Source organism: Chromobacterium phragmitis, assembly GCF_003325475.1.
Lineage (GTDB): Bacteria > Pseudomonadota > Gammaproteobacteria > Burkholderiales > Chromobacteriaceae > Chromobacterium > Chromobacterium phragmitis.
In genome coordinates, this window is the sequence record NZ_CP029495.1 from 1,123,562 (window position 1) to 1,178,423 (window position 54,862).

Annotated in this window: 61 protein-coding genes and 1 tRNA gene (2 of these 62 cut by a window edge); 41 read left to right on the top strand and 21 right to left on the bottom strand. The window is 63.8% G+C overall.

The annotated features are described in order from the left end of the window. Both DK842_RS05500 and DK842_RS05505 read left to right on the top strand, forming a co-directional pair. Window positions 1-3,092, top strand: the 3' portion of a protein-coding gene (locus DK842_RS05500) for a DUF2339 domain-containing protein (protein WP_114060488.1). The gene continues 490 nt to the left of window position 1, outside the view; 3,092 of the gene's 3,582 nt are visible here — the last part of the coding sequence; its start codon lies off the left edge, out of view; it ends in the stop codon at window positions 3,090-3,092. Then, window positions 3,089-4,306, top strand: coding sequence for a DUF3999 family protein (locus DK842_RS05505; RefSeq protein WP_114060491.1), 1,218 nt, complete (start codon window positions 3,089-3,091; stop codon window positions 4,304-4,306). The genes DK842_RS05500 and DK842_RS05505 overlap by 4 nt, the downstream gene beginning before the upstream one ends. Window positions 4,307-4,377: 71 nt before the next feature. Here DK842_RS05505 and DK842_RS05510 read toward each other — a convergent pair whose 3' ends face one another. The 3 genes from DK842_RS05510 to DK842_RS05520 all read right to left on the bottom strand — a co-directional run bounded on the left by DK842_RS05510 (window position 4,378) and on the right by DK842_RS05520 (window position 7,145). Next, on the bottom strand, window positions 4,378-4,776 hold the full coding sequence (locus tag DK842_RS05510; RefSeq protein WP_114060494.1) for a DUF2628 domain-containing protein: 399 nt from the start codon (window positions 4,774-4,776) through the stop codon (window positions 4,378-4,380). Between the two features lie 121 nt (window positions 4,777-4,897). Next, the gene (locus DK842_RS05515; protein WP_114060496.1) at window positions 4,898-5,086 is read right to left on the bottom strand and encodes a YbdD/YjiX family protein; all 189 of its coding nucleotides are present in this window, start codon (window positions 5,084-5,086) and stop codon (window positions 4,898-4,900) included. Next, the gene (locus DK842_RS05520; protein WP_114060499.1) at window positions 5,079-7,145 is read right to left on the bottom strand and encodes a carbon starvation CstA family protein; all 2,067 of its coding nucleotides are present in this window, start codon (window positions 7,143-7,145) and stop codon (window positions 5,079-5,081) included. The genes DK842_RS05515 and DK842_RS05520 overlap by 8 nt, the downstream gene beginning before the upstream one ends. A gap of 178 nt (window positions 7,146-7,323) precedes the next feature. On the opposite strand from DK842_RS05520, the gene DK842_RS05525 reads away from it, so the two are divergent. From DK842_RS05525 to hemF, 5 genes are all read left to right on the top strand, one after another. Continuing rightward, window positions 7,324-8,034 carry a winged helix-turn-helix domain-containing protein gene (locus DK842_RS05525; protein ID WP_114060501.1) on the top strand — a complete coding sequence of 237 codons (711 nt, stop codon included), beginning with the start codon at window positions 7,324-7,326 and terminating at the stop codon, window positions 8,032-8,034. A 3-nt stretch (window positions 8,035-8,037) separates the two neighbouring features. Then, window positions 8,038-9,390 carry an ATP-binding protein gene (locus DK842_RS05530; protein WP_114060504.1) on the top strand — a complete coding sequence of 451 codons (1,353 nt, stop codon included), beginning with the start codon at window positions 8,038-8,040 and terminating at the stop codon, window positions 9,388-9,390. A gap of 96 nt (window positions 9,391-9,486) precedes the next feature. After that, window positions 9,487-10,305: an alpha/beta hydrolase gene (locus tag DK842_RS05535; protein ID WP_114060506.1), complete on the top strand. Its 819-nt coding sequence runs from the start codon at window positions 9,487-9,489 to the stop codon at window positions 10,303-10,305. A 208-nt stretch (window positions 10,306-10,513) separates the two neighbouring features. After that, window positions 10,514-11,161 (top strand): outer membrane protein, encoded by a 648-nt coding sequence (locus DK842_RS05540; protein WP_114060508.1) that lies wholly within the window; start codon window positions 10,514-10,516, stop codon window positions 11,159-11,161. Between the two features lie 115 nt (window positions 11,162-11,276). After that, window positions 11,277-12,185 carry an oxygen-dependent coproporphyrinogen oxidase gene (hemF, locus tag DK842_RS05545; protein ID WP_114060511.1) on the top strand — a complete coding sequence of 303 codons (909 nt, stop codon included), beginning with the start codon at window positions 11,277-11,279 and terminating at the stop codon, window positions 12,183-12,185. Here the strand turns inward: hemF and DK842_RS05550 are convergent, their stop codons facing one another. The 5 genes from DK842_RS05550 to DK842_RS05575 all read right to left on the bottom strand — a co-directional run bounded on the left by DK842_RS05550 (window position 12,186) and on the right by DK842_RS05575 (window position 16,898). Beyond that, a complete protein-coding gene (locus tag DK842_RS05550; protein ID WP_114060513.1) occupies window positions 12,186-12,521 on the bottom strand; it encodes a hypothetical protein in 336 nt (111 codons plus the stop codon). It abuts the gene before it with no gap. A 21-nt stretch (window positions 12,522-12,542) separates the two neighbouring features. Beyond that, a complete protein-coding gene (locus DK842_RS22890) occupies window positions 12,543-14,696 on the bottom strand; it encodes a DUF5916 domain-containing protein (protein ID WP_145963971.1) in 2,154 nt (717 codons plus the stop codon). 26 nt (window positions 14,697-14,722) lie between these two features. Continuing rightward, a complete protein-coding gene (locus DK842_RS05565) occupies window positions 14,723-15,574 on the bottom strand; it encodes a hypothetical protein (protein WP_145963972.1) in 852 nt (283 codons plus the stop codon). A 25-nt stretch (window positions 15,575-15,599) separates the two neighbouring features. Further along, window positions 15,600-16,598 (bottom strand): hypothetical protein, encoded by a 999-nt coding sequence (locus DK842_RS05570; protein ID WP_145963973.1) that lies wholly within the window; start codon window positions 16,596-16,598, stop codon window positions 15,600-15,602. Window positions 16,599-16,670: 72 nt separating this feature from the next. Next, window positions 16,671-16,898: a hypothetical protein gene (locus DK842_RS05575; RefSeq protein ID WP_114060527.1), complete on the bottom strand. Its 228-nt coding sequence runs from the start codon at window positions 16,896-16,898 to the stop codon at window positions 16,671-16,673. 342 nt (window positions 16,899-17,240) lie between these two features. Here DK842_RS05575 and DK842_RS05580 point away from each other — a divergent pair, with 342 nt between their 5' ends. From DK842_RS05580 to DK842_RS05610, 7 genes are all read left to right on the top strand, one after another. Continuing rightward, window positions 17,241-18,902, top strand: coding sequence for a glycosyltransferase family 39 protein (locus DK842_RS05580; protein WP_114060530.1), 1,662 nt, complete (start codon window positions 17,241-17,243; stop codon window positions 18,900-18,902). Between the two features lie 34 nt (window positions 18,903-18,936). Beyond that, window positions 18,937-19,308, top strand: coding sequence for an SMR family transporter (locus DK842_RS05585; RefSeq protein ID WP_114060532.1), 372 nt, complete (start codon window positions 18,937-18,939; stop codon window positions 19,306-19,308). Between the two features lie 14 nt (window positions 19,309-19,322). Next, window positions 19,323-20,447, top strand: coding sequence for a DegT/DnrJ/EryC1/StrS family aminotransferase (locus DK842_RS05590; RefSeq protein WP_114060535.1), 1,125 nt, complete (start codon window positions 19,323-19,325; stop codon window positions 20,445-20,447). 5 nt (window positions 20,448-20,452) lie between these two features. Then, window positions 20,453-21,403 (top strand): glycosyltransferase, encoded by a 951-nt coding sequence (locus DK842_RS05595; protein ID WP_114060538.1) that lies wholly within the window; start codon window positions 20,453-20,455, stop codon window positions 21,401-21,403. Beyond that, entirely contained in the window at window positions 21,400-22,317 is a 918-nt protein-coding gene (locus DK842_RS05600) for a formyltransferase (RefSeq protein ID WP_114060540.1), read from the top strand. The genes DK842_RS05595 and DK842_RS05600 overlap by 4 nt, the downstream gene beginning before the upstream one ends. Before the next feature lie 49 nt (window positions 22,318-22,366). After that, entirely contained in the window at window positions 22,367-23,410 is a 1,044-nt protein-coding gene (locus tag DK842_RS05605) for a bifunctional UDP-4-keto-pentose/UDP-xylose synthase (RefSeq protein WP_114060543.1), read from the top strand. A gap of 122 nt (window positions 23,411-23,532) precedes the next feature. Further along, entirely contained in the window at window positions 23,533-24,432 is a 900-nt protein-coding gene (locus DK842_RS05610) for a 4-deoxy-4-formamido-L-arabinose-phosphoundecaprenol deformylase (RefSeq protein WP_114060546.1), read from the top strand. Window positions 24,433-24,497: 65 nt separating this feature from the next. On the opposite strand, the gene DK842_RS05615 is transcribed toward DK842_RS05610, so the two are convergent. Next, a complete protein-coding gene (locus tag DK842_RS05615) occupies window positions 24,498-24,851 on the bottom strand; it encodes a DUF805 domain-containing protein (RefSeq protein WP_114060549.1) in 354 nt (117 codons plus the stop codon). 152 nt (window positions 24,852-25,003) lie between these two features. On the opposite strand from DK842_RS05615, the gene DK842_RS05620 reads away from it, so the two are divergent. The 3 genes from DK842_RS05620 to DK842_RS05630 all read left to right on the top strand — a co-directional run bounded on the left by DK842_RS05620 (window position 25,004) and on the right by DK842_RS05630 (window position 26,795). After that, window positions 25,004-25,249: a DUF6868 family protein gene (locus DK842_RS05620; RefSeq protein ID WP_114063631.1), complete on the top strand. Its 246-nt coding sequence runs from the start codon at window positions 25,004-25,006 to the stop codon at window positions 25,247-25,249. Between the two features lie 339 nt (window positions 25,250-25,588). Then, window positions 25,589-26,317, top strand: coding sequence for a hypothetical protein (locus tag DK842_RS05625; protein ID WP_145963974.1), 729 nt, complete (start codon window positions 25,589-25,591; stop codon window positions 26,315-26,317). A 19-nt stretch (window positions 26,318-26,336) separates the two neighbouring features. Next, window positions 26,337-26,795: a hypothetical protein gene (locus DK842_RS05630; RefSeq protein ID WP_114060554.1), complete on the top strand. Its 459-nt coding sequence runs from the start codon at window positions 26,337-26,339 to the stop codon at window positions 26,793-26,795. 72 nt (window positions 26,796-26,867) lie between these two features. On the opposite strand, the gene DK842_RS05635 is transcribed toward DK842_RS05630, so the two are convergent. After that, a complete protein-coding gene (locus DK842_RS05635; RefSeq protein WP_114063632.1) occupies window positions 26,868-27,881 on the bottom strand; it encodes a nucleoid-associated protein in 1,014 nt (337 codons plus the stop codon). A 28-nt stretch (window positions 27,882-27,909) separates the two neighbouring features. Then, the gene (locus DK842_RS05640; protein WP_114060557.1) at window positions 27,910-28,812 is read right to left on the bottom strand and encodes a LysR family transcriptional regulator; all 903 of its coding nucleotides are present in this window, start codon (window positions 28,810-28,812) and stop codon (window positions 27,910-27,912) included. A gap of 113 nt (window positions 28,813-28,925) precedes the next feature. Here DK842_RS05640 and DK842_RS05645 point away from each other — a divergent pair, with 113 nt between their 5' ends. Further along, window positions 28,926-30,065, top strand: a complete 1,140-nt coding sequence (locus tag DK842_RS05645; RefSeq protein ID WP_114063633.1) for an S-(hydroxymethyl)glutathione dehydrogenase/class III alcohol dehydrogenase — start codon at window positions 28,926-28,928, stop codon at window positions 30,063-30,065. A gap of 5 nt (window positions 30,066-30,070) precedes the next feature. Further along, on the top strand, window positions 30,071-30,901 hold the full coding sequence (gene fghA / locus DK842_RS05650; protein WP_408608693.1) for an S-formylglutathione hydrolase: 831 nt from the start codon (window positions 30,071-30,073) through the stop codon (window positions 30,899-30,901). Between the two features lie 57 nt (window positions 30,902-30,958). Here fghA and DK842_RS05655 read toward each other — a convergent pair. Next, a tRNA-Tyr gene (locus DK842_RS05655) sits at window positions 30,959-31,044 on the bottom strand. A gap of 202 nt (window positions 31,045-31,246) precedes the next feature. On the opposite strand from DK842_RS05655, the gene DK842_RS05660 reads away from it, so the two are divergent. From DK842_RS05660 to DK842_RS23820, 16 genes are all read left to right on the top strand, one after another. Further along, a complete protein-coding gene (locus DK842_RS05660; protein WP_198414639.1) occupies window positions 31,247-31,996 on the top strand; it encodes a Crp/Fnr family transcriptional regulator in 750 nt (249 codons plus the stop codon). A gap of 97 nt (window positions 31,997-32,093) precedes the next feature. Beyond that, on the top strand, window positions 32,094-32,633 hold the full coding sequence (locus DK842_RS05665) for an RNA polymerase sigma factor (RefSeq protein WP_114060563.1): 540 nt from the start codon (window positions 32,094-32,096) through the stop codon (window positions 32,631-32,633). A gap of 90 nt (window positions 32,634-32,723) precedes the next feature. Beyond that, a complete protein-coding gene (locus tag DK842_RS05670; RefSeq protein ID WP_114060565.1) occupies window positions 32,724-32,954 on the top strand; it encodes a RebB family R body protein in 231 nt (76 codons plus the stop codon). 27 nt (window positions 32,955-32,981) lie between these two features. Continuing rightward, the gene (locus DK842_RS05675) at window positions 32,982-33,596 is read left to right on the top strand and encodes a hypothetical protein (RefSeq protein WP_198414640.1); all 615 of its coding nucleotides are present in this window, start codon (window positions 32,982-32,984) and stop codon (window positions 33,594-33,596) included. A gap of 235 nt (window positions 33,597-33,831) precedes the next feature. After that, the gene (locus tag DK842_RS22895) at window positions 33,832-34,941 is read left to right on the top strand and encodes a hypothetical protein (RefSeq protein WP_145963975.1); all 1,110 of its coding nucleotides are present in this window, start codon (window positions 33,832-33,834) and stop codon (window positions 34,939-34,941) included. Between the two features lie 126 nt (window positions 34,942-35,067). Continuing rightward, window positions 35,068-35,463 (top strand): hypothetical protein, encoded by a 396-nt coding sequence (locus DK842_RS05690; protein ID WP_114060572.1) that lies wholly within the window; start codon window positions 35,068-35,070, stop codon window positions 35,461-35,463. Between the two features lie 213 nt (window positions 35,464-35,676). After that, entirely contained in the window at window positions 35,677-36,333 is a 657-nt protein-coding gene (locus tag DK842_RS05695; RefSeq protein ID WP_114060575.1) for a hypothetical protein, read from the top strand. A gap of 18 nt (window positions 36,334-36,351) precedes the next feature. Further along, window positions 36,352-36,675 (top strand): RebB family R body protein, encoded by a 324-nt coding sequence (locus DK842_RS05700; protein WP_114060577.1) that lies wholly within the window; start codon window positions 36,352-36,354, stop codon window positions 36,673-36,675. Window positions 36,676-36,701: 26 nt separating this feature from the next. Beyond that, window positions 36,702-37,031 (top strand): RebB family R body protein, encoded by a 330-nt coding sequence (locus DK842_RS05705; protein ID WP_114060580.1) that lies wholly within the window; start codon window positions 36,702-36,704, stop codon window positions 37,029-37,031. Between the two features lie 34 nt (window positions 37,032-37,065). Next, the gene (locus tag DK842_RS05710) at window positions 37,066-37,401 is read left to right on the top strand and encodes a RebB family R body protein (protein ID WP_114060582.1); all 336 of its coding nucleotides are present in this window, start codon (window positions 37,066-37,068) and stop codon (window positions 37,399-37,401) included. Between the two features lie 162 nt (window positions 37,402-37,563). Continuing rightward, window positions 37,564-37,971, top strand: a complete 408-nt coding sequence (locus DK842_RS05715; protein ID WP_114060585.1) for a hypothetical protein — start codon at window positions 37,564-37,566, stop codon at window positions 37,969-37,971. Between the two features lie 29 nt (window positions 37,972-38,000). Next, complete coding sequence (locus tag DK842_RS05720; RefSeq protein WP_114060587.1) at window positions 38,001-39,086, top strand: extracellular catalytic domain type 2 short-chain-length polyhydroxyalkanoate depolymerase; 1,086 nt, start codon at window positions 38,001-38,003, stop codon at window positions 39,084-39,086. Between the two features lie 14 nt (window positions 39,087-39,100). Beyond that, window positions 39,101-39,628, top strand: a complete 528-nt coding sequence (locus tag DK842_RS05725) for a hypothetical protein (RefSeq protein WP_114060590.1) — start codon at window positions 39,101-39,103, stop codon at window positions 39,626-39,628. 180 nt (window positions 39,629-39,808) lie between these two features. After that, the gene (locus DK842_RS05730; RefSeq protein WP_114060593.1) at window positions 39,809-40,246 is read left to right on the top strand and encodes a lysozyme; all 438 of its coding nucleotides are present in this window, start codon (window positions 39,809-39,811) and stop codon (window positions 40,244-40,246) included. Between the two features lie 156 nt (window positions 40,247-40,402). Next, complete coding sequence (locus DK842_RS24050; protein ID WP_269779785.1) at window positions 40,403-40,525, top strand: hypothetical protein; 123 nt, start codon at window positions 40,403-40,405, stop codon at window positions 40,523-40,525. Beyond that, the gene (locus tag DK842_RS23820; protein ID WP_232538602.1) at window positions 40,518-40,841 is read left to right on the top strand and encodes a hypothetical protein; all 324 of its coding nucleotides are present in this window, start codon (window positions 40,518-40,520) and stop codon (window positions 40,839-40,841) included. Before DK842_RS24050 ends, DK842_RS23820 begins: the two co-directional genes overlap by 8 nt. Here the strand turns inward: DK842_RS23820 and DK842_RS05740 are convergent, their stop codons facing one another. After that, window positions 40,842-41,102, bottom strand: a complete 261-nt coding sequence (locus DK842_RS05740) for a type 2 periplasmic-binding domain-containing protein (protein WP_145963976.1) — start codon at window positions 41,100-41,102, stop codon at window positions 40,842-40,844. A 65-nt stretch (window positions 41,103-41,167) separates the two neighbouring features. Further along, entirely contained in the window at window positions 41,168-41,338 is a 171-nt protein-coding gene (locus tag DK842_RS23345; RefSeq protein ID WP_168191823.1) for a hypothetical protein, read from the bottom strand. A gap of 43 nt (window positions 41,339-41,381) precedes the next feature. Between DK842_RS23345 and DK842_RS05745 the strand changes: the two genes are divergently transcribed. After that, window positions 41,382-42,341, top strand: a complete 960-nt coding sequence (locus tag DK842_RS05745) for a LysR family transcriptional regulator (protein ID WP_114060600.1) — start codon at window positions 41,382-41,384, stop codon at window positions 42,339-42,341. Here the strand turns inward: DK842_RS05745 and DK842_RS05750 are convergent. Further along, entirely contained in the window at window positions 42,311-43,219 is a 909-nt protein-coding gene (locus DK842_RS05750; protein WP_232538603.1) for a LysR family transcriptional regulator, read from the bottom strand. The two genes, DK842_RS05745 and DK842_RS05750, sit on opposite strands and share 31 nt — an antisense overlap. A 135-nt stretch (window positions 43,220-43,354) precedes the next feature. Here DK842_RS05750 and DK842_RS05755 point away from each other — a divergent pair, with 135 nt between their 5' ends. Then, complete coding sequence (locus DK842_RS05755) at window positions 43,355-43,993, top strand: NAD(P)-dependent oxidoreductase (RefSeq protein ID WP_114060602.1); 639 nt, start codon at window positions 43,355-43,357, stop codon at window positions 43,991-43,993. Window positions 43,994-44,055: 62 nt separating this feature from the next. On the opposite strand, the gene DK842_RS05760 is transcribed toward DK842_RS05755, so the two are convergent. From DK842_RS05760 to DK842_RS05770, 3 genes are all read right to left on the bottom strand, one after another. Next, a complete protein-coding gene (locus DK842_RS05760; RefSeq protein ID WP_168194818.1) occupies window positions 44,056-45,990 on the bottom strand; it encodes a methyl-accepting chemotaxis protein in 1,935 nt (644 codons plus the stop codon). 226 nt (window positions 45,991-46,216) lie between these two features. Further along, window positions 46,217-46,726: a DinB family protein gene (locus tag DK842_RS05765; protein ID WP_232538604.1), complete on the bottom strand. Its 510-nt coding sequence runs from the start codon at window positions 46,724-46,726 to the stop codon at window positions 46,217-46,219. A 72-nt stretch (window positions 46,727-46,798) separates the two neighbouring features. Next, window positions 46,799-47,401 (bottom strand): TetR/AcrR family transcriptional regulator, encoded by a 603-nt coding sequence (locus DK842_RS05770; protein WP_168194819.1) that lies wholly within the window; start codon window positions 47,399-47,401, stop codon window positions 46,799-46,801. Between the two features lie 114 nt (window positions 47,402-47,515). Between DK842_RS05770 and DK842_RS05775 the strand changes: the two genes are divergently transcribed. The 4 genes from DK842_RS05775 to DK842_RS05790 all read left to right on the top strand — a co-directional run bounded on the left by DK842_RS05775 (window position 47,516) and on the right by DK842_RS05790 (window position 53,676). After that, window positions 47,516-48,961: an efflux transporter outer membrane subunit gene (locus DK842_RS05775; RefSeq protein ID WP_114060606.1), complete on the top strand. Its 1,446-nt coding sequence runs from the start codon at window positions 47,516-47,518 to the stop codon at window positions 48,959-48,961. 180 nt (window positions 48,962-49,141) lie between these two features. Then, complete coding sequence (locus tag DK842_RS05780) at window positions 49,142-50,284, top strand: HlyD family secretion protein (protein WP_198414641.1); 1,143 nt, start codon at window positions 49,142-49,144, stop codon at window positions 50,282-50,284. 7 nt (window positions 50,285-50,291) lie between these two features. Further along, on the top strand, window positions 50,292-51,836 hold the full coding sequence (locus DK842_RS05785) for a DHA2 family efflux MFS transporter permease subunit (RefSeq protein ID WP_114060607.1): 1,545 nt from the start codon (window positions 50,292-50,294) through the stop codon (window positions 51,834-51,836). 205 nt (window positions 51,837-52,041) lie between these two features. Next, on the top strand, window positions 52,042-53,676 hold the full coding sequence (locus tag DK842_RS05790) for a hypothetical protein (RefSeq protein WP_114060608.1): 1,635 nt from the start codon (window positions 52,042-52,044) through the stop codon (window positions 53,674-53,676). Window positions 53,677-53,737: 61 nt separating this feature from the next. Here the strand turns inward: DK842_RS05790 and DK842_RS05795 are convergent, their stop codons facing one another. From DK842_RS05795 to dkgB, 3 genes are all read right to left on the bottom strand, one after another. After that, window positions 53,738-54,370, bottom strand: coding sequence for a hypothetical protein (locus DK842_RS05795; protein WP_145963977.1), 633 nt, complete (start codon window positions 54,368-54,370; stop codon window positions 53,738-53,740). Further along, on the bottom strand, window positions 54,363-54,704 hold the full coding sequence (locus DK842_RS05800; protein ID WP_114060613.1) for an FKBP-type peptidyl-prolyl cis-trans isomerase: 342 nt from the start codon (window positions 54,702-54,704) through the stop codon (window positions 54,363-54,365). The genes DK842_RS05795 and DK842_RS05800 overlap by 8 nt, the downstream gene beginning before the upstream one ends. Window positions 54,705-54,772: 68 nt before the next feature. Continuing rightward, window positions 54,773-54,862, bottom strand: partial view of a 2,5-didehydrogluconate reductase DkgB gene (dkgB, locus tag DK842_RS05805; RefSeq protein ID WP_114060616.1) — the end only. The gene runs 714 nt beyond the window's last position; the window shows 90 of its 804 coding nt (coding positions 715-804); its start codon lies off the right edge, out of view; the stop codon is at window positions 54,773-54,775.

Sequence of the window (54,862 nt, forward strand, 5' to 3'; positions counted from 1 at the left end):
TGGATCGCGGCTGGCGCTACGCGCGCGACTGGCTGCTGGGCGGCAACGCCGTGGTGCGCGTCGGCATGCTGCTGCTGTTCTTCGGCTTCGCCTTCCTATTGAAATACGCGGCAGACAACAGCTTGCTGCCGATAGAGCTGCGCCTGGCCGGCGTGGCGCTGGGAGGCTGCGCGCTGCTGGCCGCTGGCTGGAAGCTGCGGCTGAAACGCCGCGGCTACGCCCTGATCCTGCAGGGCGGCGGCGTGGGCACGCTGTACATCACCGCTTTCGTCACGCTGAAATTCTTCCAGTTGCTGCCGCCGGGCCTGACACTCGCCTTCCTGATCCTGCTCGGCGTGGCCAGCGCCTTGCTGGCCGTGCGCCAGGATGCGCCGTCGCTGGCCGGGATGGGCATCACCGGCGGCTTTCTCGCGCCCATCCTCACCGCCACCGGCGGCGGCAGCCACATCGTGCTGTTCGGCTATTACGCGCTGCTCAACGCCGGCATTTTCGGCATCGCCTGGCGCAAATCCTGGCGCAGCCTGAACCTGCTGGGTTTCGCCTTCACCTTCGTCATCGCCACCGCCTGGGGCGCCTTGCAATACCGGCCGGAGCTGCTGGCCACCACCTTGCCCTTCCTCGCGCTGTTCTTCGCCTTCTACCTGGGCATTTCGCTCCTGTACGCGCTGCGCCAGAGACTGGCCTTGCGCCATTACGTGGACGGCACCCTGGTTTTCGGCACCCCGCTGGCGGCGTCGGGCCTGGCCGCAGGCCTGCTGCGCCATGCTCCGTTGGGCATGGCTTGGTGCGCGGTGGCGCTGGCTTCGGTCTACCTGCTGCTGACCATCTGGCTGCGGCGGCGGCATCGCGCCGCGCTGCCGCTGCTGGCCGACGCCTTTCTCGCTCTGGGCGTGATTTTCGCCACCTTGGCGGTGCCGCTCGCCTTCGATGGCCGCACCACCACCGCCTTGTGGGCGGTGGAAGGCGCGGGCCTGCTCTGGATCAGCCTGCGCCAGCAGCGCCTCCTGGGACGTTGGTTCGCATTGGGCCTGCAACTATGCGCCGGCATCGCCTGCCTGGCGAACCTGGAGCATGCGGCCGGCGCGCTGCCGGCGCTGAACAGCGCCTTCATCGCCTGCCTGCTGCTCGCGCTGTCAGGCTTGTTCAGCGGCTGGCAGCTGCATCGCCGGGCGGAATCCGATGAGGCTCTGCCGGCCTTGCTGGCCATCTGGGGCGGCTTGTGGTGGCTGGGAGGCGGCGTCCGCGAGCTCGGCCTGTTCCTGCCGGATCGAGACTTCATCGACGGCGTGATGCTGTTCCTCAGCCTCAGCCTGGCGCTATGCGGCCTGCTGCGCCGCAAGCTGGACTGGAAACTGCTGGCCTATCCAGCCCTGTCCCTGCCCGCCTTGACCATGGGCTGGAGCCTGCTCGGCTGGCTGTTGCACGCCCATCCGCTGTCCGGGCTGGGCGCAGTCGCGGTCCCGGCCTCGCTGGCGATTTCGCTATGGTTGTTGCGCCGCCATGAAGAGGATGCCGATAACGCCAGCTGGCTGCACGCCTGCTGGCTCTGGGCCTTCGCCGCGCTGCTGACGCGCGAGGCCGGCTGGTGGCTATGGCAATGGCTGCCGGCAGGCGTCTGGCGCGCCACGGCCCTCCCCGCGGCCGCCAGCGCGCTGCTCCTGCTGCTGAGCGGGCCGCTGCAAAAACTGGAATGGCCGATCCGCCGCCACGCGGCTGCCTATCTCGGCTACGGCCCCGCCCCATTGTTCCCGGCGCTGGCCGGCTGGATGCTGTGGTCGCTGCTGTCCGACGGCAATCCCTCGCCCTTGCCCTGGCTGCCGCTGCTCAATCCGCTGGACCTCGCCATCGGCTTCAGCCTGCTCGCCCTGTGCGCCTGGCTGCGGCGCCTGAACCGGCCCACCACAACTGCGGCCTGGTTGTTGTGCCCGGCGATCTTGCTGGCGGTCAGCGCAGACGTGCTGCGCGCTTTCCATCACTGGGGCGGCATGCCGTATTCGCTGAAAGTGTTGTGGAGCGACGCCGACAGCCGCGTCGTTTTGGCGCTGTGCTGGTGCGCGCTGGCGCTTGCCGCGCCGCTGCTGGCCGCCAGGCGCGAAGGCAGCCGCGTCGTATCCGTGTGGAGCGCCGCCGTCGGCGCAACCTTGCTGCTGTGGATGCTGCTGGCCAACCTGGAAGCAGGCGCGCCGCTGCTGCTGCCCTGGCTGCCCTTGCTCAATCCGCTGGAACTGGCGCAACTGGCGGTGTTGGCTTGCGTGGGGATCAACTGGCGCCGCGCGGGCTTTCCCCGTCCGGCCTCCTGGCCATGGCTGGACTACGCGATTGCCGCCTGGCTGATCGGCTTCGGCTGCGCCATCGTGATGCGCGCCTTCCACCATTGGCAGGGCATGGCGTACCGGCTGGACGCGGTACTGGCCTCGCCGCTGCCGCTCGCCACGCTGATGCTGTGCTGGGCGCTGCTGGCGTTGATCGCGCCGCGCTTGGCGGCCAATCGGCCCGGCGCGTCCCGCGTGGTGGCCTGCCTGCTGCGCGCGATCAGCCCCGTCCTGTTGCTGTGGAGCGTCCTGGCCAATCTGGAAGGCGCCCGCTTGCTGCCGCTGCCCCACATACCGCTGCTCAATCCGCTGGAGCTCGCCCAACTGGCTGTTTTCGCCGCCTGCTGGCGGAACTGGAAGCGGGGGCCGCTGCGCTTCGCCCCGCTGGCGCCCTGGCTACGCTGGCTGGCCGGCGGCTGGCTGTTCCTGTTCGGCAACGCGGTCGCCTTGCGCAGCCTGCATCACTGGCTGGACATCCCCTACCGCTTCGACGCGCTGCTGCATTCCACCCTTGCCCAGGCGACGCTGTCGCTGGGCTGGACCCTGGCGGCGCTGGGCCTGATGGTGGCCGCCACCCGCCGCGGCCTGCGTCTGCCTTGGCTATGCGGCGGAGCCTTGCTGGCGCTGGTGGTGGCCAAGTTATTCCTGGTGGATCTGGCCTCGGTAGGCAGCATCGCCCGCATCATCAGCTTCATCGGCGTGGGCCTGTTGTTCCTGTTGATAGGCTACCTGTCGCCGCTGCCTCCCCGCGCGCCGGAGCCGGAAAAGGAGCCGGCATGAGACGGATCGCGTCAGCCTTGCTCGCGCTGTCGGCGCTGCCGGTTCTGGCCTCGCCGACGGCGGCCGAGTTCGCCCGCCGCCAACCCATCGTTCTGGGCGCCGGGCCAGCTGCGCTGCATCGTCTGGATCTTCCCGCCGATGTATACCGTTTCAGCGCACGACGCGATGTGTCCGACCTCCAGGTCTTCAACGCCGCGGGCGAAGCCGTTCCCTGGGCGATCTCGCCCGCGCATGGCCAACCCCGGCCCGCCCGAGACTACCCGCTGCCCGCATTTCCGCTTCCCTCGCTGGCCAAGGCCAACCGCTCAGCCGGCATCGTGCTGGACAGCCGGGGGCTGCCGGCATCGAATCGAGCCTACCTGGCCTTGGAACTGGAACAGAGCGCCTACCGCGGCAGAGTCGCTTTGTCGGCCAGCGATGACGGGGAGCGCTGGCAGCCGCTGGAGAGCCGCGAACTCTTGCAGCTGTCCGGCAGCGCGCTGCGCCTTGACCTGCATGGCGATGGCAGCCGTTACCTGCGGCTGGACTGGCTGGACAAGCCCTTCAAGCTGCGCCGGGCATCGCTGCATGTCGGCCCCGGCGCCGCGGAGCCGCTGCTGCAAAGCGGCGACTGGATTGCCGCCAAACCGGGCGCCGCGGGAGAGTATCTATTCGACCTGGGCATGCGCGCGCCGCTGCGGCGGCTGGAGTTGGCATTGCCCAACCCCAACACCAGCGCCCGCGGCGTCTGGTACAAGCGGGAGCGGCCGGACCAGCCCTGGCAAAACGCGTTCAGCAGCGAACTGACCCAATTGGGGCAAGCTTCAACCTTGCTGCTGGAGAACTTGGACGGCGATTCGGACCGCTATTGGCGCTTGGTGGTCGACACCCGGCAAGGCGGCCTCGGCGCCGGGCTACCGCGGCTGCGCGCGTCCTGGCCGCGGCAACAGCTGACGTTCGCCGCCCGCGGCCAGCCGCCGTTCATGCTGGCTTACGGTCATCCCAGCTTCTTCATCACAGACCAGGCGAACACGCTGCTGAACAGCCCCGAGCCCGCGCAGCCCGCCGCGCTGGGGCCTGCCTTGGCCGGCGGCGTAAGACCGGCGCCCCCGGCGCAGGCTCCGATGCCGAAAAAATCGCCATGGCTGTGGGGGAGCCTGCTGCTGGCGGTCGGTTTGCTGGGCTGGATCAGCTATCGGCTGATCAAAGAGCCTGCGCCGTCGGACACTCAATAAAAAATCGCCCGGCAACTGTCGGGCGATTGTCATGCGGCGGCTAACGGCATTCGGCCGCGCGCGCGCGATGCTTAGGCGCTTTTTTTCAGCGCGGCAAACGGATTCCACCCATTCTGGCCGCGTACCTGCTTCAGGTAATAGAGGTAGTTGACCGACATCGCGGCCAACACCGAAACCGCCATGCCCAGTCCACGGCTGACAACCTCCGGCAACCCCAAGATCGCGACGAGGGTGCCAAGCAGGATAGCAATGCCCAGCAAGGACAGCATCGCTCGCCACAGTCCCAGCACCAGGAAATGGATGGGCCAGAACAGCAGGGAAACAAAGTTGAGATGAACCGTCAACCGGCGCCCCAAAGGCAAGGCCTTCAACGCCTGCTGATGCTCGGACCGGCCCGGGCCGCCGTGCTGGTCGAAGAAGGAAAAACGCTCCTGCCACTTCGGCTTGTAATTTTCGTAGGAATTTGACATCTGGAAAATCCATATTTAAAACGGCAAGCATACTAACACGATCAATGCCAATTCGATAACGCGTCACGACAAAATAGAACGCCCGGTTACCCCGGGCGTTCTGGCAATCAACTGCGAACCATCAGCACGGACACTTCTTCACCCCCTTGCCGCCGTAACGCTGTTCCTGGCAATAGCGGAAAAATTCCTCGCGGCTCATCACCTGGGCCTCGGCATCGAAACGGCGGCGGCGACTGACATAGACGTCGTAGTCGCGCTGCCCCACCATCAGCCGGGCGGCCGCCACCGCAGCTCTCCATAACTCAACCATTGGCGCCCTCCTGCCGATATACCGCCGGCACTTCCTTGGCCGTCACCCATTTCACCGCCAGCGACTTGCGGATCACATGGATGCCGAACACCAGCATCGCCAACACCACCGCCATGAACAGCGCGGTCAGCGTGGCGTCCACATAATCATTGAAGATGATTTGATGCATCTGCGCCATATTCTTGGCCGGGGCCAGCAGCTCTCCCTTGGCCGCTGCGGCGGAGAACTTGTCGGCATGGGCGAGGAAGCTGATTTTAGGGCTGGCGTGGAACAGTTTTTGCCAACCGGCGGTCAACGTCACCACCAGCAGCCAGGCGGTCGGCAACGCGGTCACCCACACGTAGCGGGTCTTTTGCATCTTCACCAGCACCACTGTGGCCAGCGTCAGCGCGATGCCGGCCAGCATCTGGTTGGCGATGCCGAACAGCGGCCACAAGGTATTGATGCCGCCCAGCGGATCCACCACGCCCTGATACAGGAAATACCCCCAGGCGGATACCGCGAGACCGGTGGCCACCAGGTTGGCGGTCCAGGACTCGGTATTGGCCATCGGCTTGATGAATACGCCCAGCAGGTCCTGGATCATGAAGCGCAGCACGCGGGTGCCGGCATCCACGGTGGTGAGAATGAACAGCGCCTCGAACAGGATGGCGAAGTGGTACCAGAACGCCATCATGGTCTTGCCGCCGATCACGCCGGACAGGATGTGGGCCATGCCTACCGCCAGGGTCGGCGCGCCGCCGGCGCGCGACAGCACGGTGTGCTCGCCCACGTCGGCTGCCAACTGGGTCAGCGCGTCCGGTGTGATGACGAAGCCCCAGCCGGAAATCACCTGGGCGGCATCCGCCGCGGTCTTGCCGATCAAGGCCGCCGGGCTGTTCATCGCGAAATAGACGCCCGGGTCCAGCACGCAGGCGGCGATCAAGGCCATGATGGCGACGAAGCTCTCCACCAGCATGGCGCCGTAACCCACCATCCGGGCGTGGGACTCGTTCTCGATCAGCTTGGGCGTGGTGCCGGAAGCGACCAGCGAATGGAAGCCGGACACCGCGCCGCAGGCGATGGTGATGAACAGGAAGGGGAACAGGTTGCCGGCGAACACCGGGCCGCTGCCGTCTATGAACTGGGTGACCGACGGCATGTGCAGCGGCGGCGCCACGATCAGGATGCCGATGGCCAGCCCGGCGATGGTGCCGATCTTCAGGAAGGTGGACAAGTAGTCGCGCGGCGCCAGCAGCAGCCACACCGGCAACACCGAAGCGATGAAGCCGTAGCCTATCAACGTCCAGGCCAGCGTGGTGCCCTTCAGCGTGAACAGCGGCGCCAGCGTGGCGCTCTTGGCGACATCGCCGCCGTAAACGATGGCCAGCATCAGCAGGATGAAGCCGATCACCGACACCTCGCCGATCTTGCCCGGGCGAATGAAACGGGAGTACACGCCCATGAACAGCGCGATCGGTATCGTGCAGGCGATGGTGAAGGTGCCCCACGGGCTGTCGGCCAGCGCCTTGACCACCACCAGGGCCAGCACCGCCAGCAGGATCACCATGATCATCAACACGCCGATGGAGGCGATGACGCCGGCCACCTCGCCCATTTCCTGTCGTATCATCTCGCCCAGCGACTTGCCATCGCGACGCATCGACAGGAACAGCACCAAGAAGTCCTGCACCGCGCCGGCGATCATCACGCCGACCAGTATCCACAGCGTGCCCGGCAAATACCCCATCTGCGCGGCCAGCACCGGCCCCACCAGCGGCCCCGCGCCGGCGATGGCGGCGAAGTGGTGGCCGAACACCACCCACTTGTTGGTGGGCACGTAATCCAGCCCATCGTTGAACTTCTCGGCCGGCGTCAGCCGGCGCGCGCTCAGCTCCAGCACCTTGTCGGCGATGAAGCGGCTATAGAAGCGGTAGGCGATCGCGTACACCGACAAGGCCGCCACCACCAGCCATACCGCGTTGATCGTCTCGCCGCGGTTCAGCGCCACCATGGCGAAGGCCGTCGCCCCCGCCAGCGCCACCAACAGCCAGACCACGCACTGTTTGATCTGTTGCATAAGGGTATCCCTGTTCTCTCTATTTCTCCCGGCTCCCGCCGCGACAGCCCATCTGTCCGCGACGATCCGGTCTTGGGCACTGCGTCTTTGATTCTGTCGGCATGAAGGTCTAAACACAAGCCTGTCAGGCCGAACGGCCCGTGTTACTATTTTTGCTGAGAAATCGGACCCCCTCGCTATGGCACAACACATTCTGATCGTCGAGGACGACGCCAGGCTGGCCGAACTGATCGCCGCCTACCTGACCAAACACGGTTACCAAGTCAGCCTGCACGGCCGCGGCGACACCGCGCCCGCATTCATTTTGGAAACCCGTCCCGACCTGGTGGTGCTGGACGTGATGCTGCCGGGCAAGGAAGGCTTCGACGTCTGCCGCGAGGTGCGCCCGCACTACGGCGGCCGCATCCTGATGATGACGGCGCGCGACGAAGACGTGGACGAAATCCTGGGCCTGGAACTGGGCGCCGACGACTACCTGGCCAAGCCGGTGGAACCGCGCCGGCTGCTGGCCCGCGTGCGCGCGCTGTTGCGCCGCAGCGGCGCCCGCGCCGAAAACGGCGCCGTCGCAGTGGAAAACGACTGCATCGCCTTCGGCCAGTTCAATATCAGCCAGGCCACGCGCGAAGCGCTGCTGGGAGACGAGCAGATCGAGCTGACCACCGCCGAGTTCGACCTGTTGTGGCTGCTGGCCACCCACGCCGGCCAGGTGCTGTCGCGCGACGACATCATGAGCGAGCTGCGCGGCATCGGCTTCGATGGGTTGGATCGCTCGATCGACGCGCGCATCTCGCGGCTGCGCCGCAAGCTGGGCGACAACCCGGACGCGCCGGCCCGGATCAAGACCGTGCGCGGCAAGGGCTATCTGTTCTCGCGCAGCGACTGGGAATAAACGATGCCGTCTCCCAAGCCGCGCGGATGGTTCGTACCGTCGCTGGGTTCGCTGTTCGCCCGTTATTTCCTGATCACCATGCTGATCCAGTTGCTGATCATCATCGGCTTCGGCTTCCTGGTGACCAAGCTTTACGCCAGCAGCGACCAGGCTGGCAAGACCCTGTTCATGCGCGGCACGGTGTCGCTGCTGCAAGACCGGCTGCGCGAGCGGCCGCCAGAGCGCTGGGATGCGGAGCTGGAAGCCGCCACCAAACGCTTCAGTTATCCGGTCCGGCTATTGGAGCGGCCGCCGGCCGAATTGGGCGACAAGGCGCTGGCGGTGCTGGGCCACGGACAATCCTATCTGGACGCCGACAACCAGATTCTCTACGCGCCGGCGCCATCCAGCTCCAGACTGTTGGCGCTGGGTCCGCTGGACGAGCAAGCCAACGACAGCACCTGGATCAGCGAGGACATCGAAATATTGCTGATCTGGATGCTGCTGTCCGGCGCCACGCTCGGCACGCTGCTCTACTTCATTCTGCGGCCGCTGTGGACCGACCTGCTGGAGGTCCGCCGCACCGCCGAAGTGTTCGCCGAAGGCGATTTCACCGCCCGCGCCCGCTCGGCCAAGAGCCGGCTGTTCGCGCCGCTGCCGCTGGCCTTCAACAGCATGGCCTCCCGGCTGGAGCGGCAGATGGAGACGCGCCAGGCGCTGTCGCACGCCATCGCCCACGAAATCCGCACGCCCATCGCCCGGCTGCGATTCGGCCTCACCATGCTGGAAGAGGAGGAGGACGCGGGAGAGTGGAAGCGCTACCGGGACGGCATGGAGCGCGACCTGCAAGAGCTGGAGGAACTGATCAGCACCAGCATGGAGTTCGCCAAGCTCAAGCGCAGCGAAGTGCCGCTGCATCTGGAAACCATCGACCTGTTCGACTGGTTCGACGACCTGATCGATCTGGTCACCCCGCTGAAGCCGCCTCACCTGGCGCTGACGCTGGACTGTCCGCGCGAAGACGGCGCCTTCGACCGCAAGCTGATGTACATCGCCAGCCGCAACCTGCTCCTCAATGCATTCAAATACGCGCAGTCCCAAGTGCGGATGCGGGTCTATCACCAAGGCTCGCAGCTGATCGTCGAGGTCGACGACGATGGCTGCGGCATTCCCGAGGCGGATCGCGACAAGGTATTCGAGCCCTTCCTCAGGCTGGACCGCAGCCGCGACCGCGCCACCGGCGGTCATGGCCTGGGCCTGTCCTTCGTCCGCCTGATCGCCGAGCACCACCACGGCCACGCCAGCGCCGGCTCCAGCGACCTGGGCGGCGCCCGCTTCCGCATGATCATTGCGCAACCTGCCCCTTGCGGGCAATAAGTCACTCATTGTCACAAAGCATCGACAGGAAGCCAACAGACCCCATTGTCCTGATTCCCGATAATACCCATCATCGAACAATCAGGAATATGCAGAATGGTTTCCACACGACCGGCGGCGCTGCTGGTGCATGGACTCGGCGGCACCGCTTATGATCTGGGCGCGTTGGGCCGCACGCTGGAAGACGCCGACATCGTTACCCACTCCCCCGCGTTGCCCGGCCATGGCGGCACGCCGGAGGATCTGCTCGGCGTGCGCTGGCAGGAGTGGGTGGAAAGCATTCGCGCCGAATACCGCGCGCTGAAGGCCAAGCACAAGGTGGTGCATCTGGCCGGCGTCTGCCTGGGCGGCCTGGTGGCCCTGGAAGTCGCGCGGCTGGAAAAACACCAGGACAAGCTGGCGCTGTACGCGCCCCCGATGTTCTTGGACGGCTGGAGCCTGCCCAAGCTGACCTGGCTACGCCATGCGGTCTACCATATTCCCGGCCTTGCCAAGAAAATGCGCGTGCCGGAAGTTTCGCCATTCGGCATCAAGAACGCTCGCATCCGCCGAGCCATCCAACAGCGCTTCGAGCGCGGCGACCGCTTCCACTACGCCTATATTCCGCTGGCCTGCATCCGCGAAGTGGATGGCCTGCGCCGCCAGTTGATGCGCCACCTGCCGGAAATCACCTGTCCGACGCTGATCGTCCACGCCGACGAGGACGACATCACCAGCCCGCGCTCCGCGCACCATCTGATGCAGTATCTGGGCGGCCCGGTCGATTTCATGCCGCTGTCCAACAGCTACCACATGGTGATGGTGGACAACGAGCGCGCCGAAGTGCTGCAGCGCAGCCTGAAGTTCTTCAACGCGCCGCCGCGGCCGCAACCGGTAGAGCAATCCTGCGGCTGGACCGCCTTCGCCGCCGCCTGAGCCACCTCCCATGAAATCCAAACCGCCCGTTATCGGGCGGTTTGTTTTTCCACCAAAGGCATAAGTTCATGTCGAATAATTCATGTAAGAATGATTTTACATATCGTTACACAACTCTTCCATAGCACATCACAATCACGTACATACGAGATGCGGCAATAGCTTGCAGAATGGCGGTTGATTCATCAACTTAAGCAGTGAACCCGTCATGAAAAAAATCATCGCAGCCTCCGTGTTGAGCCTGGCAGCTCTTTCCGCCCACGCCGCAGAACAAGGCGCCTACGTATTCGGCAATCTGGGCTACAATTTCGCCAAGCCGAAGAAATTGGACACCCATGGCATTGAAGGCCTCAGCTCGAGCCATTCCGCAGCCGGCGGCAGCTGGGAACTGGGCGGCGGCTACCGCTTCAACGACCATTTCGCCCTCGAGGCCTCTTATGCCGACTTCGGCAAGGCCAAGACCTCGGTAGCCGCGCGCACAGACGATGCCAACGGCAACGCGGGCGTCGCGCTGGAAACTACCGCCCTGCGCCTGGCCGCAGTCGGCATCCTGCCGGTCACCAGCGAACTGGACCTCTTCGGCAAAGTCACGCTGAACCAGATGTACTTCAACGCTTCTGCCAACGCCAGCGTCAGCATCCCGAAACTGGGCTTTGAAACCGCCGGCTCCGCCAGCGAAAAACAAAGCCGCCTGCGCCCCGGCATCGGCCTCGGCGCCGCATACAAGATCAACAAGCAACTGTCGCTGCGCGGCGAATACGAATATGTATCGCTGCCGAACTGGGCGGTGAACGGCCAAAGCGTCATGCAGACGGGCATGCACGTCCTCAAAGCCGGCGTGAACTATAGCTTCTAAGCCTTGCCGATCAGGACAGCCCGCCTTGCGGGCTGTTTTTGTTTTCCGCCAGCTGAACGTCATGCCTCAATCACTCTGTTACAATTCCCGCCAACTTTGTGATCTGGATACCGCAATGAGCCACCCGCACAGCGACGCCGTGAAATCCTTCCTGCTGGACCTGCAAGACCGCATCTGCGCGGCGCTGGAACAGGCCGACGGCAAAGCCCAGTTCGCCGAGGACGCCTGGAGCCGCGAGGCCGGCGGCGGCGGGCGCAGCCGGGTGCTGAAGGATGGCGAGGTGTTCGAGCAAGCCGGCGTCAATTTTTCCCACGTCCACGGCGACGCGTTGCCAGCGTCCGCCACCGCGCACCGGCCGGAGCTGGCCGGCCGCCGCTTCGAGGCGATGGGCGTATCGCTAGTGATCCATCCGTCCAATCCGCACGTGCCCACCAGCCACGCCAACGTGCGCTTCTTCATCGCGGAAAAGGACGGCGAGGCGCCGGTGTGGTGGTTCGGCGGCGGCTTCGACCTGACCCCTTATTACCCGCAAGAAGAAGACGCCGTGCACTGGCATACGGTGGCGCGCGACCTGTGCGCGCCGTTTGGCGGCGAGGTCTATCCGCGCTACAAGACATGGTGCGACGAATACTTCCACCTGAAGCACCGCAACGAAGCCCGCGGCATCGGCGGCCTGTTCTTCGACGACCTCAACGAATGGGGCTTCGACAAGAGCTTCGCCTTCACCCGCGCCGTCGGCGACGGCTACCTGAACGCCTACCTGCCCATCGTCGCGCGGCGCAAGGAACAGGCCTGGGGCGACCGCGAACGCCAGTTCCAGCTATACCGCCGCGGCCGCTACGTCGAATTCAACCTGGTCTGGGACCGCGGCACGCTGTTCGGCCTGCAGTCGGGCGGCCGCACCGAATCGATACTGATGTCGATGCCGCCGCTGGTCCGCTGGGAATACGGCTACCAGCCAGAGCCGGGCAGCCCGGAAGCCAGGCTGTACACCGACTTCCTGCCGCCGCGCGATTGGGTGTGATCAGGCCGGCGTGGCTGGCGGCTTGGGAATGTGCCGCAGCCAGCGCAGCGTCCTGTCTTTCTCCTCAGGCGAGCACCCCCGACGCGCCCCGGCAATCGTGATGACGCAGCCCTGCTCGGTCCATTGCAACTCGCTGCGCCGCCCATTTTCCTCCACGCTCATCGCAAGCCAGGCGCCCGTGCCAAACCGCGGGGCGGCGCCTGCGGCGTCCACTTTCCCCTGCACAGACAGCGTGATCTGCCGGCCATCCGCCTGATAACGGTACTCCTGACTCGCAGCGCGCTGCTCCGCGGGCACCGGCGGGGGCAACGGGGGGGGATTGCCGATTGCGGCCATCTATCTCTCCTTGTCTTATGCTTAAAAAACGCCCAGGCGATCAAAGCCCAGATTGAACTTGGCGAACAACACATGGCTACGGACGGCGCTTTCCGTTCCGCCCATTCCGGCCTGTACGCCATCCAGGCCTTGCCCCACGCCCAAATACAGCGATGAGCGCGGTGTCGGCAACCAGGTCAGCATCACTTGCCAATCCCGGCTACGCTCGCTGGCATTGAATCCGCCCGGAGTCTCGTAGCGGGGCAGAGAGCGCTCCAGTTGCCACCATCTCACAATTGCGCGCAGATACAGCCTAGGGCTCCAGAAGTAATAGCCGCGCGCATCATTCGCCGTTTCGCGGCTCACCTTGCTGCCCGCCACGTGGAGCTCGCGCCAGTTGCGCTGCCATTCCAGCCGCACCGACTGCCAGGGGGCGACGCTCAGATCGAACTTCCATCGCTGCTGTCGTCCCTGGCGCGCATTTTCGCGGTCGATATCCCCGCTGAACACCGCCCCACCGCTCAGGCTCCAGTGTTCGCTGGGCGCGGCCGCCGCAACCCACTCCACACCGCTGAGCGAATAATCCTGCCCCTGAAAACGGCGCCGCTTGTCCATCAACCATACCGTAGCGTTGCTTTGACCGATGCCTGACATTGACAGCCACAACTGCGCGTTTCGCTCGATAGGCTCATCCTCCAGCGTGCGCCGCCGCGACCAATCCAGGCCGGCATCGTACTCATTGATCGCCGCACCAGGCTGCTGCCTGAAAATGCGCTTGAACGCCATGCCTTGTTGCTGCATGTCCACCCGGGGCATATACCCCAGGTCGGCACGGAAATCCGGCGTGATGCGCTGCCACCACAGCTTGTTGTCCCAGTCATCCGTCGAGTAGCCCAGCCGGGCATGCCAGGCCCTGCCTGCATGGCTTTGCGCATCTCGCCACGGCTCTTCGCTGCGCGAAGCCAGCACAGAGCCGTCCACCCAGAGCGAACGACCCAACCCCGCTTTGCCATCCATGCCCAACAGCCGGTTGCTGTAATCCCCGGCCTCTCGTCCCGTCAAGGTCAGCCCGAGCCATGTGTCGTTATTGACAACCTGGCGATAGCGCACGGCCAAGTTGCGGCTGGCCTGCTCCGCGCCGTCCATTTTCCGGTAAGCAAAGTTGTTGGAGCCGAACGGCCCCGGCTGCAGCATCTGGGTATGCTTGTCATCGGCGTAAAACCAGGCAAGCGATTGTCGCTGCAGATTCAACTGCCCGGACAAGGCCAGCTCTGGCTCCCCGATCGCGCGCGAGTAAAAAGGCCGCAGCAGCTGCGTGAACGGCTGGCCGGCATCGACGAAAAAAGCCCGTTTCTCGTCATAATCGAAGGCGTCGATCGCACCGCCCGATAAACGCAAGGAATCCGACTCGATCTGCGAAAAATCCGGCCGCCAAGTCAGCGCCGCGTTAAAACCGGGTCGAGGCCGCCAATTCAGGTCAAGCCCGCCATGCCAACGAGTCCTCGCTCCCATGCAGGAACCGTCGTCTCCGCGTTGCCCCTGCAAGGAAAGCCTGCCCTCAATCTGCCCCATATCCCAATCATCGCCAAGCCGGACCGGTACGGACTGCATGGCGCAGACAAAACAAGATTCACCTGGCTGCCGGGATATGCTGGATAGGCGATGCCGCACTTCCCGAGGCCACCAGCGGACCAGCTCCACGGCCCACTGCGGTTCTGTTTCCGCCGTTAACGGCAGCTGCGACAAGGGTATGCGGAAACTGGCCCGCCAACCGTTGGCTTCGCGCTCCACGCCGGACCACCACTTGCCATTCCAATCGGCGTTCCACTCCCGGCGCGCTTCGCTCCAATGCTCATCCATCTGCACACCGCCCGCCGATACGTAAAAAGCGAACGCCTCTCCGCCGGTGCGTCCCGCAGGCGCGAGCACGATGCCTACCGCATCTTCCCCATCGATGTTGTCACGCTCCCGCGGATGGGCGCGCAGCAAAGCCATGTCGCGTTCCTCCGCCTGGAAACGCAGCCACAGAACCCCATCCTGTACCTTGAACTCCCCCCGTGTTGCCACCGCTGCCGGAAGATTGACCCCCGGCTCAGTCTCGTAGGCCAGATCGAACGAATGGGCATCGGACCAATCGACAGCCGGCTCCGGAGCCTCCTTCCCTTGGACAGCACAAGATAAAAGCGACATAAACATCAGCGCGCGCCATTGCGGGCCGCGCCTCACCCATGCCCCCCCGCATCCGCCGCTGCGCACCGCTGCTTATCGCAGAACGCCCTCAACAGCGCATCGAATCGCCCTGTATCCCAGGTGCTGGATATGAAATGGCTGAACGAGGCAAAGCAAACGCTTTCGCCATTGATAAAATAGAGAATTTCCCCAAAACAGCCGCCCAATGCGCGCGTGATCGACACACTCGCCTCGCCAAGCCAGGAAGGAATGGCGATGTCACCGCAAGGCTGGAACAAGACGCCGTCGCCCAGCACCGCGCATGCCACCGGAACGCCTTCGGGACGCTCTACAGAAAAGGTATGCCACAAGGCATCCGGCCGCTTATTCGGTTTCCAGCTGCGCGAATCGAATGGCGACTTGTACACCACAGAAGAAAAATCACGGACCTCGGGATACGATCTGCCAAACGCATAGTCGTATCGCGGCGTGGCCAAAGGAAACGGCAGGCTCCGCGCTCGCTTCCACTGCAGGAATAACGGCAAATAATCCCCGCACAGCGCATACATGCCGGGACGGGAGGAACAAGACGCCACCTCGGCCAACGCCTGCCGAAAATACACCTCGATTTCCGTCTGCGCGGCCACCGCATCGCCCGACGCCAACTCAAACAGCTTCTGGCTCATGAAAAGCCGGTTGATCAGAAAGACGCCATCCGGGACGACGGCTCCTGAATGCGAACCCCGCAGGAAAGACAGCCCGCGGTCGTCAACCTCGCATGACACGCCTGCCAGCATGTCTTCCGCCGCCAATGCTTCCAACTCCCATGCGACATCCATCCGCAGCAAGGAATTGACTACCTCATCCTGCGCATGCCGCGAGAAAAGAACTGCCATTCTTTTCATACCACGTCCTCTTTCAAGATTTCATTCAGGCATACGCGGCGCGGACATCGTCAGACATCACCCGGTACAAATCAAACAGCCAGGAAGGAGACTTGCCGCACTCGCGCAGGCAAGCATCCAGATGCTCCAGACGGAATCCGCGCGCGCATTTCGCCAGCAGGCTTTCCACCCGGCGCCTGTCGAATTCGGCGCTCGTCCGATACAACTTGAGATAAAAATGGAACAGCGCGAAGTAAATCAGAATGGCATGCGTGAACGCATTGTAAGGAATGGGGTTGCCCGACCAAGGCGAAACCGGTCGCAACTGCGCGGACTGCTCGTAAGCGACGAAAGAGCCATGCTGCAACTCATACATCGCAAAAAAATTATGCAGCGACTCATGAATCAACGTATCCACAAGGTCCACCACGGTATAGCGATCAAGCTGCGGATTCAGAATCCTCAACTCGCCGATATCGTTCGGATCGGTTTCCGCCGCCAGGATATCCAGTGAATGCTTTCTGCAAATGATTGTCCGCGTCGCATTGCGAATCAAGCGCCCGGCCAAGGGGGCCGCGGCATCGATCATCGCGAGCGCGGCTTGCAGCTTGTCAAAAACCCGCTCGCGCTGTTCATCGCTGAACGCCTCGGCCGGCAATGACATGGTGCTGCTGCCTATTTCCATTCGACGGCAGATGTCGCTATCGAAATCCACCTCTATCGAATCGCCCAGCATCCATGGCGACCGATCCCGCTTCTCCGCGGCGGCAATGGCCTGGATAGCCGTCCGGCAACCATGCTCGCTCAGCCCTGATGTCGCCTCCTTGAGCCGATGAAATACCCAAGGATCCAATAGCGTTCGCTCATCAGGTTCGACATCGCGATTCGTCTGCCACGCATGGTCCAAGCCATTGCAAGATGCGAACCAGAAGAGCTCCCTGGTCCAAGAACGCATCTTATGCAGATGCGCGACCAGCACATCATCCACAATAGGAGGTGTGCCCGCCTCCCATTTCAATAGGTAAAACAGCTGCGTAGCGCTCAAGTTCCAACGTCTCCAGCCTAAGAAATCAAATGGGCCACATGACGGTGGCCCACTCTCTGCTACGTCTCGGCCTTAGGCGTCAAAGCCGCTATTGCTGACGGATTGCAACAGCACGCCGCCATCCTCTCCAATCAGCGATTGCTGCTGCTGTTGCTGTTGCTGTTGCTGGCTTTCCTGAGCGCCGTGGTGCACGGCTTGCTCCACCGAGGCAACCATCGTGCTCTTCGCGGCAGCTTGCGCCGGAGCGACGCTCATAACGGATGCAGCCGCCAGCAATGCGGGAATCAGTACTTTTTTCATGAATTTCTCCTAAGTTTTTCGAATTATTCACACTGTGCGCTGCCAATTGCGCAAAAAAATACTAATTTATGACATATGACTAAGTCAACGCATTTCTTACTGCTTCAAACTGCATCAGTGCGGAAATCCTTCGCCCTTGAAAGTGCAATCCAGTGACTCCAGGCAAAACCGCAAGCCGGCAGCAATGACAACTACGATCGCATCGCCATGCGCCACCACGAGAAGCCACTAACCCAAGCGCAAGCTTGTCTCGTCACACAGCGCACACTTACAAAGGGTGGGGGATGAGGTATCCTAGCGGATTGGTACAACCACTAAGCACACGCCATCCTCTCATTTACGATGAGCCAGACTTCCGCTATTCATCCCCGCCCCATTTCCCGCAAGATCGAGACCGCGCTATGGCTGCTGTTCGCGCTGATCTGGTTCGGCAGCCTGGGCTACCGCGGCCTGATCCACGCCGATGAAGGCCGCTACGCGACGATCTCGCTGTTCATGCTGCACAGCGGCGACTGGATCACGCCCCGCCTCAACGGCCTGCTCTATTTCGAGAAACCCGTCCTGCAATACTGGATGGGGGCGTTGAGCTTCGCCGCCTTCGGCGTCAACGAGTTCGCCGCCCGCTTCTGGCCGGGACTGACCGGCTTCCTCAGCGTGGCGGCGGTGTCGCTGACCGCGCGGCGGCTGTGGGGCACCGACGCCGGGCGCTACGCGGCGCTGGCTGCCGGCGGCATGGCCTGGATCGTCGCCAATAGCCATTTCCTGTCGCTGGACATGGGCGTGAGCTTCTTCCTGACCGTGGCGCTGTGCGGCTTCCTGCTGGCGCAACGCGAGGACGCCGGCCACGAGGAAACCCGCTGGGCGATGTGGCTGACCTGGGCGGCGATGGCCGGCGCCACGCTGAGCAAGGGCCTGATCGGCCTGCTGATCCCCGGCGCCGCCCTGGTGCTGTACAGCCTGGTCAACTGGCAATGGGCGTTCTGGAAACGGATGCACTGGCTCAGCGGCCTGGCGCTGTTCTTCGCGCTCACCGCGCCGTGGTTCGTGCTGGTTTCGGAGCGCAATCCGGACTTCGCCCACTTTTTCTTCATCCGCGAGCACTTCGAGCGCTTCCTCACCACCGAGCACAAACGCACCGGCGCGCCGTGGTACTTCGTGCCCTATTTGATCCTGGGCCTGCTGCCGTGGACCACGCTGCTGCCGCGCATGGTCAAGGATGCCTGGGCCGACCGCGCCGCCGGCCTGCGCATCGGCCGCCTGCTGCTGATCTGGTGTGTGTTCATCTTCGCCTTCTTCAGCAAGTCCAGCTCCAAGCTGCCGTCCTACATCCTGCCGATGTTCCCGGCGCTGGCGCTGATGCTGGCCCATAGCCTCAGCCGGATGCAGCCGGCCGAGCTGAAGAAACACATCCTGCTGCCTGCGCTGCTATGGCTGGCGCTGCTCGCCGCCTGGCCGTTCGCCGGCCGCTTCGCCAGCGTCGACTCGCCGCCTGACGTGATCCTGCCCTTCGCCCATTTCATCGCCGCCGGCGCGGCGGCGTTCCTGATCGCGGCGGTCTTGGCCTGGCGCGCGCTGGGGAAACAGCGGATGCTGGCCGCCCTCGCCGCGCTGTCCTTCGGCAGCCTGATCGCGGTGACGCTGGCGGCCAGCGGCCACGACAGCTACGGCCGCCTGAAAGGCAGCAAGGAAATCGTCGCCCAGATCCAGCCCTACCTGACGCCGGACAGCGAAATCTACTCGGTCCGCTACTACGATCAGACCTTCCCCTACTACGTGGGCCGTCCGGTGACGCTGGTGGATTTCGTCGACGAGTTCGAATTCGGCGAGGGTCAGGAGCCTCAGCGCTGGATGCCGCGGCTGGAACAGTTCGCCGCCGCCTGGCGCGCCGCGCCCAAAGCGGTGGCGATGATGACGGACAGCACCTTCCAAGAGCTGCGCAAGCAAGGCTTGCCGATGAAGGTGATTTATCAGGATCCGCGGCGAATGGCGGTCGCCAAGCCATAGTCCGCGGGACCGGCCGCGTTTTGAAAGCGAGTGCATGAAGCTGATTGAATTCGGATTGATACTGTTCGGCGTGTTGCTCAACGCCGCCGCGCAGCTGTGTTTGAAGGCCGGCGTGCGCCAGATCGGCCATTTCGACTTTTCCGTGGCGAACGCCTGGCCGATAGGCTGGTCGCTGGCCACCAACCTGCCCATCATCGGCGGCCTATCCTGCTACGTGGTCAGCGTGATGGTATGGATCATGGCGCTGTCGCGCGTGGAGGTCAGCATCGCCTACCCGATGCTGTCCATCGGCTATGTGGTCAACGCGCTGCTTGCCTACTGGATGTTCGGCGAGGCGCTCACCGCGCAAAAGCTGATCGGCATCGCCGTCATCATCGTCGGCGTGGTGCTGGTCGCCCGCAGCTGAGATAAAGGTTAGACATGGAATTCCTGCCCTTCACCCGCCCCGCGATAGACGAGGACACCATCGCCGCCGTCGGCGAGGTATTGCGTTCCGGCTGGATCACCACCGGCCCGCGCTGCCAGCAACTGGAAGCCGAGCTGTCCGCCTTCTGCGGCGGCCGCCCGGTGCGGCTGGCGGCGTCGGCCACCGCCGCGCTGGAAATGGCGCTGCAGATCGCCGGCGTCGGTCCCGGCGACGAAGTCATCACTTGCCCGCTGAGCTGGATCGCCACCGCCAACGTCATCATGAAGGTGGGCGCGACGCCGGTGTTCGTCGACGCCGATCCGGCCACCCGCAACATCGACCTGGCCAAGATCGAAGCCGCGATCACGCCGCGCACCCGCGCCATCATCCCGGTGGACCTGGCCGGCCTGCCGGTGGACCGCGACCGGCTGTACGGCATCGCCCGCCGCCACAAGCTGCGCGTGGTCGAAGACGCCGCCCAAGCCATGGGCGCCGGCTGGAACGGCCAGGCCATCGGCCGCGGCGGCGATCTGGTGTCGTTCAGCTTCCACGCCAACAAGAACATGACCAGCGGCGAAGGCGGCTGCCTGGTGCTGAACAACGCGGAAGAAGCGCGGCTGTTCGAGAAGCTGCGGCTGCAGGGCGTCACCCGGCTGCCGGACGGCACCATGGACGTGGACGTGCTGGGCGGCAAGGCCAATATGACCGACATCGCCGCTGTGATCGGCCTCGGCCAGCTGAAACAGCTGGATGGCTTCAACGCCCGCCGCCGCGAGCTGGCCCGGCTGTATTTCCAGCATTTCGACCGCTCGCTGGGCTGCGAACTGCCGCCGGAAGACTTTGCGAACAGCAACTGGCACATGTTCCAGCCGCTGCTGCCGCTGGAGCGCATGAGCATCAGCCGCGGCGAATTCATCGCGCGCATGAAGGCCGAGCACATCGGCGTCGGCGTCCACTATCCAGCGATGCACCTGTTCGCCTTGTTCCGCGACAAAGGCTACGCCGAAGGGCAATATCCCGTAGCCGAAGACATCGGCGCCCGCACCGTCACGCTGCCGCTGTTCCCCGCGATGCGCGACGAAGACGTGCTCCGCGTCTGCCAAACCTTCAGCGCCGCGCTGCGCGCCGTTTTACACTAAGAGACATGAATACCGCCATCAACCTTTCCGTCGTCATCCCGGTCTACAACGAGCAGGACGTGCTGCAGGCGCTGTTCGACCGCCTGTACCCGGCGCTGGACGCGCTGAACCTGCGCTATGAGATCGTGTTCGTCAACGATGGCAGCCGCGACAAGAGCGCGGCCATGCTGGCCGACCAATTCGGCCTGCGGCCCGACGTCACCCGCGTGGTGCTGTTCAACGGCAACTTCGGCCAGCACCGCGCCATCCTCGCCGGCTTCGAGCACAGCCGCGGCGAGCGCGTGGTGACGCTGGACGCCGATCTGCAGAATCCGCCGGAAGACATCCAGCTGCTGTTGGCCGAGATGGACAAGGGCCATGACTACGTCGGCTCCATCCGCCGCCAGCGCAACGACAGCATGTGGCGCCACCTGGCCAGCCGGGCGATGAACCGCCTGCGCGAGAAGCTGACCCGGATCAAGATGACCGACCAGGGCTGCATGATGCGCGCCTACAGCCGCCGCATCATCGACACCATCAATCAGTGCAACGAGCTGCATACCTTCATCCCGGCGCTGGCCTACCAGTTCGCGCAGCATCCGACCGAGGTGGTCGTCGGCCATGAAGAGCGCTTCGCCGGCGAGTCCAAATACTCGCTGTACAGCCTGATCCGCCTGAACTTCGACCTGATGACCGGCTTCTCCATCGTGCCGCTGCAATGGTTTTCGCTGATGGGCATGGCGGTGTCGGCCGGCTCGGGCATCCTGGTGGCATACCTGGTCCTGCGCCGCCTGATCATCGGTCCGGAAGAAGGCGGCCTGTTCACGCTGTTCGCCATCGCCTTCTTCCTGATCGGCATCGCGCTGTTCGGCATCGGCCTGTTGGGCGAATACATCGGCCGCATCTACCAGGAAGTGCGCTCGCGGCCTCGCTACGTGATCCAGGCGGTGCTGGAACAGAAGGAGAAACAGGCATGAGCCGCGCCGTCGTCTTCGCCTACCACAACGTCGGCGTGCGCTGCCTGAAAGCGCTGATCGGCCGCGGCGTGGATGTCGCGCTGGTGGTGACCCACCAGGACAACCCCAACGAAAACATCTGGTTCTCCAGCGTGGCCCAGACGGCGCGCGAATACGGCATCCCGGTCATCACGCCGGACGACCCGAATGCGCCGGAGGTGGTGGAACAGGTCCAGGCCTGCCAGGCGGATTTCCTGTTCTCCTTCTACTACCGCCACATGCTGAAAGCGCCGCTGTTGGAGGCCGTCAAACGCGGCGCCTACAATATGCACGGCTCGCTGCTGCCCAAGTACCGCGGCCGCGTGCCGATCAACTGGGCGATCATCCACGGCGAAGCCGAAACCGGCGCCACGCTGCACCAGATGAACGTCAAGCCGGACAACGGCCCCGTCGTCGACCAGATGGCGGTGCCCATCCTGCCGGACGACAGCGCCGACGAAGTGTTCGCCAAGGTGACGGTGGCGGCGGAAATGGTGCTGTGGCGCAGCCTGCCCGGCCTGATGGACGGCAGCGCCCCGCATGCGCAGCAGGATCTAAGCCTGGGCGGCTATTTCGGCGGCCGCAAGCCGGAAGACGGCCGCATCGACGGACAAGCTTCCGCGGCAGCTTTGCACAACTTCGCGCGCGCGCTGGCCCGGCCCTTCCCCGGCGCCTTCGCCGATACCCAGGCCGGCCGCCTGCTATTGTGGAAAACACTGCGCGCCGGCATCGATTCGCCTGTTGAGCGCGCCGAAATTTATGCCGCCGACGGCAGGCTGTGGCTGCGCTGCGCCGATGGCGGCCGCCTGACGGTGCTGGAGGCGGAGCTAGACGGGCAGCCTCTGACCGCCGGCAATTTCTCCGCCCGCGTCGAAGCTGGCGCACTAAGGCTGTGAACGATTACCGAATTCGATTTTCCGCCTGCGGGCGAGTAAGGACTTGATAATGAAAAAAGTACTGATCCTGGGCGTGAACGGCTTCATCGGCCACCACCTGACCAAGCGCATCATCGAAACCACCGACTGGCACATCTACGGCATGGACATGCACGATGACCGCGTGGCCGAATGGAAAGACCACCCCCGCTTCCACTTCTTCGAAGGCGACATCACCATCAACAAGGAGTGGATCGAATACCACGTCAAGAAGTGCGATGTGGTGCTGCCGCTGGTAGCCATCGCCACCCCGTCCACCTACGTCAACAACCCGCTGCGCGTGTTCGAGCTGGACTTCGAGGCCAACCTGCCCATCGTCCGCCAGTGCGTGCAGTACAAGAAGCACCTGGTGTTCCCGTCCACCTCGGAAGTCTACGGCATGTGCCACGACGACGAGTTCGACCCTGAAAACTCCGAACTGATCTGCGGCCCGATCAGCAAGCCGCGCTGGATCTACTCCTGCTCCAAGCAGTTGATGGACCGCGTGATCCACGCCTACGGCATGCAGGAAGGCTTGAATTACACGCTGTTCCGCCCGTTCAACTGGATCGGCGGCGGCCTGGACAACATCAACACGCCGAAGGAAGGCTCCAGCCGCGTGATCACCCAGTTCCTGGGACACATCGTGCGCGGCGAGACCATCAAGCTGGTCGACGGCGGCCACCAGAAGCGCGCGTTCACCTACGTCGACGACGGCATCGCCGCGCTGATGAAAATCATCGAAAACCAGGACGGCAAAGCCAGCGGCCAGATCTACAACATCGGCAACCCGAGCAACAACTACTCCATCCGCGAACTGTCGCAAATGATGCTGGACCTGGCGCGCGTCTACCCGGAATACCAACTGAACGCCGACAAGGTGCAAGTGGTGGAAACCACCTCCGGCGCCTACTATGGCAACGGTTACCAGGACGTGCAGAACCGCGTGCCGAAGATCGCCAACACCATGGCCGACCTGGACTGGAAGCCGAGCGTGACCATGCAGGACGCGCTCAAGGGCATCTACGACTACTACCGCGACCAGGTGGCGGCCAGCCGCGACCTGTCGCAGTAAATACCGCCTCGCCGATCACGCCCCGGCCCGCCGGGGCGTTTTGCTTTATGGCCAAAGCGCACGGCAAGCCCGCCGCGCGGTAAAATTGCCCGCGATTCCGAACACTTGAAGCCAGCACAACAATGAAAAAACTCGCCCTGAAGATAGACGTCGACACCTGGCGCGGCACCCGCGAAGGCGTGCCGCGGCTGATGGAGGCGCTGAAGCGGCATGACGCCGGCGCCACCTTTCTGTTCAGCCTGGGCCCGGACCATACCGGCCGCGCGATCAAGCGCGTATTCCGGCCCGGCTTCCTGTCCAAGGTATCGCGCACGTCAGTCGTAGAACACTATGGCATCCGCACGCTGCTGTACGGCACCGTGCTGCCGGGACCGGACATCGGCCGCCGCGAAGCCGCGCTGCTGCGCTCGGTTCGCGACGCCGGCTTCGAGGTGGGCATCCACTGCTGGGACCACATCAAGTGGCAGGACCACGTGGCAGCCAAGGACGCGGTGTGGACGCGCGCCGAGATGCACAAGGCATCCAAACGCTTCCGGGAAATTTTCGGCGAAGATGCGCGCACTCACGGCGCCGCCGGATGGCAGATCAACGACGCCGCGCTGGCCTATCAGCAGGAGCTGGGCATGCGCTACGCGTCCGATGGCCGCGGCAGCCATCCGTTCCAGCCGCTGGACGCCGCCGGCCGCCCGCTGGGCGTGCCGCAGCTGCCCACCACGCTGCCGACGCTGGACGAGCTGATCGGCCTGGACGGCCTGACCAACGACAACGTCCACGAGCATCTGCTGAAACTGACCGAGGCCGAAACCGCCACCGGCCATGTCTACACCCTGCACGCCGAGCTGGAAGGCATGCGGCTGCTGGAAGTGTTCGAGCGGCTGCTCGCCGGCTGGAAGCGGCAAGGCTACCAGCTGGTTAGCTGCCTGGACCTGTTCAACAGCCAGGATCTCGCCAGCCTGCCGGCTGGCCGGGTGGTGATGGGAGAGATACCCGGCCGCAGCGGCACGCTGGCGCTGCAGGCCTGAGCCATATCGATTCATTCATAAAAAAACCCGCCACCGGCGGGTTTTTCGCGCCGCGAAAGCAGCGATCACGCGGCCTTCGGGGAGGCGCCGAATTGGTTGTCGCCTTGCTGGCTGTCCATCACGGTGAACACGAACAGGATGATGCCGCCCACCAGCGGCACGCAACTGATCAGCATCCACCAGCCGCTGCGGCCGATATCGTGCAGGCGGCGCACCAGCACGCCCCAGGCCGGCAGGATGGTGCCCAGCGCATACACTACGGTCAGGATGGGCACAGCCTGGCGCAGCACGACTTGGTCAAGCACTGCCAGCACGATGAGGGCGATCATCTGGAATAGTTGGAAAAGCCAGTATTCGCGGCGGCGCGCGCGGCCGCTGAAGTCGCAATATTTTTTCAGCGCGGTCAGATACCAGTTCATGGGGAGCCTTTTTCTATTGAAATGTGCAAGAGAATAATTTCAAACAAAACAACAAGAGCATTAATTTGCCCGAACAGCATGATAATAGGCTTGTAAGTCAATGTAAATTGTCCATTATGGAACTGTTCAAATTGCCATACAGGATTGAGGCCATGACTGAAATCCGGCTCGAACAAGTATTGCTGTACAGCACCATCTTCCACTATCTGGTGCTGATCCTGTGGTTCTGCCTGTTCTTCTACGCCCACGACGCGCTGTTCCGGCTGCAGCGCCGCTGGTTCCGCATCACCGAACCCGCATTCGATCTGCTCAACTACGGCGGCATCGGTCTCTACAAGATCCTGGTGTTCGTGTTCAATGTGGCGCCGTTGCTGGCGCTATGGCTGGCTTCGCGCTGAGCGCTTCCCGCGAAAAGCCGCTGACAAAATCCCTGATCCTGCGTTGCGCCCCTTGGCGTATGACTGGCTCATCCTGCGTCGACGCGCTTTGGTTCAGGTTCTCGGCGAGAGTTTGTTCACGGCGCTAGCGGCGCCCTCAATTTTCTTACGCCTCCAGGCAGACAGCCCCGCCGAGCCCAAACTGCGCCGCTCCTTTCCAGTCACCTCTGCCACCCACAGCATGCATGGCCTCGGCGCGCTCGCTCGATTCACCGTCCCAAGCTCGCAATATTTACATGGGTTAATTGTTGAAAATAAAATATCCTTCTGTGATCATCATCGCCTTCATGGAGGATGCACATGCTTAATGCAATCAGCCAACAGCCGATCCCCATAACGGCAAGCTCGCCTAGCGAAGCAGCCAAACCCGCCAAGCCGACAGACATCTCAAATCCAAGCAGCGTGGAAACCCAGATTTCTCCGCTTGCGCGCCTGCTTGGCGACAGCATGTCCTTGATGAAACAGCGTGAAAGCACGCTGAGCCGCGGCGAAATGGCCGGCATCGCCAATTCCGCGCTGAACACGATTTGCGGCCCGGGCTACGATGCGCTCAAGTCCCTCCATTACCAGCAAAAACCATCCGATCCCGATCCGGCCAGACAGAAACTGGCGGCCGACGCCAACGCATTTCTCGAGGCGGATGGAAAAAACAGCCAACACGCGCTGAACCCGTTTGCCGGGCTCAGCCGCGAGGAGCTGGATGCGGTGGCGTCAGACGATAGCGGCCGCTACACCGTGAATGAACGACGCGCCGCTTATTTGGAGGCTTATGACATGGAACAGGCCTGGCGCCGGCAAGTCATGGCCGCGGGCCAGGCTGAGCGCGAGGCCACGGGGTCCCGGCGTCATTTCTACGAAGAAATATTGAATCATTACCAGGCCTTGCCCCCACTGGAACAATCCCTCTATCCGGCAAGCTACAGCCAGAAATTACAGGCCCATATCCAGAGAGAGCCGGCCGTCGAAGACGACAGTTTCGACTGGTACCAAAAATTTCCACTAGCCGCCGACAACAAGACCCCCACCTAATCCACTGACAAAAGACGATATGCACAAGATCACGCTTGCCGCTGCACTGCTTGGATTAAGTTCCAGCATCGCCCTTGCCGGCCCCACCGTTACCGTCACCTTCAAAAACCAGGGCAAAACCGATGTCCGATACCAGGTGATCGGCAAAAATGAAATCGAAACCCAGGCGAACGCCTCGCCGAAACCCGTCTCCGTAGTGCCGGCAGGCCGCAGCGACACTTACTATATCGCCAGCCCGCTCAGCCCTGACGTCAACTACGCCTTCGTTCGCTACACCGACGGCGCGCGCCAGTGCGAATTCCGCACCACCTTCGTCAATGCGCCCAAGCCCGGCGGCCTGTTGAACAATGGCGTGATTCCCAAAGTGCCGCAGTGGAACAAGACCGCCACCGGCAGCGGCGGCGCATTCTGCAATGCCGAAATCACCTACTACAACATGGCCACGCTGGAGTGGTCGGTCGAGTTCACCATGCGTTGAGGCGCGCAGCCGAGCAAACGCAAACGGCGGCGGTCATGTGACCGCCGCCGTTTTGTTTCGGCTCCAGCAGGCTTACTGCTCTCGCTTGTTCAGGAACAGCGTCAGGCTGAGGCCGCCTTCGCCATCGTTTTGCGACTGGATGTTCTTCAGGGTGATGCCGGACGGCAACAGCACGCTGATGCCGTGGCCGACGCCGTAGCGCGACAGCGTCTTCTCCAGTTGCTTGGCCACGCCCTTGGCCGGCAGCCTGGCTTCGTCGTCCAGCTCGAAGCCGTACGATTCCGCCGCGCTGCCCAGCGCCACCTCCACCTGCTCGCGCGGCACGAAACGCTCGGCGGCGGCGGTCAGCGCCTTGGCCTGCACCTCCTCCGGCTGGCTTTCCACCAGCGTCAGCAACTCGTCCTTGAAGCGAGCCTGCTGCATCGGGTCTTCGATCTCGCTGGACAACTGCTCCACCACGCTGGCCAGCATCTTGCTGCTGGATGCCTTGTCCGGCACCCGCAGCGCCTTCAGGAAATCGTCCAGCCAGAACTTGGCCTCTCGGCTCAGCCGGTCCACCGCGTACACGGTGGGACCGTGCTCCAGGATCAGCGCGCCCTTGTCGATCAGCCGCGGATTGATGCCGGAAGCGTGGCTGATGTCGAACACGCCGCCGCCCTCGATGATGGTGAGGAAGTCGTCGCGGATCTCGGACTTGAACACGCCCAGCGCGCGCACTTCGCGATCGCCGTCGGACAGGCCGGCGAACTGGATCACCAGCAAATCGCCGGCGCTGATATTAGGATGTTGCGAGCGGCCGTACAGATGCTTGGCGATGCGCTGCGACACCTCGAGGAAATCCACCTCCCCGCGGAAAAACTGGCGGGTGTAATGGTAGATCTCGTTCAGGTTGAGATCGGTCTCGTGGACGAACTGGTGCTTCTTGCGATCGGATACGATGCCTTTCAGGTAGCCGTCCAGCAGCAGGCCGGATACCGCCTCGTCCACCGCCGTGGTGCGCTCGGACAACTGCAGCGGCTCGCCGCGCGTGGGGTTGCCCACCCGATGCACCACCATGCATTCCACTCTAGATTCCGCTATCACCATCGCCGCGCTCCCGCAAAAGAATGCGCGATTATTGTCGCGGACCGCCGCCTTGGCAAGCATCCGCGCCCAGGCTGGCGGCCAGGAAATCCACCAGCAGCCTCACCTTGGGGCTGAGCTGGCGGTTGTGCGGATACAGCGCCCAGATGCCCTCCTCCTCTTCCGCGTAATCGGCCAGCACCTCCACCAGCGCGCCGCTCGCCAGATGCGCGGCCACGTAGTAATCCGGCAGCTGCGCCAGGCCCATGCCGCGTACCGCGGCCTCGGCCAGCGGCGCGGCCGTGCTGCAGCGCAGCCGTCCCTGGACGCGGAAGCTCTGCCGCTTGCCGTTCACCCGCAGATGCCAGCCCTCGTTGCCGATCTGCAGGCATTGGTGGCGCAGCAGGTCCTGCGGCCGCCTGGGCTCGCCGCAGCGGGCCAGATAGTCCGGCGACGCGCAGACATGGTGGCGGCGCTGCGCCAGCTTGCGCGCCATCAGCGAAGAGTCGGTCAGGCGGCCTATCCGTATCGCCAGGTCGTAGCCGTCGTGCACCAGGTCTTTCACTTGGTTGGACAGGTCCAGGCTCACCTCCAGTTGCGGGTAGCGCTGCATGAAATCCAGCACCAGGGGAGAGATGTGGCTGTGGCCGTAGGCCAGCGGGGCGGTCAACTTCAGTTGGCCCTGCGGCGCCGCCTGCAGCTGCGACACCGCCTGCTCGGCGTCGGCCAGCGACTCCAACAGCTGGCGGCAATGCGCCAGATACAGCTCGCCGGCCTCGGTCAGGCTGAGCTGGCGGGTGGTTCGATACAGCAGCCGCGCGCCCAGCCTTTCCTCCAGCAACCCCACTTGGCGGCTGACATGGGCAATGGAAATCCCCAGCCTCCGCGCCGCCCGGGTAAAGCTGCCGCTGTCGGCGACGGCGGCGAATTCCTGCATCCCTTCCCAACTGGCCATTTTTTCTCCATGGAAAAAATCATTTACTGATTTAGCCGATTATCGATTGAGCGCAAAAAAATACAATGGCCGATTACCCTAAAGACATCGCCTACGCGAACAAGGAGACGCAGATGAGCCAGGACATCATCCGCTGCAAGGCCGCCGTGGCCTGGGCCGCCGGCCAGCCGTTGAGCATCGAGGAAATCGAGGTGCATCCGCCCAAGGCCGGCGAAGTGCGCGTGAGGATGGTGGCCACCGGCGTCTGCCACACCGACGCCTACACCCTGTCCGGCGCGGACCCGGAAGGCGTGTTCCCCTGCATTCTGGGCCACGAGGGCGGCGGCATCGTCGAATCAGTGGGAGAAGGCGTCAGCAGCGTGGCGGTGGGCGATCACGTGATCCCGCTGTACACGCCGGAATGCCGCGAGTGCAAGTTCTGTCTGTCCGGCAAAACCAATCTGTGCCAGAAGATCCGCGCCACCCAGGGCAAGGGCCTGATGCCGGACGGCACCAGCCGCTTCTCCAAGGACGGCCAGCCCATCTACCACTACATGGGCACCTCCACTTTCAGCGAATACACGGTGCTGCCGGAAATCTCGCTGGCCAAGGTGAACAAGGCCGCGCCGCTGGAAGAAGTGTGCCTGCTGGGCTGCGGCGTCACCACCGGCATGGGCGCGGTGGTCAACACCGCCAAGGTCAAGACCGGCGACAGCGTGGCCATCTTCGGCCTGGGCGGCATCGGCCTGTCCGCCATCATCGGCGCGCGCATGGCCGGCGCCGGCCGCATCATCGGCATCGACATCAACGAGAGCAAGTTCGCGCTGGCCAAGAAACTGGGCGCCACCGACTGCGTCAACCCCAGCCATTTCGACAAGCCGATCCAGGACGTGATCGTGGACATGACCGACGGCGGCGTCGACTTCTCCTTCGAGTGCATCGGCAACGTCAAGGTGATGCGCGCGGCGCTGGAATGCTGCCACAAGGGCTGGGGCGAATCGGTGATCATCGGCGTGGCCGGCGCCGGCCAGGAAATCGCCACCCGCCCGTTCCAGCTGGTCACCGGCCGGGTGTGGCGCGGCTCCGCCTTCGGCGGCGTGCGCGGCCGCAGCGAGCTGCCGGACTACGTCGAGCGCTATCTGAAAGGCGAATTCCGCCTGGACGACTTCATCACCCACACCATGCCGCTGGAGCGCGTCAACGAAGCCTTCGACCTGATGCACGAAGGCAAGAGCATCCGTTCGGTGATCCACTACGCGGCGGAGCCGGCATGAATGGATTGCAGAAAATAGCCGACAGCCTGGCTTTCGGCGGCCACCAGCAACAATGGCAGCATGATTCTGAAACCTTGTCCTGCCGGATGCGCTTCAGCGTGTTCCTGCCGCCGGCGGCCGAACACGGCAAGCTGCCGTGGCTGCTATGGCTGTCCGGCCTCACCTGCACCGACGAGAACTTCAGCCACAAGGCCGGCGCGCAGCGGCTGGCGGCCGAGCTGGGCATCGCGCTGGTGATGCCGGACACCAGCCCGCGCGGCGAAGGCGTGGCCGACGATCCGGCCTACGATCTGGGCCAGGGCGCCGGCTTCTATGTCAACGCCGAGCGCGAGCCATGGCGCCGCCACTACCGGATGTACGACTACGTCAGTCAGGAACTGCCGGCGCTGCTGCGCCGCCATTTCCCGCTCAACGGCCGCTGCGCCATCGCCGGCCACTCGATGGGCGGCCATGGCGCGCTGGTCTGCGCCATCCGCCGGCCGCAGGACTACGTGTCGGCGTCGGCGTTCAGCCCGATCAGCCATCCCAGCCAGGCGCCGTGGGGCCGCAAGGCCTTCGCCGCCTATCTGGGCGACGACGAAGCCGCCTGGGCCGAATGGGACGCCAGCCTGCTGCTGGCAGAACGCGGCTGCCCGCTGCCGCTGAGGGTGGACATCGGCCTGGCCGACACCTTCCTCGCCGAGCAATTGCGGCCGGACGCGCTGCAAAAAGCCGCCCGCGCCGGCGATGCGCGGCTGGATCTGCACCGCCACGCCGGCTACGACCACGGCTACTACTTCGTCGCCAGCTTCATCGACCAGCACCTGCGCTTCCACGCCCGCCACCTGCTGGCCTGAGGCCGCCCCGGAACGCAAAAAAGCCAGGCTCGAGAGCCTGGCTTTTTTGTTCGCGTCTGGTGGAGGGAGAAGGATTCGAACCTTCGAAGGCTTAGCCGCCGGATTTACAGTCCGGACCCGTTGACCGCTGGGGTAACCCCTCCAAGAGCTGCGCATTTTATTAGCGCAGTCCTCCGCCGTCAAGCGGTCCGCGACACGCCGCCGCCGCCGCAAACCACGCCCCGAACCATTCACACCGCATGAATTGCAGCGTTTTCCGCTTAGAGCAAATACAGCGCCGCAGGCTTAGGACATGATGCCGTTCGCATTTCATGTCAACCACCCCCTCGCCGCCAAGACCACACCATGCGGAAAACCATGTCCAACCACGCCATCGCCTCGATCCCCCCCGCCACGCAGCCTGACGGCATGCAGCAACTCAGCGCGCTGCCGCTGCTGCAAGGCTTGCCGCAGCCGTTGCTGCTGCATCTGCAAAAACACGCACTGCCGCTGCAAGGCCGGCAACAGAAGCTCTTGTTCTGGAAAGGCGAACCGGCCAGCTTCATCGCGCTGGTGACGCAGGGCGTGGTGCACCATACCCTGGACGAGCCGGATGGCAAGGAAGTCATCATCGACCGCAGCCAGCGCGGCGAGCTGGTCGGAGAAAGCGCGCTGCTGCAAACCGGCTCGCGCAGCAGCAACGCCCTGCTCAGCGCCGATGCCAGGCTGCTGCTGCTGCACCAGCCGCATTTCGCCTTGCTGCAACAAGAACCCGTCTTCATGGCCCGAGTACAGGCCCAGTTATGCCTGCGGCTGCAGCGGCTGAGCAACTTCGTAGAAACCGTCTGCCTGTACCGGCTGGAAGCCCGCCTCGCCCGCCACCTGCTGGCGGAAATGGCGCTCAAAGGCCAAGCCGGGCCTGACGGCATCTGGCTGCCAATGCAATGCAACCAGAGCACCCTGGCCGCCATGCTCAACGCCAGCCGCCCCCGGCTCAACGCCCAGCTCAAGGAATGGCAGCGCAGCGGCTTGATCCAGCCATCACGCCGCGCCCTGCAAATCAAAGACCCGGAACGGCTGCGGCGTATCGCTCAGCAAAGTGGCGCGCCCCCCTGATTATTTAAATTATTTAATTTCATTTGTCACGCAAGAAACAGAATAAAGGCATGAATCCGGCAATCCTTTAGTTCCATTTGTCATTAAAGGCAATCAAATGAAACTCAAAAAGGATGAAAATGCCCAGTCGCCGCTGGCCGCCGCATGGCGGGAAATTCAGCCCAAGCTGCAACGCCGCGCCCGCCATCTGTGCAAGGGCGACAGCCACCGCGCCGACGAACTGCTGTCTGACACCGCGTTGAAAGTGCATCTGTATCTGCAGCACTCCGCCAGCCGAGTGCAAAACCTGGCCGGCTTCATTTTCCTGGTGCTCAACCACGCGTTCTTGGACGCCACTCGCCGCCGCGGCCGCGAAAACCGGGTGTTCGATCGCGATTGCGACTGGGATGCGGACCACATCATCGAATACGCCAGCGGCAACGCCACACCGGAACAGCAGCTGGATCTCAAACAGCAACTGGACGGCATGGCGCAAGCGCGCGCCGCGCTCAACCCGCAACAACAGCAGCTGTTCACGCTGAAATTCGAGCAAGACCAGTCCTATCCTGAAATCGCCAGCGCGCTGGGCATCAACCAGGCCTTGGCGCGCAAGCGCGTGGAGCTGCTGCGCAAGAAACTGCGCAACGAAATGGCCTGAGCTTGCGTTCACGCGCGCGCGGCGGCCGCGTCCCTATCGACAAGCGCCACGCCGCGCGCGCTCTCAACCACTTATCTCACAGGAAACATCATGGCAGACAACACCGCAGTCAACGGCCAGATCACCGACGCCGTCACCCAGACCAATGTCAAGGTGGTGGCCGAAGCGCCCGCCCAGGCCATCGCCTCGCTGTATCAGGTGGCCAGCCACTCCGCCGGCCTGTCGCTGCAAAACGCGGTGCATAGCCAGCAGGCGCTGAACCAGATCTCCAATGCGGTGGTGTCCAAGGCGGTCACCATGATCTTGTCGGTCGGCGAATAGGGCTGACCTCAACCAGGAGAATAAAGCATGGCCCTGAAAGACTTTTTCGCGTCCAAATCCTCTCCGGCGACGGACGCCGCGCCCGCAAGCGCCAGTCCTGCGCCTGATGCCAACGCCGCCGTTCCTCCCGCAACCGAACCACCTTCTGCGCGCGAAGCCGCGCCGCCGCCCAGAAGCGCGCTGGGCAAGCTGGACGGGTTGCTGGGCGGCCCGGATGGCAGCCCGGAAACCGGCGCGCTCAACAGCCAGATCGTGCAGGCGGTGCAACTGAGCAACAAGGAAACCGCCGCCTACGCCGCCAGCCAGATCGCGGTGCCGCCCAATATGATGATCACCCAGGCGAGCGGCCTGGTGGCGCAATCGGCCGCCAACTATTTTGACGGCGCCAGCAAGCTGGCGCTGGCCAGCAAGAGCGTGCTGCTGAAGAACATGACCGAGAAATTCGCGGCGGAAGACATCAAGGGCGCGGCGGAAGACGCGCTGGGGATTCTGATCACCGACCTGCTGGTCGGCACTGCCGCGGCGGTGGCAGCGGCGGCGGGAGCAATCGAAGGAGAAGGCGCCAGTTTTGCTTTGGACAAGATCGATCAGAGCTTGGAGAAATACCGGACGCTCTTGAATCACGAGCAATCCGTCAAGTAAGACCGAATAAATCCCTCTTTACTCTATTAACGGCTTTGTTGCATAAATCAAAAACATGCCAAGAAATTACTGTGTTTTTGTAAAAAGTTGCGTTTATATGGCGGTAATTTTCAGTAACTTATCAGACAAAAAGCGCAATTAATTTCATTAATACAACAAAGCCTCTATTAACCACAAAAAACACACAATCGGATAATAACCCCTACATGAATATGCCAGAAGGAGCACCCGTACCATGAAAAACATCATATGCATGATCATCACAGATAAAGGTGATTATGATATATATGAATCATCCATTTCGCTATTCCACAAGCTAACCAAAATAAAGGAGGAAAATACAATTCTTTATCGAATTAGCTATACAGAAGAACATGAAAAATGGATAGAACTAGGCGACAAGATTGTTATTGAAAAAGTACTCGAATCATTACCCAAGGAAGGTTTAGATAATTCAATTAATCTATACATTAATGCACATGGCGCCAATGATGGCAAAATAAAAAATAGCCCTCCTGGAGAATGGGCAAAGGCGATAATTGAAAAAACACCATTAAAAGAATTTACATTTCAAAAAATAGTTTTTCTAGCATGTCATCAAGGACGGAAATTAGATGACAAGGGTAAAGAAAATATAGAGAATATATTAAGCAACATAGCCGAGTACAGCATAAAAAAAATTACCCTATACACAGGCGCGATGACCATATTCAGTGCACGAAATCTAAATTTCGTACAGGATTTAAAACAACTCACACCAAGATACTTGAATAAAGAAAAATTGAGCGAAGAACATATAAAAAAAATAGAAGAAATAAAAAAAGTAGAAGGAAATATTGACGAAATAGAAGTAAAACATTTCAACAAAGAACAGATAAAAACAATAGGCACAATAATAAAAGCAGAAGGAAATCTTGGCAAAATAAAAAATATACATTTGAAAATTATTCAAAACATTAAAGATACTAAATTATTAAAAGACATATTTGAAGATAAAAAATACTGGAGCAATGAAGAAGCGACAGGTAGAACCTTTTCATACAAGCTCTCTACATACAACGAGAAATTTGAAAATATTAAAGACCTATTGGGCCATGCAGAAACTGAGAGCAAGGACAAATATATAATTGGCAGACGAATATCCATGCAAACAGATGATAAAAATCAATTTCACATCCACGTCCCCATCCTAAAGGATAAGAGTATTGATAAGCTGTATTTTTCCGACAAGAAAACAGATGCCAAGTCCTTTCTTTCAGAAATCAAGAATGGAAAAATGTCTGAATACAATATGAAAGGGAAAATTATTTGGGAAATAAATGAAGAAGCCGTCAAACAAATCTAAATGAAATAAATATATATACAAGAATGGAGAAGATCAAAAAATAATCATACCTTTTAAAATTACCAATCCAAATAGGCATAATTTCAAATCCGTACCAGAACATTTTCCACCCAAATGGAGATCTCAATGGGAACTACCTTTTTCGATACCATTTTCAATCTCATGATTGAAAATAATTTGATATCCGCCTCGCAAATCAACATCCTGTTGCGTAGCGATCCATTGCAAAGCAAGCAGCTGTTGGAATATACCAATGCCGGCGCCAAAATAATTGACGACAATCGCATTTCATTCATGGTTTGTTTCTTCAATGCATTGAATGGCATGGGTGCGAAATACAATGAACCTGGTTGGAATTTCGACAATGTCAACATGCCCGCCTCACACATCGATTCGGTGAAAAAGCATTGCAACCGCATCATGCAGCTGGCCATGACCACCGCTTTCGAACCTCAGAAAGCCATGAATGGCCTGCTGGCGATGATGTACGAGACCAATCCCAGCCGCGCGCAGCCAAACTGACCCCCGCGCCAGGCGGCCGCGCGACCGGCCGCCGCCCTGCTTTCTCCCCTTCACGCCCTCCTCTCTAAATCGTCCTCCCTACGGCCACGCCGCTGCGGCGCCAGCCATAGCAGCTACATGCTGGCCTTTGCAACAACCCGCGAGCGCAAGCGCAACGCCGCCAAACATGGCGACGCTAGCAAGCTTCGCATTCACCCAACCCAAGGAGCCAACATGAGCGAACCATCTCTCGCCTCCGGCCTGCGCGACATCGCGCAAGAGTATCTAGGACGGGAGCTTCAGGAACAGGAGCAACAACAGTTGCTGCAGTTTCAGATCAGCCTGCAGACGCAGCATCCCGCCGGAGAGAGCTCGCAGCTCGTCAGGCAGGCGCAGCAGGTCATTGAACAGGGCGGCGCCCGCACCCGATCGCAGATCCAAAACATCCTGGAGTCGATCCAGCAAAGCTCGCAGCAGGCGCTGCAAGTGCAAAAGAAGGAAGAGCAGGCCATCGTCAAGCTGCTGGAAGGCAGCCAGGCGCTGGCGGACCTGCGCCCCGGCCAGTTGAAGTCCGGCATGGCCGGCTTGCAGCCCGGCAGCCAGCTGGCGCTGACGCAAATCGCCGAACTGCTGGCCAACCTGGCGAAGAAGGAAGTGGAAACCTGCTTCAACCAGTACTTCGGACCGCTGACCCAGCAGCTGCGCGATGTGCTGGAACGCCTGCAGACGCCGCCAAGCATGCCGGCCGCCGCCCCAGCGATGGACGAAACCGCCGGCGACATTCACATCGACTCCGCCGCCGCGTCCCCAGATCAGCACGACGCGCAAGCTGACGCTCCCGCGGAAGCGCCGCGGAAAAACCAGCGGCATCGTGCCGATCCTTCAACCTGAAACACCAGGAGTTAACACATGGCATTCCCGACTTCCGTAAACGACCAGATCACCGACGCCGTCACCCAGTCCAACGTCAAGGTGCTGGCCGAATCCCCGGCGATGGCGATGGGCTCGCTGTTCCAGACCATGGCCCACTCCACCGGCATCCTGTTCGAAAACGCCATCTCGGCGCAACAACAGCAAAATACGCTGACCCAGGCTTCCACCAATATGGGCGTGATGCAGATCTACAGCATGGACACCATGGCGGGCGCGGCCGGCACCGAGAAAGTGTCGCAAGGCGGCATCGCCGACAACCTGACCAGCCTGCTGACAGTTCTGCAGTCGTTCCGCCGCTAAGCCGTCGCCAGCACAGGAACTAGACAATGGCCTATCCCACCGCGGTAAACAACCAGATCACCGACGCCGTCACCCAGACCAACGTCAAGGTGCTGGGGGAAAGCCCCGCCATGGCCATGGCGGCGATGTTCCAGACCATGTCCCACTCCACCGGCATCCTGTTTGAAAACTCCACCGCGGCGCAGCAACAGCAGAACACGCTGTCGCAAGCCGCGGCCAATACCGGAGTGATGCAGGTTTACAGCGTGGACACCATGGCCGACGCCGCCGCCACCGAAAAGGTCAGCCAGGCGGGCTTGCCGGACCACCTGACCGGCATGCTGACCGCGCTGCAAGCCTTCAAGCCGCGCGGCTGATTTTGGACCCCAATCATTCATTTAGGAGACTTTCATGGCATACCCCACCGCAGTCAACAACCAGATCACCGACGCCGTCACCCAATCCAACGTCAAAGTGCTGGGCGAAGCGCCGGCCATGGCGATGGGCTCGATTTACCAGACCATGGCCCACTCGACCGGCATCCTGTTCGAGAACGCGGTGTCGGCGCAGCAACAGCAAAACACTCTGGCCCAAGCCGCGGCCAACCAGGGCGTCATGCAGATCTACAGCATGAACACCATGGCCGGCGCGGCCGCCACCGAGAAAGTGGGGCAAGGCGGCATCGCCGACAACCTGACCAGCCTGCTGACCGTTTTGCAAAGCTTCCAGAACCGCAGCGGCTTGTAAGCCTCCCCGGCATCTCTCCTCTGCAGTGTTTTCGCCCCGGCAACGGGGCTTTTTTTCGCCCGGCCCGCGCCTTCACGGCCGCTCGCGCCCGGCGTTCCATCAAGATCCGGCGCGCGGCTTGCCGCTCCCGTTTCCACCAAACCGTTCATTCACCGAGACGCCATGGGTACTGCCGACCAGGATACTCTCCCCACCGCGCCGCCGCCGGGCATCCTGCGCGGCAGCATCCCAGAACTGGGCAAAAGCCCGGTGCACCTGTTGTCCGCCATCGTGGCGCTGGCCGCCGACAAGCTATGGGACCTGCTGCTGCTGGACATGGCCAAGACGATGGCGTTGCCGGACAAGATCCGTTTCTTCTTGCTGGCCGGACTGCTGTTGCTGCTGCTCACCACAGCCAGCGCCGCGCTGACCCAGCGCTGGGTGGATGGGGACGATACCGGCATGGCCCTGGCCAAAGGGCTGGCCATGGGGGTGCTGGCGGGTCTGCCATACTCATTCGGCACCACCGAATTGGGGCTGATCTTCATAGGCTGGTCAGGCATCAACGAGTTGCAGAAGTTGGAGAAGTAGGCTTCATCACCACTCAGGAGACCCAAACCATGCATTCCAAACATTCGTTTGCGCGCCTGTCGCGCGCCTCGCCCTGGCTGGCGGCCCTCGCCGCAGGGCAGGCGCTGGCCGCCAGCGCGCCGCCCTTGCCCGCGCTAGGCGCCGATCCCACGCAGAACACGGTGTCGGGCTTGTCGTCCGGCGCCTTCATGGCCGCGCAATACAGCGTCACCTATTCGGCCAGCGTGGCCGGCGCCGGCATCGTCGCCGGCGGTCCCTTCTATTGCGCCGGACTCAACAAGCTGGGCGGCCCCGACCGCTTCATGATGACCGCCAGCAACCAGTGCATGCGGCCCCAGGGCGCGGCGCCCTCCGGCGCCGCCGCTTGGAAGGAGGCCCAGCTATTCGCCAGGCAGGGCGTGATAGATCCGGTGGATAACATCAAGCGCCAGCGGCTATACATTTTCACAGGCCAGGCCGACAGCGTGGTGTATCCCAAGGTGGTGGCTCAGACTCGGGCGTTCTACCTCAGCGCCGGCGTGTCGCCCTCCCAGATCCGCTACGTCGACAACGTCAACGCCGGCCACGCGCTGCTCACAGCCAACCCCGGCGACGAAGCCTGCCCGGCCAACGTCTCTCCCGCCGCCGGCAGCACCAAGACCAACCTCAACAACTGCGGCTTCATGCAATCCCGAGACATCCTCGGCCAGTTGTACGGCGACCTGAAGCCGCCCGCAGGCCGGCTGGGAGGCGAGCTGCTGGATTTCGATCAGACCAAATTCGGCAAAGGCGCGTATACCGGCCTGTCCGACGTCGGCCACGTTTACATCCCCGCCGACTGCCGCCAGCAAACCTGCCGGGTGCATGTGGTGTTCCACGGCTGCACCCAGGAGGACAGCCGCATCGGCAACCGCTATTACACCAGCACCGGCTTCAACGAAGTGGCGGACAGCAACCGGATCGTGGTGCTGTATCCGCAGATCCGCACCGACCGCAAGCGAAATCCCCAGGGCTGCTGGGATTTCTGGGGCTACAGCAGCGCAAACCCGTCCAAACCCGATTACTACACCCGAACCGCGCCGCAGATGTCGGCCATCCGCGCGATGGTGGAACGACTGAACGCGCCGCGTCCATGATAAGGAAAAACGTTATGGAACCTCATCCGCTGAACGCCTGGCTGCAAGGCGGCGAGGCCGGCTGGCAGGCCTGGGCGCCCTTGCTGCGCCAGTTCTCCTTCGCCGGCATTCCCCACCACGAGCGCTGGAAAGCCGGCCTGCGCAGCGGGCTGGAGCAGCGCCAGAACCTGGGAGACTGGCAGCGCGGCGAAAGCCAGCAATGGCGAGAAGCCTGGCGGCGGCACCTCGACGCCGACGGCTGGCTGGACTACTGCCAGCAATGCCAGGACATCGGCCAGCAGTTCGGCCAACAGTTGCTGAACTGGAACCTCAAGCTGGCGCAACAATGGCGGCAGCAAAGCTACGAACTGCTGCGCAATCTGCTGGACTCCCGCGGCGGCGCGGATGACCTGCTGGCCTTCAACGCCCTGCAGCAAAGCGTCAAGGAAACCATGGGCGTGCATCAGGAGGACCTGCAGCAGTTGCTGACCGGCTTCTCGCCGGCCCTGCAAGACTGCCTGCAGCAATTCCTGACGCCCAAGGCCGATCCCTCCGCCTCCTGACCTTCTGCCGGTCGGCGCGCCGCGCTGACCGGCTTCAACTGCCCGCCCCTTCCCCGCTCCGGCATACTGTCGCTTCCCATTCGCCAACGCCCGCGTTCACGACGCCACGACCTCCCCATCCCTACGATACTCGCCCGCCCTGCGGCGGCGCGCCCTCTATTCCGCACAAGGACTCCCCCCATGCACATCAATGCCGCCGGTCTCAGCCTGATCAAGCAATTCGAAGGACTGCGCCTCATCGCTTACCAGGACGCTGTGGGCATCTGGACCATAGGCTACGGACATACCGGGCCCGACGTGGCGCCGGGCAAGGCCATCACCCAGCCCCAGGCCGACCAACTGCTTCAAAACGATCTGGCGCGCTTTGAAAGCGGCGTTTCCAACTTGGTCAAGGTGCCGCTGAACGCCAACCAGTTCTCGGCCCTGGTCAGCTTCAGCTACAACCTGGGGCTGGGCAACCTGCAAAGCTCCACGCTGCTGCGCTTGCTGAACCAGCGCGACTACGCCGGCGCGGCCGGACAATTCCCCCACTGGGACAAGGCCGGCGGCCGTGTCCTGCCGGGCCTGAGCCGGCGCCGCCTCGCAGAGCAGGCGCTGTTCCAGGCCCCCGCCTCCTGATCGTCACAAGCCATCTTTCCGCGCGTTCCTGCAAACAGCCCGCCGGCCTGGCCCACGGGCTGTTTTCCCTTCCATCCGACGGAGACGCGCCATACAAGAAGAACTGAACCACCTGCACGACACCGCTACCCAATTGCTGGGCGAACACCTGGGCAATTGGGCCGAATCCTTGCTCAACGCGGGAGGCGGCCATTCATCGAGGCGCTGCACGCGCTGCTGACTGTGCGCGCCGCGCTGGCACCGCTGGTAGGCAATGCCCAGGACGCCAGCCATGGCTGACCAGACGCTATCCCCCGCCCTGCGCCAAACGGCCGAGCAATATCTGGGCCGGCCGCTTGAAGCGCAAGAAGAACAGCAATTGCTCCTGCTGCAGCAAAACATCCAGAGCCAGCAACCCGCCCTTTCCGGCGCCGTGCAGCAAGCCAGGCAGCAGCAGAACACGCTGGCGATGGCCGCCGCCAACCAGGGCGTGATGCAGATTTACAGCCTGAACACCATGGCCGGCGCCGCCGCCACGGAAAAGGTGGCCCAGGGCGGCATCGCCGACAACCTGACCAGCCTGCTGACCGTGCTGCAAAGCTTCATCAACCGCTGATTACCCGCAACGCTCCGCGGTCTTACCCCTTCGCCCCGGCAACGGGGCGTCTTTTTGGGGGGCATCGAAACCGGCGGCCACCGCCTCGATCGCCGCTCGCACCCGCGCAGCTTTCTGCAGGTCCGGATGTGGCACCCGCCACATGTCAACCGGATCGGTCCGCTCCGGCCACATCGGCTCCAACCCGGACTCATGGCCGGCAAGGAAGCAGGACAGCATGGCGATGCCCATGCCGGCCAGCGCGGCCTGCCTCGTCGTCAACTCCGCCTGGGCTGCCCGCCGGCTGCCGCTGACGCGGCCAGCGGAAGACCAAGCCGGCGCCGGAATCAGAAGAACACGCGCCGGACTTCGGCCTCCCCATGCCGCCGCAGGCAGAAGCGGCGGCGCTGCGCGGTCTCGCGTTGAAACAGAATGGGGTACAGGCGGTAGAGGTATCGCATCGCCAGCCTCGCTTTCTTGAAAATGCCGTTGTCGATGCGTGCTAGGATAGTTTTCAAATCACTGCGGATAAACGGTGAAATCCGGAAAGATTGTCCTGATATGAAAACAATGCCCTCGCCAGACAATCTGCTGGCCTTCGACGCGCTGGCGCGCGCCGGCAGCTTCACCGCCGCCGCCGATCTGCTGGATTGCCACAAGAGCCTGGTCAGCGCGCGGATCAAGGAACTGGAGCGGGAAATGGGCGCGGCGCTGGTGCTGCGCACCACGCGCAGGGTGGCGCTGACCGAGGCCGGCGAGCGGCTGCGGCCGCACGCGGCCCGGCTGCGCGAAACGCTGTCCCAGGCGCGGATGGCGGTGGATGAAACCCAGCAGGACATGGCAGGCCCGCTGACCATCAGCACCACCTCGTCGCTGGCCCAGTACGTGCTGGGCCCGATCCTGAGCGAGCTGGCCGCCCGCCATCCGGCGCTGCGGCTATCGCTGCAGGTCAACAACCAGCTGCAGGACCCGGTGGCCGACGTGCTGGATTTCTGTCTGCGCTCGGCAAGGATGGGCAAGCTGCACGACGACAGCCTGGTCGGCCGCCTGGCCGGCTACGCCAGCGAGCATCTGTACGCGTCGCCCGGCTATCTGGCGCGCCACCCGCCCATCCTGCAGCCGGCCGATCTGCAGCGGCACCGCTTGCTGCTGATGCCGGACGAGCAGCTGGGCGGCCTGGCGCTCCAGCGCGAGGGCCGCTCGCTGCGCCAGCCGGTGGAGGCCCAGCTTTACCTGAACCATTACCCGCTGCGGGCGGAGCTGGCGCTGGCCGGCCAGGGCATCACCCTGCTGGCCGACTACACGGTGGGGCGCTACCTGGCGCGCGGCGAGCTGGCCAGAGTGTTGCCGGAATGGCAGTGCGACCATTGGCCGATCTACTTGGTCCATCCCTTCCGCACGCCCTTGTCGCGCAAGTACCAGACCTTCATCGACTTCGTCTTGCCCCGGCTGCGGGCGGCGCTGCCCGGCATCGCCGAAACCACCGAGGCTCAAACCGGCCGCGCCAGCATCACCCGGTAGAACTCGACGAAGGCGCGCGCCGCCGCCGGCGCGTGGCGGCCGGGCGGGAACACCGCGTAGACGCCGCCCTTGGGCAAGGTCCATTGCGGCAGCAGGTGGATCAGCCGTCCCTGGCGCAGATCCTCCTGCACGCTGAACGAATCCAGCACCGACATCCCGGCTCCGGCCAGCAGCAGCGAGCGCAGCGAGGCGGCGGAGTCCACCTTGATCCGCGCGCGCATCCGCACCGTCTCCTCCCCGCCGTCCCTGCCGGCGAAGCGCCAGGTCAGCGGCGTCTTCAGCAGCGTCAGCGCCACCCAGTCGTGCCCGGCCAACTCGCCGGGGTGGCCAGGCACGCCCCGCTCGCGCAGATAGGCCGGCGACGCCACCAGTTGCTGGGCGAACTCCCCCAGCTTCAGCGCCCTGAGCGAGGAATCGCGCAGCGTCCCCAGCCGAATGGCCAGATCCATGCCCTCGGCCACCAGGTCCACCATGCGGTCGATCGCGTGCAGCTCCAGCTGCAAGCCAGAATGTTGACGGACGAACTGGGTGGCCGCCGGCGCGACGGACTCCGCCATATGGCTGACCGGCGCGGTCAGCCGCAACGTGCCGGACAGCTCCGCCGAACCGTGGCCGGCCTGCAGCAGCGCGTCGCGCAAGGCGGCCAGCGCCGGCTGCGCGTCCAGGTACAAGGCCTGGCCGGCTTCGGTCAGCTTCACCCGCCGCGTGGTGCGGGTGAACAGCGTCGCGCCCAGTTGCGCCTCCAGCCTGCCCACCTGCAGGCTGACGTTGGCCTTGGTCATCCCCAACCGCTCGGCGGCGGCGGTGAAGCCGCCGGCCTCCGCCACCGCCACGAAGATCTGCAGCCCTTCCAGATTGTTCTCTACGCCTCTCGCCATATCAACTGTCAATTTTTCAATAACAATCAATTATGGTTTCAGCCGTTTATCGGATCAATCGAAAAGCGCATCATGCATTCCATCAGCGCTGCGACGCGGCGCCTCAAACCCGATACCCAAGCAAGGAGTCACCCCATGAAAATCGCACTGATCGGCGCCAGCGGCTATGTCGGTTCCGCCCTGTTGAAAGAAGCCCTGTCCCGCGGCCACCACGTCACCGCGCTGGTTTCCCGCCCGGAACGCCTCGAAGCGCAAGCCAACCTGGCCGCCGCCAAAGTCGACGTGCAGGACAGCGCCCAGCTGGCCGAACAACTGAAGGGCTTCGACGCCGTGCTCAGCGCCTTCAGCGGCCACGCCCAGGCCGAGCAGTTCGACTATTTCGTCAAGGGCATCCGCTCCATCATCGCCGCGGCCAAGGCCGCCCAGGCGCCGCGCCTGTTGGTGGTCGGCGGCGCCGGCAGCCTGGAAGTGGCCCCCGGCGTGCAGCTGGTGGACACGCCGGAATTCCCGGAACAATGGAAGGCCTCGGCGCTGGGTGCCCGCGAAGCGCTGAACCTGCTGCGCGCCGAAACCGAGTTGAACTGGACCCTGCTGAGCCCGTCGGCGATGCTGGAGCCGGGCCAGCGCACCGGCCAATTCCGCCTGGGCAAGGACCAGCTGCTGGCCGATGCAAACGGCGACAGCCGCATCTCGGTGGAAGACTACGCCGTCGCCATGATCGACGAGCTGGAAAAAGGCGCGCATCCGCGCAGCCGCTTCACCGTCGGCTACTGATCGTCCGCCGGCAAAATCAAACCGCTCCCCTGGGAGCGGTTTTTCTTTGCGCAAGCGAAGGCTTACAGCTTGAAGCGGGACACCAGCCCCTCCAGCGACTGCGACAAGCGCTCCAGATCGGCCACCACCTGGCCGGCGCGGCCGATCTCGGCGTCCGACTGCAGCGCCTGCGACGACATCTGCTCGGCGGCGCGCGCCATGTCCTCGGTGGCCTTGGACTGCTCGCTGGCGGCGTCGCGGATCTCGGCCGCCTGGCGCACCACCAACTGCATGCTGGACTGGATTTCGGAGATCTGGCGCTGCGCCTCCTCGGCCAGCTCCACGCCGCCCTGCACCGCGCCGTAGGTCTGCGCCACGCGCTCCCGCGCCTGGCCCGAGCCCTGCTGCATGCCGCCGACCATGTCGTCGATCTCCACCGTGGCCTGGCTGGTGCGCTCGGCGAGCTTCCTCACCTCGTCGGCCACCACGGCGAAGCCGCGGCCCTGCTCGCCGGCGCGCGCCGCCTCGATCGCCGCGTTCAGCGCCAACAGATTGGTCTGATCGGCGATGTCCTTGATCACGCCGGCGATGCTGCCCACTTGGGCCGAGCGGCGCTCCAGCTCCTCCATCACCGTCTTCACCTCGTCCATCGACGATGCGACCGAGCCGATCTCGACGCTGACCTTGCCCACCGCCTCCGCGCTCTGCGACGACAGCGCGCCGGCCTGCTGCACCGCCTCGGCGGTGCCATGGCAGTTGCCGGCGATGTGGCTGACGCTGACCGACAGCTGCTCGATGGTGGCCGCCGTGGTTTCGCTGAGGTCGGCATTGTGGCGCGAACCGGCCGACAAGCGCTCGGTCATCCGCGCCAGCTCGCCGGCGCTGCGGTGCAGCTGACCGCTTTGTTCGCGCACCTGCTGGAACATGCCGCGCAGCTGCTCCATGAACTGGTTGAACGCCGCCGCCACCTGGCCGGTTTCGTCGCGGCTGTCGGCCGGCAGACGCATGGTCAGGTCGCCGTGGCCGGAGCTGAGCGCGCGCATCGCGTCGCGCAGCTGCACCAGCGGCCGGCTGATGAAGCCGGACACCTGCCAGATCACCAGCAGCGACAGCAGCAGCACCACCGCGTCCACCGCCGCCACCCACCAGATGGTGCGCGTCACCGCGCCATACACTTCGCCCGCGTCCATCTCCACCACCACGAACCAGTCGGCGTTGGGCATATAGCTGGAGGCGGCGATGGTCGGGCCGTTCGGACCGTCGAAATGCGCCAGGTTGAAGCCGGATTTGTTCAGCAGCTGCGGCGCGATCGCCGACAGGCCGGGTAGGTCGGCCAGCAGGGTTTTCTTCTGCATCGCCGCCGGATCGCGGTGCAGCCGCACCTGGCCGGCGGCATCCACCACGTAGACCTGGCCGCGCTCGCCCACCGCCATCTTGCGCACGCGCTCGGCCATCTGTGTGACGTCGAAGCCCAGCGCCGCCACCGCCCTGTGGCCGGTCTGGCCCTTGTTGGCCAGCACGTTGACGAACATCATCACCTGTTGCTTGCCGGTTTCCGAGCCCAGCGTGAACTGACTGTCGCGGCCGGAGGCCAGGAAGTCGGCCAGCCACTTGTCGTTGCCCTTGGGGTCGGCCTTGACGGTAGCGTGATCGATGTAGATGTTGAGCGTGGCTTCGGAGGTCCAGGAGATGATGGACGCGCCGGAAGTCTGCATCAGCGCCTTGGCGTAGCGCTGCCAGGGGCCGACGCCCGACTCGGGCTCGCCGGCGGCGGTCCAGTCCAACAGATAGGTATTGGCCGCCAGCTGGCGGGTCTGGCTCAAGGGCAGCGCGATGGAGGCGTCCAGTTCGTTGCGTATGCCCTCCACCGTCGCCTTCAGCTCATGCTGCTCCAGGCGCTCGGTCAGCGCCGACTGGAACATGCGGGTGGACACCGTGCCGGCGATGGCCAGCGCGATGAGCAGGATCAGCGCGACGCTGACCAGGATTTTCTGTTTGACCGACCAGTTCTTGAACATGCTTGCTGGCTTCCCAGGAAGAGACGAAGAAAGTCCGGCGCCGCGTGGCGCCGCATCCGCGCATAGTGCGCCCGGCCATGCGGGGCGGTGCTGAGCCGGATCAAGCGCCGTCTCCATCTGAAAAGCATGCCGCCGCAATAGCGGCGGCAATTGTAACAAGCTCTTATGTTTTCGACATGTGGAAAATTTCCTGCCTTACTTCTTCATGTGGAATCATTGCCACAGCTCAGCGCGGCAGACGGCGAGCCGGCTCGCTGTCGTGCAGGAAACGGGTGTAGATGTCTCGCGGCGGCTGCAAGCCGCACTCTGCCAGGACGCGGCCCACCGCGCCGCGATGGTAGCCGCCGTGGGTGATCGCCTGCATCAGCATTTCGGCGCGGCTCATCCTGCCGTGGCCGCCGTCGGTGAAGGTGAAATCGACGTTCTCGGCGAGTTCGGCATCGCTCAGGCCGCTGGCGTAGCCGATGTACCAGGCGTTGGTTTCGCGCGCCGCGGCCAGCAGGTCGGCCAGCTCCGGCGTGTCCGGCGTGTTGGTGCCGGCGTAGCCGTGCGGCCGGCCGGTCAGATTGCCGGCGAAGATGCGATCCACCACGTGGATGTGGTTGAGGATGCGGACGGCGAGATGGCGCTTGTCCGGATGGGCGTCGCCATCCAGCCGGGCCGTCAGCGCGTGCAGCTCTTCATCGGCCCAGGCCTTGTAGCGGAACAGCGAGGGGAACAGATCGGGAAGACTCATCTTGCGGCCTTTTGCGCGCGCGGCGCTTGCGTGGGACAAGTTTCCCATTGTCTCACACCGGACTTTCCGATGTCATTCCGTCCCGTAAGCCGCCAGGAACACCCTGACCGCGTCCGCCACCCTGCCCGGCCGCTCCGAAGCCGGCGCCAACTCGTCGATCAGGCCGGTCATCATCGCCGCCTGGCATTCCGACTGCAGCAGGCCATGGAAATGCATGGCGGCGGTCCACGGCGACGCCTCGCGCAGCCGGCCGGCCTGCATTTCCGCCGCCATGAAATCGGCCAGCCGGGTCCAGCCCATCTTGGGGCCGTTTTCGTAGAACAGCCTGCCCACTTCGCTGCGGCTGCCGCCGCCCATCACGATCGCATGCAGCGCGCGCAGTTCGGGGCTGAACAGATTGTCGAGGAAGGCCATGCCGAAAGTCCGCAGCACCGCCTCCAGATCGCCGCCCGGCTGCAGCTTGACATAGGACGACGACAGTTCCGCCGTCAGCGAGCGCATCACCTCCAGGAACAGAGCCTCCTTGGAGGGGAAATAATTGTACAGCGTGGCCTTGGAGCCGCCGGCCCGGGCCGATATCTCGGACATCGACGCCGCCTCGTAGCCGCGTTCGACGAAGACTTCGGTCGCCGCCGCCACCAAGCCCAGGCGCTTGTTTTCGCTTTTTGTGCGCATATCCATCCTTAAAACTGAACAGTACAGTTCAAATTTTCTTGACAAGAAATCACGTCTCGCCATATAACCATACCGTACCGTACAGTTAAATCAAAACATTACCGGACAGAGACGATGAGAACCGCATATTTCCGCTGGCAGCCGCTGCCAGCAGCCGGCCTCTCCGCAGCGCTGGCGCTGATGGGAGGCTGCGCGACGACGCCGGACATGGGTCCGGCGCCGCAGATCAAACCGCTGCAACAATACCAGAATACGCAAAGCCTGCCCGCCTCGGACGGCGTCTGGGCCGACGAGCAATGGTGGAAAAAATACGGCGACGCGCAGCTGAACGCGCTGATGGACGAGGCGCTGAGCCAGGCGCCCGACCTCGCCGCCGCCCGCGCCCGCGTCGAACGCGCCGAAGGCCTGGCGCAGCAGGCCGGCGCCGCGCGGCTGCCCGGCGTGGACCTCAACGCCGCTATCAACCGCGACAAGCAAAGCTACAACAACGGGATGCCGGCGCCGGCAGGCTTCAACACCAGCGCCCGCGGCACGCTGGATTTCAGCTACGAGCTGGACTTCTGGGGCAAGAACCGCGCGTCGGTGGCCGCCGCGACCTCGGACCTGACCGCCGCCCGCGCCGACGCGGCTCAGGCCAGGTTGATGTTGACCGCTTCGCTGGCCGCCGGCTACGCCGAGCTGGCGCGCTTGTTCGCCGAGCGCGACGCCGCCGCCCAGGCGCTGGACGTGCGCGAGCACACCGCCAGGCTGATGCTGCAACGCTGGCAGCAAGGCATGGATACCCTCGGCGTGCTGCGCCAGGCGGAATCGCGCGCAGCAGCCGCCCGCGCCGACCTGGCCGCCGCCGATGAAAGCATCGCGCTGCAGCGCCACAGCCTGGCCGCGCTGATCGGTGCCGGACCCGACCGCGGCCTGGCCATCGCCCGCCCCGCGACTGGCTTGTTTCGCGAACAGCGGCTCCCGGCCGCGCTGGCGGCCGAGCTGCTGGGCCGCCGGCCGGATCTCTCCGCCGCCCGGCTCCGCGCCGAAGCCGCGGCCAAGCGCATCGACGCCGCCCAGGCCCAGTTCTACCCCAACATCAATCTCACCGCCTTCGTCGGCGCCCAGTCGCTGGGGCTGGACCTGTTCGCCAAGAGCGGCTCCGGCATAGCCGGCATCGGCCCGGCGATCAACCTGCCCCTGTTCCGCGGCGGCCAGCTGCAAGGCCAATACCGCGCCGCGCGCGGCGATTACGACGCCGCCGTCGCCAGCTACGACGCCACCCTGAGCCAGGCGCTGCGCGAAGTGGCCGACGCCGTCGCCAGCCAGGCCGCGCTGACGCCGCAGCTGCTACAGCGCCAGGACGCGCTGACGGCGGCCGACGAAGCCTACCGCGTCAGCCAGAACCGCTTCGACGGCGGACTGGCCAATTACCTGGACGTGCTCACCGCCGAAGACAGCGTGATCGCCGCCCGCCGCGGGCTGGCCAATCTGCAGGCCCGCCGCTTCTCGCTGGATGTGGCGCTGGTCAAGGCGTTGGGGGGCGGATACCAGCAAACCGAACAACAGGCCGCCCGCTGAGAACCTGCTTACGATCTCGCGAGCGAGAGCGAGACAAGGCGAAAACGGTTGAGGAAGCGGAATGTACATCCGGTACATGAGCATTCCGAAGGCGTACTCACCGTGTTAGACCTCACGAAGCGCAGCAGATCGTAAACAGGTTCTGAGACCGTCGGCAAACCCACATCTGGACTACCCATCATGAGCGAAAACGCACAAGCCCTGCCGGCCTCCGCGGCGCCCGCCGCCGCCGGCCATCCCCTGCAACGCAAGAAGCTGTTCACCCTGCTGTTCGGCGCCGTCGCCGCGGCGGCCGTCGCCTACGGCGGCTACTGGACGCTGGTCGGCTCCCATTACGTCAGCACCGACAACGCCTATGTCGCCGCCGAGATCGCCCAAGTGACGCCTGAAGTGGCCGGCACCATCCAGCAGGTGAAGGTGGTCGACACCCAGGCGGTGAAGGCCGGCGACGTGCTGGTGGTGCTGAACGACAGCGACGCCAAGCTGGCCCTGGCCCAGGCCGAAGCCGACCTCGCCCGCGCCGAGCGCCGGGTGAAGGGCTACTTCGCCAACGACGAGGGCCTGAGCGCACAGGCCCAGGCCCGCAGCGCCGATCAGGCCCGCTCCGCCGCGCAGCTGGCCTCGGCCCGTGCCGATCTGGAACGTGCCAAGCTGGACCTGCAGCGCCGCCAGGCGCTGGCGAAAAGCGGCTCGGTATCCGGCGAGGAGCTGAGCAACGCGCGGAACGCCTTTGCCACCGCGTCGGCCAGCCTGAAAGCCGCCGAGGCAGCCAGCCAGCAAAGCGCCGCCAATTACCGCGCCGCCGTCGGCAGCCTGAAGGCCAACCAGACGCTGACCGCCGACACCACGGTGGACGACAACCCGGAAGTGGCGCTGGCGCGCGCCAAGCGCGACCAGGCCAGGCTGGACCTGCAGCGCACGGTGATCCGCGCCCAGGTGGACGGCGTGGTGGCCAAGCGCCAGGCCCAAGTGGGCCAGCGGGTGCAGGCCGGCACGCCGCTGCTGTCGGTGGTGCCGCTGCAAAACGCCCACGTCGACGCCAATTTCAAGGAAGTGCAGCTGAGCAAGGTGCGCGTCGGCCAGCCGGTGGAGCTGACTGCCGACCTCTACGGCAACAAGGTGGTCTACCACGGCAAGGTGGCCGGCCTGTCCGGCGGCTCCGGCGCCGCGTTTTCGATGATTCCGGCGCAGAACGCCACCGGCAACTGGATCAAGGTGGTGCAGCGGCTGCCGGTGCGCGTCGCGCTGGACCCGGCCGAACTGAAGGCCCATCCGCTGCAGGTGGGGCTGTCGATGGAAGCCACCATAGACGTCAGCGAGTGAGGCCATCATGTCTAGCGCGAATCCGGCGGCCGGCGGCATCCAGCGGCCGCTGACCGGCAATATGCTGTGGCTGGCGGCGCTGGTGCTGGCCGCCGCCAACTTCATGGTGGTGCTGGACACCACCATCGCCAACGTGTCGGTGCCCAATATCGCAGGCGGCCTGGCGGTGTCGTCCAGCCAGGGCACCTATGTCATCACCTCCTACGCGGTGGCCGAGGCCATCATCGTGCCGCTGACCGGCTGGCTGGCGGCGCGCTTCGGCACCGTGCGGCTGTTCGTCGGCGCGATGCTGCTGTTCGGCCTGTTCTCCATGCTGTGCGGCCTGGCCGGCTCGCTGGAGACGCTGGTGCTGTTCCGCGTGCTGCAAGGCCTGGCCGGCGGCCCGCTGATGCCGATGTCTCAGACCCTGCTGCTGCAGATTTTCCCCAAGCAGAAAGCCGGCGCGGCGATCGGCCTGTGGAGCATGACCACGCTGGTGGCGCCCATCATGGGCCCCATCCTGGGCGGCACGCTGTGCGACCAGGCCAGCTGGCCGTGGATCTTCTACATCAACGTGCCGATCGCGCTGGGCTGCGGCCTCCTGGGCTGGAACCTGCTCAAGCGCTACCAGAGCCAGGTGTTCAAGCTGCGGATAGACGTGATCGGGCTGGCGCTGCTGATCGTGTGGGTGGCCTCGCTGCAACTGATGCTGGACAAGGGCAAGGAGCTGGATTGGTTCGCCTCGCCGGCCATCGTCGGCATGGCCATCGTGGCGCTGGTCGGCTTCGCCGCCTTCCTGATCTGGGAGCTGACAGATGCCCAGCCCATCGTCGACCTCAGGGTGTTCCGCCACCGCGGCTTCTGGGCCAGCGTGCTGACCATCTCGCTGGCGTTCGGCTCGTTCTTCGGCGCCACCGTGCTGACGCCGCAGTGGCTGCAGGCCTATATGGGCTACACCGCCACCCAGGCCGGCTACGCCACCGCGATGAGCGGCGTGCTGGCGGTGATGGTGGCGCCGATCGCCGCCCAGCTGTCCTCGCGGATGGATCCGCGCAAGCTGGTGTTCTGCGGCGTGATGTGGCTGGGCTGCGTCACGCTGTACCGCAGCTTCTCCACCACCGACATGGGCTTCTGGCAGGTGGCGCTGCCGCTGTTGTTCCAAGGCCTGGGCATGCCGTTCTTTTTCGTGCCGCTGACCGGCCTGGCGCTGGCCAGCGTGGAGCCGGCGGAAGTAGCGTCCGCGGCCGGCCTGATGAGCTTCATGCGCACGCTGTCCGGCGCCTTCGCCACCTCGCTGGTGACCACCGCCTGGGACGACAAGGCCAATTACAACCATGCCGAGCTGGTCGGCATGGTGGACGGCGGCGGCGACGCGCTGCGCGCGCTGACCGGCGGCGGCCTGTCCGACAGCGCGGCCTGGGGCACCATGGAACAGATGCTGCAGGCGCAAAGCATCATGCTGTCCACCAACCAGATCTTCTGGCTGGCGGGCCTGTCCTTCGTTGTCGCCGCTTGCGCGATCTGGCTGGCGCCCAGGCCCAGCCGCGTCGCCGACACCAGCCAGGCCCACTGAGTTTCTCGACCCGCGTTTCACCACTTGCCCCGCGCCCTTGTGGCCGGGGCTTTTTTTCGCCCTGTATCGAAGGCCAGTCTTTACATACGGCCACCATCTCGTAACAGACGCTTACATATACTGCGTGTTATCAGTATGCCGCAACAATAATCAAGACCACCCGCGCCTCCGCCTTCCATTCCACGCAAACAGGAAACCCTCAGCAATGAAGCATTCGATCAAGCGGCTGGCGCTCGCCACCGCCGCCGCGCTCGCCTGCCAGGCCGCGGCCGCCGCGCCGTTTCAGGCCATCCGCCATGACGCCTTCGCCCAGTCCTGTCAGGCGCTATGGGGCAAGAACGCCGCGCGCAGCCATTGGGTGAAGGACGACGGCCGGGGCGGCCTCGCCTATGCGCCGCTGAACGGCAACGGCGACCGCATCATGGACTTCTCCAGCGCCGGCTACATGGGCGGGGGCGTCGCGCTGCCGGCCGCGTCGGTGAAGGCGACGGTCAAACCCAGCGGCAATGCGGCCAGCGACCTCGCCAACATCCAGACCGCCATCGCCAAAGTGGCGGCCTTGCCTGCGGTGAACGGCGTGCGCGGCGCGGTGCTGCTGGCGCCCGGCGTCTTCCTGCTCGAATCGCCGATCCAGCTCGCCAGCGACGGCGTGGTGCTGCGCGGCAGCGGTTCCGGCGCGGGCGGCACCGTGCTGAAAGCGCAAGGCGCCGGCCACGCCATGCTGAGCCTGGGCGGCGCCAGCGCCAGCCTGACGCCGGTCGGCTCCGCCGCCGCCATCGCCGACGGCTACCTGCCGTCCGGCGGCGATACGCTGCATGTCGCCGACGCCTCCGGCTTCAAACCCGGCGACGCGGTGATGATCCGCCGCCGCGCCAGCGCCGAATGGATCCGCTTCATGGACATGGACCAGCTGGTCCGCGACGGCAAGCCGCAAACCTGGATCAACGCCGGCAACAACAACGAAATTTGGCTGCGCACGGTCACCGCGGTGAAAGGATCACAGCTGACGCTGGACATCCCGCTGTCAGACTCCTTCGACAGCGGCTACCTGGGTGGCAACGCCGGCAGCGTGCAGAAATACGCGGCAAGCGGCATCGCCGGCCAGATCGGCGTCGAGCATCTGGCGCTGGAAGGCCAGCCGCGCGGCAGCGGCACCGACTACGGCGTGGCGAATCTGGACAATCTGGCCGACGGCTGGCTCAACGACATCCAGGCCCACAACTTCACCAACGGCGTGGTGGTCGGCAAGCAAGGCCGACGGCTGACGCTGGAAAAAGTGACGCTCAGCCACGACCACAACAATGTCGACTGCAGCGGCGCCAAGGCCTTCGAATTCAGCATCGCCGGCAGCCAGGTGCTGGTGAACCGCAGCGCGTCCATCGGCAGCAAGAAGTCTTTCTACTACGCCACCCAGGCCCAGGCCGGCGGCCCCAACGTGCTGCTGAACTTCACCGGCCGCGCCGAAGCCTGCGGCAATATCGAGCCTCACCAACGCTGGGCCACCGGCCTGCTGGTGGACAACGCCGACATCAGCGGCGCCCTCGCGCTGGGCAATCGCGGCGCCGACGGCAGCGGCCACGGCTGGAGCATGGGCTGGGGCGTGGCGTGGAATTCCAAGGCGGATCAGCTGGCCATCGCCGCGCCGCCCGGCGCGACCAACTGGGCGATAGGCAGCAGCGGCGCGCTGACGCCCAATGTGCCGGACGCGCAAGGCGTGCCAGTGCCGCCCAAGCTGGGCGCGGTGGACTCGGCCAACATCCGCGTCGGTCCGGACAGCCTGTACCTGATGCAGCTGTGCCAACGGCTGGGCCCGCAGGCGGTGAAGAACATCGGCTATTGACGGACAGCTGAAACGAAAAGAGGCCCGCAGGGCCTCTTTGGCGATGCGGACGCGCCTCCGCTCAATACAATTCTTCGTTTTCCCACATCGCTCTCAGGCGTTCCGGCCAAAACAGCTTGGGCAGCTGCAACACCGCCTGGGTGGACGGGTGCGTCAGTATTGGATACCAACGCCCGGTGATGCGCTCATTCGGCGCATAACGGCGGAAAAACATCGCGGTGGAGGCCATCACGGCGCTCTCCGACCACTCCGACGGCAATTGCAGGCCCAGGCAGCGATCCATTTCATCGGTCACAAACTGCGCCAGCCTCGCCCTCGACTCATCCTCGGGTTCGGTATGCTTGAGCCGGTACAAGTCCTCCGCCAGTTTCGCCAAGGCTTGCGGCTTATCATCAAATTCGGGATCCGCGGAATGCAGCAGCAGAAGCGGAAGATCGTAGCCGCCGACCTCGAACAGCAGGCGGTTGGCCTGCACCAGCGCCGCCCAGCGCACGCTGCCGTGATTGAACAGCAGCGTCTGTTGCTTGTAGATCTCGTTCAAGCCGTCGTCAGGGCCGATGAAAGTCGGCGGATGGGTATACAGGATGCGGCCGCAGATTGCATGCCACCATCTCGGCCGCTTGGCGAAATTCCGCCGGGTTTCAGCCAACAGCTCGCCCATCGAAGTATCGACAAAAAAATCCGGCTTATTCATCCCGCGTCAGCACTTCCAGCAACTCGATCTCGAACACCAGATTGGCATTAGCGGGAATCCGGTCGCCGATCTGGCGTTCGCCATAGGCCAGATGCGCCGGCACCCACAGCTTGCGCTTGCCGCCCACCTTCATGCCCATCATCCCCTGGTCCCAGCCCTTGATCACGCGGCCGGTGCCGATCACGCACTGAAACGGCCGGCCCTTGTCGACAGAAGAGTCGAACTTGGTGCCATCCTCCAGCCATCCGGTGTAATGGCTGGTGATCAGCGCGCCGCGCACCGCCTCCTTGCCCTCGCCCACCACCAAGTCCTCGATCTTCAGCTCTTCGCTCATTGCTCTTCATCCACAAAACGCCGCGCGGGGCGAAAACCGCTATTGTACTCCGCGCGGCGGACGATGGCTCAGGCGTCCCAGGCCGGGGCGAAATCCGGGTTGGCGATGCGGCCGCCGTCCTCCAGTTTGGCGATGCGCGCCATGTCGTCCGCGTCCAG

Bases quoted from the DNA above. Each gene is read 5' to 3' on its own strand.
- DK842_RS05505 (WP_114060491.1), top strand. From the start codon at position 3,089: ATGAGACGGATCGCGTCAGCCTTGCTCGCGCTGTCGGCGCTGCCGGTT.
- DK842_RS05510 (WP_114060494.1), bottom strand. From the start codon at position 4,776: ATGTCAAATTCCTACGAAAATTACAAGCCGAAGTGGCAGGAGCGTTTT.
- DK842_RS05515 (WP_114060496.1), bottom strand. From the start codon at position 5,086: ATGGTTGAGTTATGGAGAGCTGCGGTGGCGGCCGCCCGGCTGATGGTG.
- DK842_RS05520 (WP_114060499.1), bottom strand. From the start codon at position 7,145: ATGCAACAGATCAAACAGTGCGTGGTCTGGCTGTTGGTGGCGCTGGCG.
- DK842_RS05525 (WP_114060501.1), top strand. From the start codon at position 7,324: ATGGCACAACACATTCTGATCGTCGAGGACGACGCCAGGCTGGCCGAA.
- DK842_RS05530 (WP_114060504.1), top strand. From the start codon at position 8,038: ATGCCGTCTCCCAAGCCGCGCGGATGGTTCGTACCGTCGCTGGGTTCG.
- DK842_RS05535 (WP_114060506.1), top strand. From the start codon at position 9,487: ATGGTTTCCACACGACCGGCGGCGCTGCTGGTGCATGGACTCGGCGGC.
- DK842_RS05540 (WP_114060508.1), top strand. From the start codon at position 10,514: ATGAAAAAAATCATCGCAGCCTCCGTGTTGAGCCTGGCAGCTCTTTCC.
- hemF (WP_114060511.1), top strand. From the start codon at position 11,277: ATGAGCCACCCGCACAGCGACGCCGTGAAATCCTTCCTGCTGGACCTG.
- DK842_RS05550 (WP_114060513.1), bottom strand. From the start codon at position 12,521: ATGGCCGCAATCGGCAATCCCCCCCCGTTGCCCCCGCCGGTGCCCGCG.
- DK842_RS22890 (WP_145963971.1), bottom strand. From the start codon at position 14,696: ATGTTTATGTCGCTTTTATCTTGTGCTGTCCAAGGGAAGGAGGCTCCG.
- DK842_RS05565 (WP_145963972.1), bottom strand. From the start codon at position 15,574: ATGAAAAGAATGGCAGTTCTTTTCTCGCGGCATGCGCAGGATGAGGTA.
- DK842_RS05575 (WP_114060527.1), bottom strand. From the start codon at position 16,898: ATGAAAAAAGTACTGATTCCCGCATTGCTGGCGGCTGCATCCGTTATG.
- DK842_RS05580 (WP_114060530.1), top strand. From the start codon at position 17,241: ATGAGCCAGACTTCCGCTATTCATCCCCGCCCCATTTCCCGCAAGATC.
- DK842_RS05585 (WP_114060532.1), top strand. From the start codon at position 18,937: ATGAAGCTGATTGAATTCGGATTGATACTGTTCGGCGTGTTGCTCAAC.
- DK842_RS05590 (WP_114060535.1), top strand. From the start codon at position 19,323: ATGGAATTCCTGCCCTTCACCCGCCCCGCGATAGACGAGGACACCATC.
- DK842_RS05595 (WP_114060538.1), top strand. From the start codon at position 20,453: ATGAATACCGCCATCAACCTTTCCGTCGTCATCCCGGTCTACAACGAG.
- DK842_RS05600 (WP_114060540.1), top strand. From the start codon at position 21,400: ATGAGCCGCGCCGTCGTCTTCGCCTACCACAACGTCGGCGTGCGCTGC.
- DK842_RS05605 (WP_114060543.1), top strand. From the start codon at position 22,367: ATGAAAAAAGTACTGATCCTGGGCGTGAACGGCTTCATCGGCCACCAC.
- DK842_RS05610 (WP_114060546.1), top strand. From the start codon at position 23,533: ATGAAAAAACTCGCCCTGAAGATAGACGTCGACACCTGGCGCGGCACC.
- DK842_RS05615 (WP_114060549.1), bottom strand. From the start codon at position 24,851: ATGAACTGGTATCTGACCGCGCTGAAAAAATATTGCGACTTCAGCGGC.
- DK842_RS05620 (WP_114063631.1), top strand. From the start codon at position 25,004: ATGACTGAAATCCGGCTCGAACAAGTATTGCTGTACAGCACCATCTTC.
- DK842_RS05625 (WP_145963974.1), top strand. From the start codon at position 25,589: ATGCTTAATGCAATCAGCCAACAGCCGATCCCCATAACGGCAAGCTCG.
- DK842_RS05630 (WP_114060554.1), top strand. From the start codon at position 26,337: ATGCACAAGATCACGCTTGCCGCTGCACTGCTTGGATTAAGTTCCAGC.
- DK842_RS05635 (WP_114063632.1), bottom strand. From the start codon at position 27,881: ATGGTGATAGCGGAATCTAGAGTGGAATGCATGGTGGTGCATCGGGTG.
- DK842_RS05640 (WP_114060557.1), bottom strand. From the start codon at position 28,812: ATGGCCAGTTGGGAAGGGATGCAGGAATTCGCCGCCGTCGCCGACAGC.
- DK842_RS05645 (WP_114063633.1), top strand. From the start codon at position 28,926: ATGAGCCAGGACATCATCCGCTGCAAGGCCGCCGTGGCCTGGGCCGCC.
- DK842_RS05660 (WP_198414639.1), top strand. From the start codon at position 31,247: ATGCGGAAAACCATGTCCAACCACGCCATCGCCTCGATCCCCCCCGCC.
- DK842_RS05665 (WP_114060563.1), top strand. From the start codon at position 32,094: ATGAAACTCAAAAAGGATGAAAATGCCCAGTCGCCGCTGGCCGCCGCA.
- DK842_RS05670 (WP_114060565.1), top strand. From the start codon at position 32,724: ATGGCAGACAACACCGCAGTCAACGGCCAGATCACCGACGCCGTCACC.
- DK842_RS05675 (WP_198414640.1), top strand. From the start codon at position 32,982: ATGGCCCTGAAAGACTTTTTCGCGTCCAAATCCTCTCCGGCGACGGAC.
- DK842_RS22895 (WP_145963975.1), top strand. From the start codon at position 33,832: ATGAAAAACATCATATGCATGATCATCACAGATAAAGGTGATTATGAT.
- DK842_RS05690 (WP_114060572.1), top strand. From the start codon at position 35,068: ATGGGAACTACCTTTTTCGATACCATTTTCAATCTCATGATTGAAAAT.
- DK842_RS05695 (WP_114060575.1), top strand. From the start codon at position 35,677: ATGAGCGAACCATCTCTCGCCTCCGGCCTGCGCGACATCGCGCAAGAG.
- DK842_RS05700 (WP_114060577.1), top strand. From the start codon at position 36,352: ATGGCATTCCCGACTTCCGTAAACGACCAGATCACCGACGCCGTCACC.
- DK842_RS05705 (WP_114060580.1), top strand. From the start codon at position 36,702: ATGGCCTATCCCACCGCGGTAAACAACCAGATCACCGACGCCGTCACC.
- DK842_RS05710 (WP_114060582.1), top strand. From the start codon at position 37,066: ATGGCATACCCCACCGCAGTCAACAACCAGATCACCGACGCCGTCACC.
- DK842_RS05715 (WP_114060585.1), top strand. From the start codon at position 37,564: ATGGGTACTGCCGACCAGGATACTCTCCCCACCGCGCCGCCGCCGGGC.
- DK842_RS05720 (WP_114060587.1), top strand. From the start codon at position 38,001: ATGCATTCCAAACATTCGTTTGCGCGCCTGTCGCGCGCCTCGCCCTGG.
- DK842_RS05725 (WP_114060590.1), top strand. From the start codon at position 39,101: ATGGAACCTCATCCGCTGAACGCCTGGCTGCAAGGCGGCGAGGCCGGC.
- DK842_RS05730 (WP_114060593.1), top strand. From the start codon at position 39,809: ATGCACATCAATGCCGCCGGTCTCAGCCTGATCAAGCAATTCGAAGGA.
- DK842_RS23820 (WP_232538602.1), top strand. From the start codon at position 40,518: ATGGCTGACCAGACGCTATCCCCCGCCCTGCGCCAAACGGCCGAGCAA.
- DK842_RS05745 (WP_114060600.1), top strand. From the start codon at position 41,382: ATGAAAACAATGCCCTCGCCAGACAATCTGCTGGCCTTCGACGCGCTG.
- DK842_RS05750 (WP_232538603.1), bottom strand. From the start codon at position 43,219: ATGGCGAGAGGCGTAGAGAACAATCTGGAAGGGCTGCAGATCTTCGTG.
- DK842_RS05755 (WP_114060602.1), top strand. From the start codon at position 43,355: ATGAAAATCGCACTGATCGGCGCCAGCGGCTATGTCGGTTCCGCCCTG.
- DK842_RS05760 (WP_168194818.1), bottom strand. From the start codon at position 45,990: ATGTTCAAGAACTGGTCGGTCAAACAGAAAATCCTGGTCAGCGTCGCG.
- DK842_RS05765 (WP_232538604.1), bottom strand. From the start codon at position 46,726: ATGAGTCTTCCCGATCTGTTCCCCTCGCTGTTCCGCTACAAGGCCTGG.
- DK842_RS05770 (WP_168194819.1), bottom strand. From the start codon at position 47,401: ATGCGCACAAAAAGCGAAAACAAGCGCCTGGGCTTGGTGGCGGCGGCG.
- DK842_RS05775 (WP_114060606.1), top strand. From the start codon at position 47,516: ATGAGAACCGCATATTTCCGCTGGCAGCCGCTGCCAGCAGCCGGCCTC.
- DK842_RS05780 (WP_198414641.1), top strand. From the start codon at position 49,142: ATGAGCGAAAACGCACAAGCCCTGCCGGCCTCCGCGGCGCCCGCCGCC.
- DK842_RS05785 (WP_114060607.1), top strand. From the start codon at position 50,292: ATGTCTAGCGCGAATCCGGCGGCCGGCGGCATCCAGCGGCCGCTGACC.
- DK842_RS05790 (WP_114060608.1), top strand. From the start codon at position 52,042: ATGAAGCATTCGATCAAGCGGCTGGCGCTCGCCACCGCCGCCGCGCTC.
- DK842_RS05795 (WP_145963977.1), bottom strand. From the start codon at position 54,370: ATGAATAAGCCGGATTTTTTTGTCGATACTTCGATGGGCGAGCTGTTG.
- DK842_RS05800 (WP_114060613.1), bottom strand. From the start codon at position 54,704: ATGAGCGAAGAGCTGAAGATCGAGGACTTGGTGGTGGGCGAGGGCAAG.